51 protein-coding genes (1 of these 51 running past the window's edge) are annotated in these 57,671 nt (G+C 47.5%); 35 read left to right on the top strand and 16 right to left on the bottom strand.

The window, feature by feature from the left end; translation table 11 throughout:
• Window positions 1-148: 148 nt before the first annotated feature.
• Genes XMM312_RS10145 through puuE form a run of 5 tightly spaced genes read right to left on the bottom strand, consistent with a single transcriptional unit; the run spans window position 149 to window position 4,293 of the window.
• A complete protein-coding gene (locus XMM312_RS10145; protein WP_173489179.1) occupies window positions 149-1,327 on the bottom strand; it encodes a urate hydroxylase PuuD in 1,179 nt (392 codons plus the stop codon).
• An 8-nt stretch (window positions 1,328-1,335) separates the two neighbouring features.
• On the bottom strand, window positions 1,336-1,854 hold the full coding sequence (locus tag XMM312_RS10150; RefSeq protein ID WP_173483639.1) for an ureidoglycolate lyase: 519 nt from the start codon (window positions 1,852-1,854) through the stop codon (window positions 1,336-1,338).
• A gap of 12 nt (window positions 1,855-1,866) precedes the next feature.
• Entirely contained in the window at window positions 1,867-2,853 is a 987-nt protein-coding gene (gene alc, locus XMM312_RS10155; protein WP_173481081.1) for an allantoicase, read from the bottom strand.
• Between the two features lie 10 nt (window positions 2,854-2,863).
• A complete protein-coding gene (gene uraD / locus XMM312_RS10160) occupies window positions 2,864-3,385 on the bottom strand; it encodes a 2-oxo-4-hydroxy-4-carboxy-5-ureidoimidazoline decarboxylase (protein WP_217363908.1) in 522 nt (173 codons plus the stop codon).
• Entirely contained in the window at window positions 3,385-4,293 is a 909-nt protein-coding gene (gene puuE, locus XMM312_RS10165; protein WP_173489180.1) for an allantoinase PuuE, read from the bottom strand. Before puuE ends, uraD begins: the two co-directional genes overlap by 1 nt.
• A gap of 194 nt (window positions 4,294-4,487) precedes the next feature.
• Between puuE and uraH the strand changes: the two genes are divergently transcribed.
• From uraH to XMM312_RS10180, 3 genes are all read left to right on the top strand, one after another.
• Window positions 4,488-4,844: a hydroxyisourate hydrolase gene (uraH, locus tag XMM312_RS10170; protein ID WP_173481079.1), complete on the top strand. Its 357-nt coding sequence runs from the start codon at window positions 4,488-4,490 to the stop codon at window positions 4,842-4,844.
• Between the two features lie 15 nt (window positions 4,845-4,859).
• The gene (locus XMM312_RS11570; RefSeq protein WP_173489181.1) at window positions 4,860-5,582 is read left to right on the top strand and encodes a GntR family transcriptional regulator; all 723 of its coding nucleotides are present in this window, start codon (window positions 4,860-4,862) and stop codon (window positions 5,580-5,582) included.
• 165 nt (window positions 5,583-5,747) lie between these two features.
• Complete coding sequence (locus XMM312_RS10180) at window positions 5,748-7,103, top strand: uracil-xanthine permease family protein (protein ID WP_173489182.1); 1,356 nt, start codon at window positions 5,748-5,750, stop codon at window positions 7,101-7,103.
• Window positions 7,104-7,139: 36 nt separating this feature from the next.
• Here the strand turns inward: XMM312_RS10180 and XMM312_RS10185 are convergent, their stop codons facing one another.
• On the bottom strand, window positions 7,140-7,490 hold the full coding sequence (locus XMM312_RS10185; protein ID WP_173489183.1) for a hypothetical protein: 351 nt from the start codon (window positions 7,488-7,490) through the stop codon (window positions 7,140-7,142).
• 305 nt (window positions 7,491-7,795) lie between these two features.
• Here XMM312_RS10185 and urtA point away from each other — a divergent pair, with 305 nt between their 5' ends.
• From urtA to ureG, 13 genes are all read left to right on the top strand, one after another.
• On the top strand, window positions 7,796-9,079 hold the full coding sequence (gene urtA, locus XMM312_RS10190; protein WP_173483644.1) for an urea ABC transporter substrate-binding protein: 1,284 nt from the start codon (window positions 7,796-7,798) through the stop codon (window positions 9,077-9,079).
• 69 nt (window positions 9,080-9,148) lie between these two features.
• A complete protein-coding gene (gene urtB, locus XMM312_RS10195) occupies window positions 9,149-10,762 on the top strand; it encodes an urea ABC transporter permease subunit UrtB (RefSeq protein ID WP_173489184.1) in 1,614 nt (537 codons plus the stop codon).
• 4 nt (window positions 10,763-10,766) lie between these two features.
• A complete protein-coding gene (urtC, locus tag XMM312_RS10200; RefSeq protein WP_173489185.1) occupies window positions 10,767-11,849 on the top strand; it encodes an urea ABC transporter permease subunit UrtC in 1,083 nt (360 codons plus the stop codon).
• Window positions 11,849-12,685 (top strand): urea ABC transporter ATP-binding protein UrtD, encoded by an 837-nt coding sequence (urtD, locus tag XMM312_RS10205; protein WP_173483646.1) that lies wholly within the window; start codon window positions 11,849-11,851, stop codon window positions 12,683-12,685. The genes urtC and urtD overlap by 1 nt, the downstream gene beginning before the upstream one ends.
• Before the next feature lie 4 nt (window positions 12,686-12,689).
• On the top strand, window positions 12,690-13,385 hold the full coding sequence (gene urtE / locus XMM312_RS10210) for an urea ABC transporter ATP-binding subunit UrtE (protein ID WP_173489186.1): 696 nt from the start codon (window positions 12,690-12,692) through the stop codon (window positions 13,383-13,385).
• A gap of 8 nt (window positions 13,386-13,393) precedes the next feature.
• The gene (locus XMM312_RS10215) at window positions 13,394-14,218 is read left to right on the top strand and encodes an urease accessory protein UreD (RefSeq protein WP_173489187.1); all 825 of its coding nucleotides are present in this window, start codon (window positions 13,394-13,396) and stop codon (window positions 14,216-14,218) included.
• Between the two features lie 213 nt (window positions 14,219-14,431).
• On the top strand, window positions 14,432-14,734 hold the full coding sequence (gene ureA / locus XMM312_RS10220) for an urease subunit gamma (RefSeq protein ID WP_173483649.1): 303 nt from the start codon (window positions 14,432-14,434) through the stop codon (window positions 14,732-14,734).
• 11 nt (window positions 14,735-14,745) lie between these two features.
• Window positions 14,746-15,054 (top strand): urease subunit beta, encoded by a 309-nt coding sequence (locus XMM312_RS10225; RefSeq protein ID WP_173484040.1) that lies wholly within the window; start codon window positions 14,746-14,748, stop codon window positions 15,052-15,054.
• A gap of 9 nt (window positions 15,055-15,063) precedes the next feature.
• Window positions 15,064-16,767, top strand: coding sequence for an urease subunit alpha (gene ureC / locus XMM312_RS10230; protein ID WP_173489188.1), 1,704 nt, complete (start codon window positions 15,064-15,066; stop codon window positions 16,765-16,767).
• A gap of 16 nt (window positions 16,768-16,783) precedes the next feature.
• On the top strand, window positions 16,784-17,269 hold the full coding sequence (ureE, locus tag XMM312_RS10235; protein ID WP_173489189.1) for an urease accessory protein UreE: 486 nt from the start codon (window positions 16,784-16,786) through the stop codon (window positions 17,267-17,269).
• A 38-nt stretch (window positions 17,270-17,307) separates the two neighbouring features.
• The gene (locus XMM312_RS10240) at window positions 17,308-17,520 is read left to right on the top strand and encodes a hypothetical protein (protein ID WP_173489190.1); all 213 of its coding nucleotides are present in this window, start codon (window positions 17,308-17,310) and stop codon (window positions 17,518-17,520) included.
• Window positions 17,510-18,169: an urease accessory UreF family protein gene (locus XMM312_RS10245; protein ID WP_173489191.1), complete on the top strand. Its 660-nt coding sequence runs from the start codon at window positions 17,510-17,512 to the stop codon at window positions 18,167-18,169. The genes XMM312_RS10240 and XMM312_RS10245 overlap by 11 nt, the downstream gene beginning before the upstream one ends.
• An 8-nt stretch (window positions 18,170-18,177) precedes the next feature.
• Entirely contained in the window at window positions 18,178-18,795 is a 618-nt protein-coding gene (gene ureG / locus XMM312_RS10250; protein WP_173483655.1) for an urease accessory protein UreG, read from the top strand.
• 179 nt (window positions 18,796-18,974) lie between these two features.
• On the opposite strand, the gene XMM312_RS10255 is transcribed toward ureG, so the two are convergent.
• Window positions 18,975-21,212 carry an ATP-dependent DNA helicase gene (locus tag XMM312_RS10255; protein WP_173489192.1) on the bottom strand — a complete coding sequence of 746 codons (2,238 nt, stop codon included), beginning with the start codon at window positions 21,210-21,212 and terminating at the stop codon, window positions 18,975-18,977.
• The gene (locus tag XMM312_RS10260; protein WP_173489193.1) at window positions 21,209-22,870 is read right to left on the bottom strand and encodes a VRR-NUC domain-containing protein; all 1,662 of its coding nucleotides are present in this window, start codon (window positions 22,868-22,870) and stop codon (window positions 21,209-21,211) included. Before XMM312_RS10260 ends, XMM312_RS10255 begins: the two co-directional genes overlap by 4 nt.
• A gap of 130 nt (window positions 22,871-23,000) precedes the next feature.
• On the opposite strand from XMM312_RS10260, the gene XMM312_RS10265 reads away from it, so the two are divergent.
• The 8 genes from XMM312_RS10265 (at window position 23,001) to eda (ending at window position 33,281) form a co-directional block, all read left to right on the top strand.
• Window positions 23,001-26,438 carry a response regulator gene (locus tag XMM312_RS10265; protein ID WP_173489194.1) on the top strand — a complete coding sequence of 1,146 codons (3,438 nt, stop codon included), beginning with the start codon at window positions 23,001-23,003 and terminating at the stop codon, window positions 26,436-26,438.
• A gap of 84 nt (window positions 26,439-26,522) precedes the next feature.
• Entirely contained in the window at window positions 26,523-27,137 is a 615-nt protein-coding gene (locus XMM312_RS10270) for a YitT family protein (protein ID WP_254442928.1), read from the top strand.
• Between the two features lie 8 nt (window positions 27,138-27,145).
• Window positions 27,146-27,436: a hypothetical protein gene (locus XMM312_RS10275; RefSeq protein ID WP_173481073.1), complete on the top strand. Its 291-nt coding sequence runs from the start codon at window positions 27,146-27,148 to the stop codon at window positions 27,434-27,436.
• A 125-nt stretch (window positions 27,437-27,561) separates the two neighbouring features.
• Entirely contained in the window at window positions 27,562-28,566 is a 1,005-nt protein-coding gene (dctP, locus tag XMM312_RS10280) for a TRAP transporter substrate-binding protein DctP (RefSeq protein WP_173489195.1), read from the top strand.
• A gap of 50 nt (window positions 28,567-28,616) precedes the next feature.
• Window positions 28,617-29,252 carry a TRAP transporter small permease subunit gene (locus XMM312_RS10285; protein WP_173489196.1) on the top strand — a complete coding sequence of 212 codons (636 nt, stop codon included), beginning with the start codon at window positions 28,617-28,619 and terminating at the stop codon, window positions 29,250-29,252.
• 1 nt (window position 29,253) lies between these two features.
• Window positions 29,254-30,657: a TRAP transporter large permease gene (locus XMM312_RS10290; protein ID WP_173489197.1), complete on the top strand. Its 1,404-nt coding sequence runs from the start codon at window positions 29,254-29,256 to the stop codon at window positions 30,655-30,657.
• Window positions 30,658-30,807: 150 nt separating this feature from the next.
• Entirely contained in the window at window positions 30,808-32,631 is a 1,824-nt protein-coding gene (gene edd, locus XMM312_RS10295; protein WP_173481072.1) for a phosphogluconate dehydratase, read from the top strand.
• Window positions 32,632-32,645: 14 nt separating this feature from the next.
• Window positions 32,646-33,281, top strand: coding sequence for a bifunctional 4-hydroxy-2-oxoglutarate aldolase/2-dehydro-3-deoxy-phosphogluconate aldolase (eda, locus tag XMM312_RS10300; RefSeq protein ID WP_173489198.1), 636 nt, complete (start codon window positions 32,646-32,648; stop codon window positions 33,279-33,281).
• Between the two features lie 998 nt (window positions 33,282-34,279).
• Here eda and XMM312_RS10305 read toward each other — a convergent pair.
• On the bottom strand, window positions 34,280-35,125 hold the full coding sequence (locus tag XMM312_RS10305) for a D-hexose-6-phosphate mutarotase (RefSeq protein WP_173489199.1): 846 nt from the start codon (window positions 35,123-35,125) through the stop codon (window positions 34,280-34,282).
• Between the two features lie 224 nt (window positions 35,126-35,349).
• Here XMM312_RS10305 and zwf point away from each other — a divergent pair, with 224 nt between their 5' ends.
• Window positions 35,350-36,819, top strand: coding sequence for a glucose-6-phosphate dehydrogenase (gene zwf, locus XMM312_RS10310; protein WP_173489200.1), 1,470 nt, complete (start codon window positions 35,350-35,352; stop codon window positions 36,817-36,819).
• Between the two features lie 18 nt (window positions 36,820-36,837).
• Window positions 36,838-37,524, top strand: a complete 687-nt coding sequence (pgl, locus tag XMM312_RS10315; RefSeq protein WP_217362056.1) for a 6-phosphogluconolactonase — start codon at window positions 36,838-36,840, stop codon at window positions 37,522-37,524.
• 164 nt (window positions 37,525-37,688) lie between these two features.
• On the opposite strand, the gene XMM312_RS10320 is transcribed toward pgl, so the two are convergent.
• The gene (locus XMM312_RS10320) at window positions 37,689-38,669 is read right to left on the bottom strand and encodes a glutathione S-transferase family protein (protein ID WP_173481067.1); all 981 of its coding nucleotides are present in this window, start codon (window positions 38,667-38,669) and stop codon (window positions 37,689-37,691) included.
• Between the two features lie 198 nt (window positions 38,670-38,867).
• Between XMM312_RS10320 and tpiA the strand changes: the two genes are divergently transcribed.
• Both tpiA and XMM312_RS10330 read left to right on the top strand, forming a co-directional pair.
• The gene (tpiA, locus tag XMM312_RS10325; RefSeq protein ID WP_173481066.1) at window positions 38,868-39,623 is read left to right on the top strand and encodes a triose-phosphate isomerase; all 756 of its coding nucleotides are present in this window, start codon (window positions 38,868-38,870) and stop codon (window positions 39,621-39,623) included.
• A gap of 106 nt (window positions 39,624-39,729) precedes the next feature.
• Window positions 39,730-40,641 (top strand): MBL fold metallo-hydrolase, encoded by a 912-nt coding sequence (locus tag XMM312_RS10330; protein ID WP_173484031.1) that lies wholly within the window; start codon window positions 39,730-39,732, stop codon window positions 40,639-40,641.
• 4 nt (window positions 40,642-40,645) lie between these two features.
• Here the strand turns inward: XMM312_RS10330 and XMM312_RS10335 are convergent, their stop codons facing one another.
• Together XMM312_RS10335 and XMM312_RS10340 are read right to left on the bottom strand one after the other, a co-directional pair.
• Window positions 40,646-42,340, bottom strand: coding sequence for a ShlB/FhaC/HecB family hemolysin secretion/activation protein (locus tag XMM312_RS10335; RefSeq protein ID WP_173489201.1), 1,695 nt, complete (start codon window positions 42,338-42,340; stop codon window positions 40,646-40,648).
• Window positions 42,321-43,106 carry an amidohydrolase family protein gene (locus tag XMM312_RS10340; protein WP_173484029.1) on the bottom strand — a complete coding sequence of 262 codons (786 nt, stop codon included), beginning with the start codon at window positions 43,104-43,106 and terminating at the stop codon, window positions 42,321-42,323. The genes XMM312_RS10335 and XMM312_RS10340 overlap by 20 nt, the downstream gene beginning before the upstream one ends.
• Before the next feature lie 229 nt (window positions 43,107-43,335).
• Between XMM312_RS10340 and XMM312_RS10345 the strand changes: the two genes are divergently transcribed.
• From XMM312_RS10345 to XMM312_RS10375, 7 genes are all read left to right on the top strand, one after another.
• Window positions 43,336-43,944 carry a biliverdin-producing heme oxygenase gene (locus tag XMM312_RS10345; protein ID WP_173489202.1) on the top strand — a complete coding sequence of 203 codons (609 nt, stop codon included), beginning with the start codon at window positions 43,336-43,338 and terminating at the stop codon, window positions 43,942-43,944.
• A complete protein-coding gene (locus XMM312_RS10350; RefSeq protein ID WP_173489203.1) occupies window positions 43,937-45,550 on the top strand; it encodes an ATP-binding protein in 1,614 nt (537 codons plus the stop codon). Before XMM312_RS10345 ends, XMM312_RS10350 begins: the two co-directional genes overlap by 8 nt.
• The gene (locus XMM312_RS10355) at window positions 45,543-48,086 is read left to right on the top strand and encodes a GAF domain-containing protein (RefSeq protein WP_173489204.1); all 2,544 of its coding nucleotides are present in this window, start codon (window positions 45,543-45,545) and stop codon (window positions 48,084-48,086) included. The genes XMM312_RS10350 and XMM312_RS10355 overlap by 8 nt, the downstream gene beginning before the upstream one ends.
• 266 nt (window positions 48,087-48,352) lie before the next feature.
• The gene (locus XMM312_RS10360; RefSeq protein WP_371731438.1) at window positions 48,353-49,777 is read left to right on the top strand and encodes a glyceraldehyde-3-phosphate dehydrogenase; all 1,425 of its coding nucleotides are present in this window, start codon (window positions 48,353-48,355) and stop codon (window positions 49,775-49,777) included.
• Between the two features lie 112 nt (window positions 49,778-49,889).
• Complete coding sequence (ylqF, locus tag XMM312_RS10365; protein ID WP_173481059.1) at window positions 49,890-50,804, top strand: ribosome biogenesis GTPase YlqF; 915 nt, start codon at window positions 49,890-49,892, stop codon at window positions 50,802-50,804.
• The gene (locus XMM312_RS10370) at window positions 50,801-51,127 is read left to right on the top strand and encodes a hypothetical protein (protein WP_173481058.1); all 327 of its coding nucleotides are present in this window, start codon (window positions 50,801-50,803) and stop codon (window positions 51,125-51,127) included. Before ylqF ends, XMM312_RS10370 begins: the two co-directional genes overlap by 4 nt.
• On the top strand, window positions 51,124-52,308 hold the full coding sequence (locus XMM312_RS10375; protein WP_173489205.1) for an NAD(P)/FAD-dependent oxidoreductase: 1,185 nt from the start codon (window positions 51,124-51,126) through the stop codon (window positions 52,306-52,308). Before XMM312_RS10370 ends, XMM312_RS10375 begins: the two co-directional genes overlap by 4 nt.
• 161 nt (window positions 52,309-52,469) lie before the next feature.
• Here the strand turns inward: XMM312_RS10375 and XMM312_RS10380 are convergent, their stop codons facing one another.
• The 4 genes from XMM312_RS10380 to XMM312_RS10395 all read right to left on the bottom strand — a co-directional run.
• The gene (locus XMM312_RS10380) at window positions 52,470-52,658 is read right to left on the bottom strand and encodes a DUF2892 domain-containing protein (protein WP_173489206.1); all 189 of its coding nucleotides are present in this window, start codon (window positions 52,656-52,658) and stop codon (window positions 52,470-52,472) included.
• Between the two features lie 36 nt (window positions 52,659-52,694).
• The gene (locus XMM312_RS10385; RefSeq protein WP_173481055.1) at window positions 52,695-53,393 is read right to left on the bottom strand and encodes a fumarylacetoacetate hydrolase family protein; all 699 of its coding nucleotides are present in this window, start codon (window positions 53,391-53,393) and stop codon (window positions 52,695-52,697) included.
• Window position 53,394: 1 nt separating this feature from the next.
• On the bottom strand, window positions 53,395-56,595 hold the full coding sequence (locus tag XMM312_RS10390) for an ATP-binding protein (protein ID WP_173489207.1): 3,201 nt from the start codon (window positions 56,593-56,595) through the stop codon (window positions 53,395-53,397).
• Window positions 56,596-56,822: 227 nt separating this feature from the next.
• Window positions 56,823-57,671, bottom strand: the 3' portion of a protein-coding gene (locus XMM312_RS10395) for an isocitrate lyase (RefSeq protein WP_173483676.1). It continues 756 nt past the right edge of the window; 849 of the gene's 1,605 nt are visible here — the last part of the coding sequence; the start codon falls outside the window, past its right edge — the gene reads right to left on this strand; its stop codon occupies window positions 56,823-56,825.

Raw genomic sequence — 57,671 nt, forward strand, 5'->3', positions numbered from 1 at the left:
AAGTATGCAGAATCCATTGGGGCTAGAAGAAAGAGATCTTCATCAAAAGCCGGATATATGACTGCAGCTCACCTTAACCATTGGTACTTTTATCTTGCATAACGCGGGACGGACCATATATGACCTTCGGTCTGACCCCATTGTTCGACTATTTCTCTAAAGCGTTAAACCACTGCCCGAGCATGACGCGCTCTTCCGGTAGCATGCCCGTTAGGTTGCCTAAAGGCATCGCCTGAGTCGCGACAGACTGTGCATGAATGCGTGCAGCGCTCATTAGAACATCCTCTTCTGTCTCCAGAATGACACCGGCAGGGGGAGCAGTGAACATCTCACTGGTTGGGTTCTTAGCGTGACAGCTAGTGCAGCGCTCATTGACGATCTGAGTCGCTTGCGCCAGGGTGACGTTGTTACTGCTTAGGGTAGCTTCCATACCTCGATTAGGGTGCGTCACATAAGCAAGGCAGATCATACCCAGAGCCGCGAAGGGGAGTGTCCATGCAAATTTTTGACTCTCGTGGCGGGTATTGAAGTAGTGGCGAACACCGACACTCAACAACGCAATCGCAAATAGAGTGGCCCAGTTCCACTCATGGCCATAGGTGCTTGGGTAGTGGTTGCTGATCATAATGAACAGCACTGGCAGCGTCAGGTAGTTGTTGTGGCGAGAGCGAAGCAGGGCACGAGCGGGCTGTTTTGGATCAGGTTCGCGACCCTCTTTAATTGCTGCAACCAGATCACGCTGTCCCGGCATGATGACGCGGAATACGTTACCCACCATCATGGTGCCGGTAATGGCGCCGATGTGAATGTAGGCAGCACGACCACTGAACACCTGAGTAAAGGCCCAGGCCGCAATAATCAGCAGCATCAGTAGAACCAATCCAAGCAGTGCCGGTTGTTTACCTAAGGGTGATTCACACAAGAAATCATAAATAAACCAACCTGCGATCAGTGACGCGATACTGATCGCAATGCCTTCCCATGCAGTTAGGCCTGAGCCAGGGGCGAGTAGGTAGAGTTCGGCATGTAGGTAGTAGACAACTGCCAACAAGGTAAAACCAGAGAGGAAGGTGGTGTACGCTTCCCATTTAAACCAGTGTAGGTTTTCCGGCATCTGTGGCGGGGCAAGTTTGTACTTCTCTAGATGGTAGATACCACCACCGTGGATGGCCCATAGATCGCCCGATAGACCCTCTCTAGGACTCTTACGGTTTAGGTTGTTCTCCAACCAGACAAAGTAGAAAGAGGCACCAATCCACGCGATACCAACGATCATGTGTATCCAGCGGACCAGTAGGTTGAGCCATTCTGTGTAGTGCGGATCCATATCGACCTCTAAGCGTTTAAATGATTGATATCTGCATCAAGAAGAGTGATCTCTCCGTCAGCAAAAAAGTGTTCGTCGCAGTTATTACCTTCGCCTTTGCGGTCAACGATCAGAAAATCACTGCCGTTCTCTAGCGCTAGGATAGGGTGATGCCACACCCCTTTACCGTAGTTCAGACCCTGACGCCCGTTGCTAATAAAAGCGCGAATATCGTTTGGGTTAGGCTGATCTGCAGGTGGCGCGACGACGATCAGAAAGCGTTGGCGCTCCATCGGGATGAAGGCTTGACTCCCCTGAGGGTGGCGCTCAAGCATCTTGATTTCGAGCGGGTAACTTAAGGTATCTGCCTTGAAGATACTGATAATGGCTTGGTCCTCTTGGCGATTCAGTTCAACCGTTGCCAATTGATGAAACCGCTGAGTTGAGCCATTGTTAATAGGAAAGTGATCAGAGCCTTCCGTCTCGATTACTTGGCCAAAAGGTTCAAAAGCCTCTTTTGTTAACGGTTCAATGGTCAGAGATCTCATCATTCACTCCTATTAAAGGGTTGGTTTACCAAAGACTCTTAAGCGCGACACACCACCATCTGGGTGGATGTTGAGCTTAACGTGAGTAATCGGTCCAAACTCAGGATCTACAGAAAATTTGTGAATCGAGTCGGCGCTTAGCTTCTGGTTAGGTAAGAGTGTTTTCCAAAATAGGCTCTGAGTGGCGATCTGTTCAGGTGAACCGCCACGAACATAGGCCGCTTGAATGTCACAGCTGTCAGGGAAGTTGCCTTTAAAGTGAGCAGTATCGATCTCGATCTCCTCTGCAACCCCTGGACTACCTAATGCCAGAATGACCCAGTCATAGCCTGGTGAGCGGCGGCGTGCTGTCTCCCAGCCATCACCCATATTAACGCCACGGCCAGGATTGGTTAGGTTGCCCATTTTCCCGAAATGCTCATCACTACAGGATAGGGCACAACCGCCATTCAGTGCCGAGACTAGATCGATGCTTTGTGAGTTGTCGACCGAATCCCAGTCGATAAACGGACGTCCATAGACTCGGAAACGCGCAATGCCACCGTCTGGGTAGATGTTTAGGCGAACGTGAGACCAAGGCTGATCGTTGTTCACTTCAAATAGGTGTTCGCTATCGCCCTGAAGATCGACCGATGGAAGCAGTGTGTACCACTTAGTTTTATCATCTGGATCCTGATCTGGCGAGTAACAGACATCGACAGAAGCTGACGGAGGAAAGTTTCCGGTAAAGAAGTTTGTGTTGATCTCTATGGCTTGAATCATGCCCGGTGCGCCAAGACGAATGATTGCATAGTCATAACCTTCAAAACGCTTGCGGCGTGATTCCCAGCCATCCATCCACTTACCAGCATCATCGTAAACACCCTCTTTCCAGACAGGGGGTTCAGGATTTAGCATGCGGTTCACTTCGGCGAACCAGTCATCGGTAACAAAGGTCGCTTTGGCTCCTAGGCGAGCATCTGCAAGGTTAACTAAGCGTTTCAGTTTCTGTTCGTTCATCTATACAACCTCACAAATCAGCCAGACGGAATGCGGCAATTTTATTAATTTCAGCTAAAGCTCGAGCAAACTCTTGCTCTGGCGTGTTATTGATACGCTCCTCAAAGCCAGAGAGGATTGCGTGTTTGTTGCTCCCTTTAACGGCCATGATAAATGGAAATTGGAATTTGGCTTTGTAGGCATCATTGAGCTCGGTAAATCGAGCAAACTCCTCGTCGGTCAGCGTATCGATACCCGCGCTGGCCTGTTCTGACGTCGATTCAGCCGTTAGTTTGCCTGCTCGTGCCGCTTTGCCGGCTAAGTCAGGGTGGGCAACAATGACACCGAGCTGCTCCTCATGGCTAGCACTCAAGAAACAGTCGGCCATTAAGTGGTGAAGCGCATCAATGAGATCGTGCTCTGCTGTGATCCCTTGATCAAATGCTTGTTCAGCAATCCAAGCGGAGTGCTCATAGATGCCACCAAATTTGGTGACGAATTCCTGTTTTGTTAGCTCGCTAGGCGATCCAAATGCAAAGGTGACACTCATCATTAAGCCTCAGGTTTGTGGTATTGATGCCAGTGACGGGCAATATCGATGCGACGTGCGTACCAGACCTTGTCATGACTTTGAACGTAATCTAAGAAACGTTGCAGCGCGGCAATACGTCCAGGGCGACCCAGCAGACGACAGTGCATGCCGATCGATAGCATTTTAGGGGATGTCTCACCCTCTGCGTAGAGGACATCAAAGGCATCTTTTAAGTATTGGAAAAAGTGTTCTCCGGTATTGAAGCCTTGCACCTGCGCAAAACGCATATCGTTGGTATCCAGTGTGTAGGGGACAACGAGATGTTTGCCTTTCGGTCCATCGACCCAGTAGGGCAGGTCATCAGCGTAGGAGTCGGAGTCGTAAAGAAATCCACCTTCTTCCATAACTAACTGACGAGTGTTGGGGCTATCTCGACCGGTGTACCAACCCAGTGGGCGTTGTCCGGTTACTCGCTCGATGATCTCAATGGCTTCCTGCATCTCTTGACGCTCTTGCTCCATCGGCATCTCTTGGTAGGTAATCCATTTTAGAGCGTGTGAACAGATCTCATATCCAGCATCAACGAACGCTTTGGTGACATCAGGGTGGCGTTCCAATGCAGTCGCAACACCAAAAATGGTCAGAGGGATATCCCGTTTTTGGAAGGTATCTAATAAGCGCCATACACCGGCGCGACTTCCGTACTCATAGATCGACTCCATACTCATATGGCGTTGACCTGGGAAGGGGACAGCGGAAGGCATTTCCGAAAGAAAGGCTTCAGACTCTGAGTCGCCATGAAGAATGCAGCGCTCGCCTCCCTCTTCGTAGTTGAGTACAAATGAGAGAGCAATGCGTGATTCATTCGGCCAAGCTGCGTGCGGTGGATTCTTTCCGTAACCGACCAGATCGCGAGGGTAGTTGTTCATACCTAAAACTCCAATATTGATGAGCAGATTGTATACAATTTGTCAGTCAGGTAAATAGCGTAAAAGCATTAAACAGGCTCTAATCATGCAGATAATGCCAATTATCCGATAGACTTTAGTCGACTATTGCTCTATTTGTTAGATTTTATGTATACAAATCGGTATACATAATTAATCAATATTGAGGATTTCATATGAACGGTTATCTAACAACTCATGTTTTAGACACTGCCAACGGTTGTCCTGGTGAAGGGATTGAGCTAACCCTTTTTAAGGTTGAAGAGGGGCAATTAATCGAAGTGGTTTCTGCAGTGACGAATGACGACGGTCGTGTTGATTCTCCAATTCTTCCTAAGGGGGAGTGTGTCAAAGGGGTCTATGAGTTGCACTTCATGGCGGGTGATTACTTTAGACGTCGCGGCACTGAGCTCGCTGAGCCTGCTTTTTTGGATCAGGTTGTTATCCGTTTCGGTATTGCTGACGAAGAAGCGCACTACCATGTACCGCTTCTGATCTCGCCCTACAGTTACTCAACTTACCGCGGTAGCTAAGTAAGAGTTTTCACAGTGGTTGAGCCTAAATCCACACGTCAAAAATCTAAGACTCAAGATCAGCATATCTACGAGGAGATTTTTGACGCTATTTTAGAGCAACGGCTCTGGCCCGGTACTCGCCTGAAAGAGGAGTCCTTGGGTGAAATCTTTGGTGTATCTAGAACCATTATACGACGCACGCTCAGTCGTTTAGCCCACGAGCGTGTAGCAGTTTTTGAACCCAACCGTGGTGCCTTTGTTGCTGAACCCGATGTCTTGGATGCTCGTCAGATTCTAGATGCTCGTCGTCTTATGGAGTTAGCCATTGTTGAGAGGGTGGCAGAGCGTGCCTCGTCGATCAAAGGTGAATTTAAGAAACTCTATGATCTGATCGAGCAGGAGCATAAAAGCAGTGCGGCTGCCGACAAAGGGACGGCCATTCGTTTGTCGGGTGAATTCCACCTAGAGTTAGCAAGACTCTCGGGCAATAAACCCCTGGAGGGGTTTCTTCACTCCCTGGTACCGCAAACCTCGTTAATTATCGCCCTCTATCAGGCCAAAGAGGGGAGTCGTTGTGCCATTGATGAGCACAGTCGTCTGCTGGATGCGCTGAAGCTCGGTGATGCCGAGGAGGCGAAACGTTTAATGGGTGAGCACCTAGATCATATTGAAGAGCGTTTGGCTCTGGATGAGTCACCGGGTAATCGCAATTTGGCTAAGGTGTTTGGGCGCCGAGCTGAAAAAGCTGGCGCATAACGGTGCGTCAAGTTAAATTGGATGCACATAAAAGGTGCAACAGCTTAAGTTTCTGACCTATTGGTTAATGATTTATCCATTTATATCAATGGGTTAGTGATGTTGGCATTTTATGTGCTAACAAAAAATAAGAAAGCTGCATTGAGCAGTTGTTTGTAGGCAATAATGAGCAATGAAAAGATTTCGGCAGCGCAGATGCGCGACCCGAATTACACCCCACCGATGCATCTAGCAATTCCGCTAGGCATTCAACACGTACTGGCGATGTTTATCGCAAACGTAACCCCAGCGATCATCGTTGCGGGTGCAGCGGGATTTGGCTTTGGTTCAAATTCACCTGACTTCCCTAACATGATCTACATGATGCAGATGTGTATGCTCCTTGCGGGTGTTACAACACTGCTTCAGACAATTGGTGCAGGCCCTGTGGGTGCACGTCTTCCGATTGTGCAAGGTACCAGTTTCGCATTCATTCCTATTCTTATCCCATTGGTAGCGGGTAAGGGTGTAGAAGCGATGGCTATGGTGACCGGTGGTGTCCTAGTCGGTGGTCTATTCCAAGCAGCGCTAGCGCCATTTATTGGTCGCCTTCGTTTTGCTTTGCCTCCATTGGTAACTGGTCTGATCGTGCTGATGATCGGTTTGTCACTTCTTAAAGTGGGTATTCAGTACGCGGCAGGTGGCGTTCCGGCGATTGGTAAGCCTGAGTTTGGTTCGTTAGAGAACTGGACTGTTGCTGGTACCGTTATTGTGGTGACCCTAGGTCTGAAATTCTACGGTAAAGGCATGATCAGCTCAGCGGCTATATTGATCGGTCTGATTGCAGGTTACGTTCTGGCCTACTTTATGGGTATGGTTAACTTCGGTAACGTCGGCCGTGCTGCAAGCTTTGCGCTGCCACAGCTCTTCCCATTCGGAATCGAGTTCGGCGCAGGTGCCATCATCGGTATCGCACTTATGTCATTCATCTCTGCGATTGAGACAGTGGGTGACGTATCGGGTATCACCAAAGGTGGTGCGGATCGTGAAGCAACTGATACTGAGATCAAAGGCGCAACTTATGCAGACGGTCTAGGTACAGCGCTATCTGCTCTAGCTGGTGCACTGCCAAATACATCTTTCTCGCAAAACGTTGGTCTGATCGCAATGACGCGTATGATGAGTCGTCACGTGGCAACCATTGGTGCGATCTTCCTGATCGTTTGTGGTCTGATCCCTAAAGTGGGTGCTCTCATCTCTATTGTGCCAATCGAAGTATTGGGTGGTGGTGTTATCGTGATGTTCGGCATGGTTGCCTCTTCAGGTATGAAGATGCTGGCTGATGTGGATTGGAACAGCCGTAACATGGTGATCTTTGCAGTATTACTATCACTTGGCCTGGGTCTAATGCAGGTTCCAGAAGCGCTTCAGCACCTAGACGGTACAGTTAAGGCGCTTTTAACAACAGGTCTACTACCAGCAGCAGTCTGCGCCATCGTACTCAACCTGTTTATGCCTCATCCTAAGAAGGAAGAGGAGTAAGTTTTTAACTTACCTTTCTAATCGATCAAAGGCCCCTTATGGGGCCTTTTCAGTTGGAGCCTTATCACAGATGAGGCGATTTTTATCAGCACGCATCGCGGCCTTTTCAAGACCGCTCCAACGGTTCGCACGCTGAATTGATGTTGGAGCCTCATCGAAGATGAGGCGATTTATATCGGTAAAAATCGCGGCCTTTTCAAGACCGCTCCAACGGTTCGCACGCTGAATTGATGTTGGAGCCTTATCGAAGATGAGGCGATTTATATCGCTAAAAATCGCGGCCTTTTTAAGACCGCTCCAACGGTTCGCGTGCCGAGTTGATGTTGGAGCCTTATCGTAGATGAGGCGATCGTTTCTGACTGCGGATGACAGGCTGAAGCCAGTCACGGCAGCTCCGTAGTTGAGTTCTCGCCTGTCAGCCGCTATATGGCTAATCTCACAACCCTAAACAAGTGCACCAAAATACCCTTAAAAAATTTACTTTTGCGATCTTTTGGTGCGCAATTCTGTCATAAATGTCACTTAATGGTGCGCTGTAAAATCTCTTCATATGCGTCAAATAGAATAATATTAATTGTTTATATTATTGTTTTTAAACATAAATAAAATTAATTTACGGACTATTTCAAAAACTGGCACGCACTCTGCAATAAGAAAAACATCTAGGTTACTAATCAAAGGAGAAGACCCTGATGTCTAAATCAACTATGTTTAAATCTGCTGCGCTAGCCTTAGCTGTTTCTGCAACGAATCTTGCAATGGCGGCTGATACGATCAAAGTGGGCGTGCTTCACTCACTGTCGGGCACAATGGCGATCAGTGAGACAACACTGAAAGACACCATGCTGATGCTGATCGAAGAGCAGAACAAGAAGGGCGGTTTACTAGGTAAACAACTTGAGCCTGTGGTTGTCGACCCAGCGTCTAACTGGCCACTGTTTGCTGAGAAAGCACGTGAGCTAGTTGAGAAAGAGAAGGTGGACGCGATCTTCGGTTGTTGGACATCAGTGTCGCGTAAATCGGTTCTTCCGGTTATTGAAGAGCTAGACAGCCTCATGTTCTACCCAGTTCAGTATGAAGGTGAAGAGTCGTCTAAAAACGTCTTCTACACAGGTGCTGCGCCAAACCAGCAGGCGATTCCAGCGGTTGATTACCTAATGAACGAGTTGGGTGTTGAGCGTTGGGTGCTAGCCGGTACTGACTATGTCTACCCACGTACAACTAACAAAATCTTGGATGCTTACCTAAAAGCGGCGGGTGTTGCTGAAGAGGACATCATGGTGAACTACACGCCATTCGGTCACTCTGATTGGCAGTCGATTGTATCGGACATTAAAAAGTTCGGTTCAGCGGGTAAGAAGACTGCGGTTGTCTCTACCATTAACGGCGATGCCAACGTACCTTTCTACAAAGAGCTAGGTTCACAGGGCATCAGCTCTGAAGATATTCCAGTGGTTGCTTTCTCTGTCGGTGAAGAGGAGCTATCTGGTATGGATACTGGACCGCTTGTAGGTCACCTAGCTGCTTGGAACTACTTCATGAGCGTTGATAGTGAAGTGAACGATGAGTTTATCGAGAACTGGCACTCATTCATTGGTAACGAAGATCGTGTAACCAATGACCCAATGGAAGCGCACTACATCGGCTTCAACATGTGGGCTAAAGCGGTTGAAAAAGCTGGTACAACGGATCCATCGGCTGTCCAAGATGCTCTCATCGGTGTCTCTGTACCAAACCTTACAGGTGGCCTATCCACTATGATGCCAAACCACCACATCTCTAAACCGGTTCTGATCGGTGAGATCCAAGATGATGGTCAATTTGAAGTGGTCTCTTCAACTTCAGGTTTGGTGGTTGGTGATGCATGGTCTGATTTCCTAGAGGGTTCTAAAGACCTTATCTCAGACTGGCGCCAGCCACTCTCTTGCGGGAACTACAACGTGAAAACCGCAACCTGTTCTGGTCAGAACTTCTAATCTTTCTTAACAAGAAAAGACCAGGCGGCAGATACTGCCGCCTTTTTTCCACCTGTAAGGAATCTCATCATGTTGCGATCTGTTAGAAAATCGCTTCTAAGCTCTCTGATGCTGATCATCTCGCTGCTTGCTCTGCCAGTTCTAGCAGGCGAGGCTGAGTTTAATCAGTACGAAGAGAAGCTGACAAAAGCAAAGTTTACTGAAAAATCACGCATTATTAGCGACTGGATGGCTACCGATTCAGGCGAGGCCCTATCCTTAGTTCAACTGATGCTCGACAGCCAACTCTACTACCACAAAAAAGAGAAGCAGCTCTATCGAGTTGAGAAGGCTGAAAAGGGGGCTGAGGCAATCAGGCTGCGTGATGGCAGTTTGGTTGTGATCGACAATAAGCGTCACTTTAAACGTGTCAGTATCAATAACACTTTGCGCTCTGAATTTGGTGCGCTGCTTTCAACCGCGGCTCTGCTTGCAGAGAGTCCAGCGGATCGACGCAGTGCTGCCCTGGATTTGATTGGAACCGCAACTCCAGAGGTGGTGGGTCAATTGCGTGAGCTCATCAAGTCTGAATCCGATCCCTCTGTTCTAGAGGCCTTTAATATCGTGCTAGCTGTGGCTGACCTAAACGGTGATAACACAACACGAGCAGCGAAAGCCATTACAACACTTGCGGATACCCTTGAGCCCGCGGCTCTGGCGGCACTGACACAGTTTGTTGAGCGCTCCAGTGATGAGGTGCTTGTTGCGGCTGCTAATAAGGCTATACAGACTCACCAAGATCAGGCCTCTTTCTACTCGGGTGTTGAGACTGTCTACTTTGGACTCAGTTTGGGGTCGGTATTGGTACTTGCTGGAATTGGCTTGGCCATCACCTTTGGTGTGATGGGGGTTATTAATATGGCCCATGGTGAGCTGATCATGATCGGCGCCTACACGACCTATGTCGTGCAACTATTGATGCCTAACTCGATTGAGTACTCCCTATTTGTCGCCATTCCAGCAGCGTTTGTTGTCTCTGGTCTGGTAGGTATTGCGATTGAACGAGGTGTGATTCGCTTCTTATACGGTCGACCGCTGGAAACGCTGTTGGCGACCTTCGGTATCTCACTGGTATTACAACAAGCTGTGCGCTCGATCTTCTCACCACTGAACCGTAGTGTTGAAACACCCTCATGGATGGCCGGTTCTATTGAGATCAATCCACTTCTCTCGCTGACTGAGAGTCGTCTTTACATCATCTTCTTCTGTCTGTTTGTCTTTGTTGCTCTGTCGCTAGTCATGAAGCGAACCCGCTTGGGTCTTCAGGTGCGAGCGGTATCACAGAATCGTGCGATGGCTCGTGCTATGGGCGTTCGCTCTGAGTGGGTTGATGCGATGACCTTCGGTTTGGGGTCGGGTGTTGCCGGTGTGGCTGGTGTAGCACTTTCACAGCTGACCAATGTGGGGCCCAATTTAGGCCAGGCCTACATCATCGACTCCTTTATGGTGGTGGTCTTTGGTGGTGTAGGGAACCTCTGGGGAACCCTGGTTGCAGGCTTGAGTTTAGGACTGGCAAACAAGGTCATGGAGCCTTGGGCGGGTGCCGTGTTAGCGAAAATTCTCGTGCTTGTGTTCATCATCCTCTTTATCCAAAAACGTCCACGTGGCTTGTTCCCACAACGCGGTCGAGCAGCGGAGGGTTAATTCGATGTTTCTATTACAGATTCTTAAAAATGATAAGGGTGGACGTTGGCTTATTGGCCTCTTGATCGCTCTGATTGTTGCGGTTCCGGTGCTGAACAGTCTGCCAGCGGATTCGGCTCTTCATGTGCCGACCTATACCATTTCTTTACTGGGTAAATACCTGACGCTGGCGCTTCTAGCGGTGGCTGTCGATCTGGTTTGGGGCTATTTGGGCATCCTTACTCTAGGGCATGCGGCATTCTTTGCGCTGGGCGGCTACGCAATGGGTATGTACCTAATGCGTCAAATTGGTGATCGAGGTGTCTATGGGAATCCCGATCTGCCGGACTTTATGGTCTTCCTAAACTGGCAGGAGCTTCCCTGGTTCTGGAGCGGTTTTGATCAGTTCTGGTTCGCAGCCTTAATGGTCCTATTGGTACCAGGGTTGCTGGCTTATGTCTTTGGCGCTCTGGCTTTTCGTTCACGCGTTTCAGGGGTCTACCTGTCGATCATCACTCAAGCGTTAACCTACGCATTAATGTTGGCGTTTTATCGTAACGAGATGGGGTTTGGTGGTAACAACGGCCTGACCGACTTTAAAGACATTATCGGATTCAGTCTGTCTGATGATGCAACCAAGATCGGGCTCTTTATTGCCAGTGCTGTGGCTTTAATGGTCGGATACTTGATCAGTCGTGCGTTAACTGAAAGCCGCGCGGGCAGAGCCTGTGTCGCAGTGCGAGATTCTGAATCGCGTGCTCGCTTTATGGGTTACCGTGTGGAGAACATAAAACTCTGGGTGTTTACTATCTCGGCCATGATTGCCGGCGTCGCTGGTGCACTCTACGTGCCTCAAGTGGGCATCATCAACCCGAATGAATTTTCGCCTCTAAACTCCATTGAGGTCGTGGTCTGGGTCGCGGTGGGTGGTCGTGCCTCGCTCTATGGCGCGGTGATCGGTGCGCTGTTAATTAACTATGCAAAATCTTACTTCACCGTCGAGTTGCCAGACGTTTGGCTGTTCGCTCTGGGTGGTCTGTTTGTATTGGTGACGCTCTTTTTACCCAAAGGGGTGGTGGGTCTGATTCGTAAAAAGGAGACCGTCTAATGTCTGGATTCTCACTGCAGGAGTTTATGCGTCGTGATCAGGTGTTCGATATTGTGAATGCTGCACAGAGTGAGCGACTCAATGTCGATAAGCAGATTCTTCTCTATCTGGAAGGGTTATCGGTTAGCTTTGATGGCTTTAAGGCGATTAATGATCTCAATCTCTACATACGAGATGGGGAGTTACGCTGCATCATCGGGCCAAATGGTGCTGGCAAAACGACCATGATGGATATCATTACCGGTAAAACTAAACCCGATACAGGTACCGCCTATTTTGGTCAAACGATTGACCTGCTCAACATGGATGAACCGGCCATTGCTGAGGCGGGAATAGGGCGCAAGTTCCAGAAACCGACGGTGTTTGAGAACTTATCGGTGTTTGCCAACCTGGAGTTGGCGATGGCACAAAATCGAGATTTTATCTCGCTTTACACAGCCAAGCTAAGCTCTGAACAGTCTGATCGAATAGCCGATGTGCAGCAGCTTATCGGTTTGGCGGAGCAGAGTTTTAAACTGGCAGGCGCTCTGTCGCACGGACAGAAGCAGTGGTTAGAGATCGGCATGCTGTTAATGCAGAGGCCACGACTTCTTCTGGTGGACGAACCCGTCGCAGGTATGACTCACCAAGAGATGGACAAGACCGCAGAGCTGCTGATCTCGTTGGCCGGTAAACACTCAGTGGTGGTGGTTGAACACGATATGGAGTTCGTTCGAAACCTAGCCGAGGGTGGTCGCACCGTGAGTGTACTGCATCAGGGTTCGGTGTTAGCCGAAGGTACCATGGATCAAGTTCAGAATGACGACCGCGTGAAGCAGGTCTACCTTGGAGAGTAGTGGGATGCTTGAACTTAACAAAGTGAATCAGTTTTACGGTGAAAGTCACACCCTTTGGGATCTTGATCTTGCTGTTCAAGAGGGTGAGTGCAGTGTCTTAATGGGGCGCAATGGTGTTGGCAAAACGACTCTGTTGGACTGTGTAATGGGGCACAACAAGATCAAACAGGGTGAGATTCGTTTCATGGGGGAGGATATCTCTAAGCTTAGCGTTGAAAAGCGCCCCTATATTGGTATTGGTTATGTGCCACAGGGTCGTCAAATTTTTCCGTTGATGACGGTTGAGGAGAATCTACAGATCGGATTGCCTGTATTGCCGCGCGGTGCACGCAAAATACCGGACTATATTTTTGATCTATTCCCCGTTTTAAAAGAGATGCTGGCTCGTCGTGGTGGGGATTTGAGTGGTGGACAACAGCAACAGTTAGCCATTGCTCGAGCACTCGTAGTCAATCCAAAATTGTTGATTCTGGATGAGCCTACTGAAGGTATTCAGCCCAATATTGTCAAGCAGATCGGCGATATCATTCGCCAATTGAACCAAGAGCTTGGGCTGACTGTTCTGCTCGTTGAGCAGAAGCTCCCGTTTGCTCGCAAAGTCGGAGATGTGTTCACACTGCTAGATCGCGGTCGCAATGTTGCTGCTGGCTCAATGGATCAACTTGATGATACATTGGTTTCAAAGTATCTAACGGTTTAAGGGATATTGTGAACGCACTGACTGGCCGCCAAGGGTGGCATGCTGAACTGACGCTTGGTTATCAACTGCGCGGTGATAAGACGCGCTTGGTGGACTCCAAACGGGAGGGACCATTGGCTGTACAGCGCGCCTTTTATCCTGAAGGCGAGGTATGCCACACCTACCTCCTACATCCCCCCGGAGGTGTAGTGGCCGGTGATGACCTCAATATCGATTTGCAGGTCTCCAAGGATGCAAAGATTCTTCTAACGACTCCTGGAGCGACTAAGTTTTATCGCTCTATCGGTCCAGTTGCAGAGGTCCATCAGTGCTTAACGGTCGCTGCTGGCGGCTCTTTAGAGTGGATGCCACTGGAGAATATATTCTTCCCAGGCACCCAATCCCATATTGTCACCGAAGTGCATTTAGAGACGGGCGCTCATTTTATCGGCTGGGAGATCAACTGCTTTGGTCGTCCCTCTAATGAAGAGCGTTTTGAAACAGGGCAGTTAAGTTCAGAGATGCGAATCTATCGTGACGGCGAACCGGTGCTGTTCGATCGATTTGCAACCGATGGAGCTTCCCTGATCGACTGTTCGATCGGTTTAAAAGGGGTGTCAGGTTATGCATCGATGGTCGCGACCGTTGATGATCAGGATCTGTTAGAGCAGGTTCAACAGCTGCTGTCAGATGATCCACTTTCAGGCGCCACTCTGATGGATGGTCTACTGGTCGTTCGCACCATTTCAGAGCAGAGCCAAGAGGTTATTTCCCTCTTTTCTAGCGTTTGGCGTCTCATTCGACCTCAATCTCTTGGAAAAGAGGCCGTAGTGCCTCGTATTTGGGCAACCTGAACCAAGTTGATTCTAAAACGCACTCAAGTAGTGCGTTTTTTTTGCCAAAAATCCAGCTGGGTCATTTTGGTTGTTGTCGATTTTTGGATTTTTCAAGATGATGTCTGCTATTTGTTCGATTTTATTCCATTTTTAGGCTTTTTATAAAAACTGGTCTCTATTTTGCTAAGTCTAATTTATTAACTCTCATGAACACCGCTTAAGGGAACTATCATGGAACTGACACCCAGAGAGAAAGACAAACTACTGATATTCACCGCAGCGCTGCTCGCTGAACGTCGTAAAGATCGTGGTTTGAAATTGAACTACCCCGAAGCGGTTGCGCTCATCAGTGCAGCAGTGATGGAAGGGGCGCGCGATGGTCGCACCGTTGCTGAATTGATGGACTATGGCCGCACCTTGCTGACTCGTGAAGAGGTTATGGAGGGGGTGCCAGAGATGATCCATGACGTTCAGGTTGAGGCAACCTTCCCTGATGGGACCAAATTGGTCACCGTCCATGAACCGATTGTTTAAGAGGTGGCTTAATGATTCCAGGTGAATACAAAGTTGATGCGGGCAGTATCAATCTCAATGAGGGTCGAGAGACCATCAAAGTCAGCGTCGCGAACACCGGTGATCGTCCGGTTCAGATTGGCTCTCACTACCACTTCTATGAGGTCAATGAAGCCCTCATTTTTGACCGTGAAAAAGCACGGGGTTTTAGACTAAACATTGCCGCGGGAACAGCGGTCCGTTTTGAACCAGGTCAATCGCGCGAGGTCGAGTTGGTGGCACTGACGGGTGACCGCGTTGTTTATGGATTTCAAGCCAAAGTCAGTGGCCAATTGGATTAGGAGATCAGAATGTCTGTTATTGATCGCACCGCGTATGCAGAAATGTTTGGTCCAACCACAGGAGACCGTGTTCGCTTAGCGGATACCGAGCTCTGGTTAGAGGTCGAGAAGGATTACACGACCTATGGTGAGGAGGTTAAGTTTGGTGGCGGTAAGGTTATCCGTGATGGTATGGGTCAGAGCCAAGCCTGCCGTATTGATACACCGGATCTGGTCATTACCAATGCATTGATTCTTGATCACTGGGGGATAGTAAAAGCCGATGTTGCCGTTCGCGATGGTCGTATCTTTGCGATTGGTAAAGCCGGTAATCCTGATATCCAACCTAATGTTGATATTGTCGTTGGTCCCAGCACAGAAGTGATTGCCGGTGAAGGCAGCATTCTAACGGCTGGCGGGATTGATGCTCACATTCACTTTATCTGTCCGCAGCAGGTTGATGAAGCGCTCTGCTCAGGCGTCACCACGATGATCGGTGGTGGCACAGGCCCAGCCACAGGTACCAATGCAACCACCTGTACACCAGGTGCATGGAACATTGCCCGAATGCTGGAAGCAGTAGACTCATTACCAATGAACTTCGGTTTCTTAGGTAAGGGTAACGCTAGTCTTCCCGAGCCGTTAATCGAACAGGTTGAAGCGGGTGCTATCGGGCTTAAATTGCATGAAGATTGGGGCACTACGCCCGCTTCAATCGATAACTGCCTGAGCGTTGCAGAGAAATACGATGTTCAGGTAGCGATTCACACTGACACATTAAATGAATCAGGCTTTGTCGAAGCGACACTGGATGCGATCGGTGACCGTGTGATTCACACCTACCACACAGAGGGAGCGGGTGGTGGTCACGCACCGGATATCATTAAGGCAGCAGGCCTTAAAAATGTGCTGCCTTCGTCAACCAATCCAACACGTCCTTACACCATTAATACGGTGGATGAGCACCTCGACATGCTGATGGTTTGTCACCATCTAGATCCCAGTATTGCTGAGGATGTCGCCTTTGCAGAGTCACGTATTCGTCGCGAAACCATCGCCGCAGAGGATATCCTTCACGATCTTGGCGCTTTTTCGATGATCTCATCGGATTCACAAGCGATGGGTCGAGTTGGGGAGGTTGTCATTCGTACCTGGCAGACTGCGCATAAGATGAAAGTACAGAGAGGCCCTTTAGAGGCGGACTCTGAGCGCAACGATAACCATCGTTTGAAACGCTACATTGCTAAATACACCATTAACCCGGCCATCGCCCATGGAATTTCACACGAAGTGGGGTCAATTGAGGTCGGTAAACTGGCCGATCTTGTGTTGTGGAAACCCGCTTTCTTTGGCACTAAACCCAGTCTGGTGTTGAAGGCGGGTATGATCGCGACGGCTCCTATGGGCGATCCTAATGCATCCATTCCAACGCCTCAGCCTGTTCACTATCGTCCAATGTTTGCCAGCATTGGTAAAGCGGCTCAAAGCACGTCAATGACCTTCCTATCTCAAGCAGCTGTTGCTGCTGGAGTGGCTGAAGAGCTTGGTCTGCAGTCGATGATTGGAGTAGTGAAAGGGTGCAGAACCGCCACCAAAGATCAGATGGTTCATAACGATTGGCAGCCCGATATTCAGGTGGATCCTCAAACCTATGAGGTCACAGCAGATGGCATGACGTTGACCTGTGACCCGGCCGAAATATTGCCGATGGCGCAGCGCTATTTCCTATTTTAAGTAAGACAGTAACGAGATGATTAAACTGAATAAAAAGCTGGAGTCCCATTCAGCTGAAACCGATCTGACGCTTGAGTTAACCATTGATCAGCGCATACGTAGCCGTCTGAGAGTGACGCTCTCAAATGGTACAGAGGCCGGTTTGGATCTACCACGCGGGGAGATACTTCGTGGGGGCGAACAGTTAACGAATGATGATGGGGTAGTTGTGACAGTGCAAGCCGCGGCTGAACCTCTGTCAGTGGTTAGAACCAGTGACCCACTTCTAAAATCACGTATCTGTTACCACCTGGGTAACCGACACGTGCCGCTTGAGATCAATGATGAGTATGTTAGCTACCAACATGACCATGTGTTGGACGACATGGTGGTTGGATTGGGTGGTGCAGTGACCTGTGAGTCACTGCCGTTTGAACCTGAGGCTGGCGCCTATGGTGGTTCTAGTCACGGACACTCGCACAGCCATTCACACAGTCATGCAGATCATCAACATTCACATTAATTCTTTATAGATTAAGTATTTAACAGGAATCTAATATAATGAACATTAAATTATTGTCGCTTCTTATGATCGCCCCAACTGCGGCCTTTGCTCATACCGGTGATCACTCTAATTTGACTTCAGCTTTGGGGCATGCCTTCTCCTCAGTTGAGCATGCAGCACTCTCTTTGGCCGTTGTTGGCTCCATCGCAGCAACACTGGCCCTAGCGACCCGTATAAAGACCAAAGCACAGGCGCAACGTGCTAAGTGATCTTCGTCTTTTTCAGCTGATCAGTCCGTCACTGCCGGTCGGTGCATTCACCTACTCGCAAGGGTTGGAGTTGGCGGTTGAAGCGGGCTGGGTAGACTCTCAAGAGCGATTTGAAGCCTGGTTAACAGAACAGTTAAATCACTCCCTAACGACACTTGAGCTACCGATGCTGGATCGAATGCTTAACGCCTTAGATGAAGCCGATGCACAGGCATTTAACCAACTGACAAAAGAGTTGATCGCTTGGCGCGAAACTAAAGAGCTTCGTCTTGAAGAGAGACAGCGTGGGGCGGCGTTAGCGCGCCTGCTTCCTCAGTTGGATGTAAACCTAGAAGGTCTCTTGTTGGAGGCCTGCCAGCGAACACAATTAGCAGGTATCGCGATTGCCGCGCATCAATGGCAAATCCCTCGGGATAAACTGTTTGCTGGTTACCTTTGGAGCTGGCTAGAGAATGCCGTTATGGCTGGCGTTAAGCTGATTCCACTCGGTCAGACACAAGGCCAGCAGACGCTACAACGAATGGCCTATTCAATAGAGCAGTCAGTTGAACATTCCAAAGGGGTATTAAACCCCAGTAGCGTGACGCCAGCATTAGCGATTGCAAGCAGTCGACACGAAACACAATACACACGATTATTTAGATCTTAGGAGCAGTCATGAGTGACTATAAATCCCCACTTCGAATTGGTGTAGGTGGTCCAGTAGGTTCAGGTAAAACAGCACTACTCGAGGCGTTGTGTAAAGCGATGCGAGATCACTACAACCTTGCCGTTGTGACCAACGATATCTACACCCAAGAGGATGCAAAGATTTTGACTCGCGCTGAAGCGCTAGAGCCTGATCGCATCATTGGTGTGGAAACGGGTGGTTGCCCGCATACCGCTATTCGTGAAGATGCCTCAATGAATCTAGCGGCAGTTGAAGAGCTGGCTAAACGACATAAAACGCTGGATCTTGTCTTTGTTGAGTCTGGTGGTGATAACCTCAGTGCAACCTTCAGTCCAGAGTTGGCGGATCTTACGATCTACGTCATCGATGTGGCAGAGGGCGAAAAGATTCCTCGTAAAGGTGGACCGGGAATCACTAAATCGGATCTGTTGGTGATCAACAAAATCGATTTGGCACCTTACGTCGGTGCTGATCTCTCGGTAATGGAGTCAGATACCAATCGAATGCGCCCCGAGAAACCTTGGGTCTTCACCAATCTAAAAGAGGGTAAAGGGCTGCAAGATATCATCGACTTCATCGTGCATCAGGGGATGTTGGATAGTTAATTGAAGCAGCGAGGCGATTTCTATCAGTAAACATCGCGGCCTTTATAAGACCGCTCCAACGGTTCGCGCGCCGAGTTGGTGTTGGAGCCTTATCAAAGATGAGGCGATTTCTATCAGTAAACATCGCGGCCTTTATAAGACCGCTCCAACGGTTCGTTCGCCGAGTTGGTGTTGGCGCCTTATCGAAGATGAGGCGATGGCCACCAGCTCGGTAGCATCGCCTGTATCTCAGGCGATGCAAATCGAGGATCAATCAGCGTCAGCGTTCCTCGATCCTCAGCCGTGCGTATCAAACGCCCACAAGCTTGAATTACCTTTTGCAAACCTGGGTAAAGGTAGGTGTACTCATATCCCTTTCCGAAACGCTCATCAAAACTGTTTCGCATCAGATCATGAAACTCATCAAAGGGCGGTAGCCCCAAGGTGGCAACCGTTACGCCAATCAGTCGATCTCCTGGAAGATCGACCCCTTCCGAAAAAAGACCACCCAGTACAGCCAAACCCAGTTTTCGACTCGTTGGTGAAAAAGCATCTAAAAAGTCCTGTCGCTCGGCATTGGACATGGCCTGCCTTTGCGGATGCAGATCAATATCTGGGTCCATCTCAGCAACAGCCTTTTCAATCTCGTTTAGATAACTAAAGCTGGAGGAGAAGAAGAGGTGGTTGCCTGGATTTTGGTGATACAGCTCCACCAGTAACTCTGCGATAGGTTGTATCGAACGCGCTCTGAATTGATAACGAGTATCGATATCTCTGCGAAGGGTTAATCGGATCTGGTCAGGTTCAAAGGGTGAAGGCAGCGACCCTGATACGGGTTCATTTAGACCAAGCAGTTGTTGGTAGTAGTCAAACGGCTTTAGCGTGGCAGAGAACATCGTCAAGCTGTGAAGAGATTGCCAGCGCTCAACTAGGAATAGCGATGGATCCATATTGAGTATGGCTAACTCGCCTCTGCCTCTACGGCGTTTCTCTACTCGGGCAATGGAGTGCTCGCCAAACTGTTCAGCCAACTTTAAATAGGCCGAAGAGGCAAAGAGTAGATTTTGCAGCTCCATGCTTGATGGGTCCATGGCCAGCTCTTCACCGATGACTGAGCAGAGTTTCTGCAGTGCATTCTCTAATGTCTCTGGTAGGTAGTTAATAAATTCTTGTTCACCTGTTCGATCACTAAACAGCTGTTGCCACGCGCGTTGCACAGAATCCAAGGCGCGTTGTAAATCCTGATTGTTAGTATCAAAACGATAATCAATCTGGCGAAGTTCCAGCGAGTAGAGGTCGCGACAGCGGCTGATCAAATTGTGAGACTCATCCACCAGTGCCGAGACCTTTCGCTCATCTTGTACAAGGTAGCCATACAAAATAGCACTAGGTGCTAGAAATTGATTGATATCAGCCACCACAATATCCGCCCAACGCGCCAATTCTTGCCCTAAAAAGTAGGGGCAGAGGGAGTGCTGCTTGGCGAGCCTTTGCAGAGCGGTCTGATCAAAGGTCTGTTGTTGTTTTGTAAACGCTTCATCACGAGCAGCCGGTAGGCGATCAAAAAAGCCTTTTGCCAGTGGGCAGCTATCGCCCTGGCAGAGCTTGTCTGGCTCGATGCAGCCTGCCTCTTTTGAGGTCATCTCTACAAGCGAGAGCGGAATGGGTGAGTCGCTTTGAATTAACTCAAAGGCATCCAGTGCCACTCTACGGGCTGTATTTCGGGTTGTCAGATAGTAGAGGCTGTCCAACGACTCGGTCTGAAGCGCCTTAATCGCTGGAAACAGGGTGCCCAAGGTTTTTCCTGAGCCAGTGGGTGCCTCTATAAGTAGTTGTTTAGCTCTGTTGTTCGCTTTGTAGACGGCTTCAGCCAGCTCCCGTTGCCCTTTTCTGAAATGGGGAAAAGGGAAAACGAGCGACGCAATATGGCTTTGCCGAGCCGCTCGGTGTTGATCGAGAGTGCTCTGCCAGGTTTGATAGTGAGTCACTCGTTGTTTGAGCTCTTCGATCAGCTCTGCAGCATTCACAGTAAAGTCGAAGTGTGTAACTTCGTCGGAAGCGATCTCCAAGTAGCTCAATCTTAGATGGATCTCATGCAGTGATTCACTCATGCATAGCATGGCACCATAGCTACGAAGTTGTGCCAGATGAAGCTGTCGCTGTCCCGTTGACTGGCGTTCAAGATCCCCTCGGTGTGTCTTTATCTCTTCAACACGATTCTGGCTAGGGTCCCAACCATCGGCTCTGCCTTTTAGGTGGAAATCTTTGATATCCACAGCCACAGGGAACTCTGGGATATAGCTCTTGGGACGACGCATTTGCAGTCGTTTATGCCCCTGTATTCCCTCCAGTGCTGTGGGGGCCGGCGTATATCTTAGATCGATATCACCAGATCGATCACAAAACTCACATAGGGTGCGAACGGAGAGGGCTCTCATTCGGGGTGGCTCCACTCGATCCAGTAGACGGAGCAGGGGATGTCATGACGAACAAAAAAATCGAGCCAGAGTTTTTGGTTGTCTTGAATGCGATCGCCTGGCCCCTTCACTTCGATCAGTTCATAACTCTCGTCGTCACTGTTAAATCGAATCAGATCAGGGAAACCACTGCGATGCGTTCGAATGTCCATCAAAAGTCGTTCAAAAATCCTTTTTAAATGCTCTGCAGGGATAAAATTTAATGCCCGCTCTACAAGCTCCTCTGTCAGTACAGACCAATGGATGAAGCTGTTTGTTATACCCTGTTTCTCTCTGAATCGTTGCCGAATGGTTTCACGATACTGGCCCGTTTCGATTTGAGTCATCGCCTCGGCAATAAGAGGGTAGCGTCTCTCTTTGAAGTGACTTCGGTAGAGGTCGGCTGGGCGGGATTGGAAGGGGTTAAAAAAAGCGCCTGGAACCGGGGCATAGATCACATCCCAGAAGAGCAGGCCAAAGAGTCCATTGATTAAGTGGTTTTCGACGTAATGGCCGTGCGAGTTTTCGCTCGTTAAGTGCTCTGCAACCTGTCGTTCAACGGATACCCCCTCTATTTGATCCAGGGTTAATCTCTGTTGAGGCGGGGCTAGGAGTGCAGACGCACTGTACTCAACGCCCAGTTTTTTACTGCTACGTTTTAACAGACGCTGGTAGGCAAGTTGAGTTAACGGAGTAGGATTGTCCTGTTGAAATAGCCGTGTCCGCTCATGACACTCTTCCAGTTTCCCTAAGCGCTCTAACAGGCGGAGTTCGCGTATGTGAGCATCTTGAATACTCAGTTGCTGATAGACCCTTAGCGCCTCTGTTTGATCCTCGCGCTCCAACTCTCTCGCCAATAGATAGAGGACGCGATCTTTGCGACCTGCCAGCCAACTGCTTATCGGTTCGATTCTTTGGGTGGCTAGGACTCTCTCTTCAATCGATAAGAGACTATCGCCGGTCAACAGATGCTCTAATTCGATGTATTGATCAAGGTCCTCTCTGCGATGAAACGCTCGACTCTCTAGGCTAAGTTCAACGGGCTCATATTTGAAGTAACCTAGCTCCGTAACGACAAATTCACTCCAGCTTTGATGCAGGTTGCCAAAAAACATCAACTTGAGACGCTCAAACAGCGGATCACACAAAAGATGGAGAGTATCACCAAGCACAGGTAGATGCTGGTGAAGGGGAAGGGGGGCAGTGCTACTCCTTTGCAGTGAGTCATACAGGGTCTGTTTTGAACTGCTTTTACTCAATGGCTTTGAGCTCAGTTGGTTGTGAAGCATCAACAACTCTTGCCGATTAAGCAGTTTGAAACACTCTTGAACGGATAGCGGTTGGTTGAGTGCTATCAGTTTGGCACTTACTAATGAATCAATTAGCGCTTCAGTTGGCTCTATGATCTCTTGGTAGTGATCGATGTGGCGCATCAAAAATTGAGATTGGCTGCGCATCACCATTCTTATTAACAGTGCCTTCGCTGGCTCGCTCAATGACTGAAATTGAGACAGTCTATCTAACTCTTCTTCTGTAAGAAGATCCTGATAAACCTTAACGACCCAGCCGATTAGTGTCTGTGCATTTTGTAGGTAATAGAGAGGGTTGGTTAACTCGGCTGAAGTGATTGAATGGGTCATCTTAATGAGCTTATCTCTAAACCGAAAAGGCTACAAAGTAGAAAGAAAAAAACCAAAACATTGGTTTCATTATGCCAGAAATGGACTACTCTTAAATGAGGACAAATCCCTTTTCTATCGGAAGTTATAAATGCAGTTCTCTCTTGGTAGCAATCTATTCATCAATGTCTTTTTACGATTATTAATTGTTCTGTTAGTTCCAATAGGGCTATACAGTTACACGATTATTGAGACTGAGACAGCGCGTTACGACAGTGAACGTCAAGTTACTGATGACCTGCTTGAATCCGTTGGGGTCGTTATCCAAGAGGATCTTGATTTTCTATCACAAGATTTAGAGACGTTGATCAACTCCAAAGAGATCATAGAGTACACCAATAACCCCAGCGAAGAGGCTAGACAAGGTGTTGAAAACTACTTCGCGCTTCTTTCAACGGTCAGTCGACGTTACGATCAGGTTCGAATCCTCTCAAATCTTGGGTATGAAACCGTTCGAGTGAACTACTCTTCAGGCGAGGCTGTCATCACTCCCACTGAACTTCTGCAAGACAAATCCAACCGTTACTATTTTTTCGAAGCGTTAAACCTAGGTCCGAATGAGAGTTATGCATCACAGCTTGACCTGAATGTTGAGAATGGTCAGATAGAACAGCCCCATAAACCGATGATTCGTTTAAGTCACAAACTGATAAACGATGCCGGCGATCTGGTGGGTGTATTAATACTGAACTATCTAGCTGAGAACATTCTGCATGAGATGGATGTGGCAGCAACGCTCCCAGGGAATATTGAGTTGGTTGATGATGAGGGCTACTGGATCTTTGATGAGACAGGTCAATTTAATTGGAGTCGCCAACTCGGGGGGCAAAGCAGTTTTGCCGATACTCACCAGGCGATCTGGTACTCACTCAAAGCCACTAACGATAACCAGGTCAATAAAATAGAGGAAGCCTCGGTGTTAAGGCTTCAATACCCACGTTCTATCGGAAGTCTGGTCGTTGAATCACCCCGATCACTTTATCTTATCTCCGAGTTTGAGCCCCTCAACCTTCCGAAGCTGGTACAAAAGGAGTTGCTACAACCCATTCCCATTGGCGTTGGACTAACTCTGGCGTTATTGAGCCTGTTATGGAGCCGTGCAGCCGTTAAAGAGTTGATTGCAGAAAATACTTTAAAAAAAGAGTCTGCGATACGTGAAAAAATCATCAGTAACTCACTGATCCCGACCATTTTGATCACCGATAAAGGACTGATTGTTGAGTTTAACCAGGCGGCCGAGAAGCTCTTTGGCTATACACACTCAGAGGTGCTCAATCAAAACGTCAAAATGCTGATGCCGGATCCTATGAGGTCACATCACGATGGCTATTTAGACAGCTATAAAAGAACCGGCGTTAAACATGTAGTCGAAAGCTCGCGAAAAAGTTTTGCACTGACGAAAGAGGGTCAGACCTTCCCAGTCGAAATTGCCGTGACTCAGGTCTGGATTGGTGAGAAACCCTATTTTGTCGGTAACCTGCGTGATTTGACGGCTGAGTATGAACTGGAAAGCCAAGCTCAAGCCTATCGAGAAGAGCTAGAGCAAGCTGTAGAACAGCGCACAATGGAATTGGCTGCAACGAACGAAGAGCTGATCAGTCGTTCACAAGAGGCGGAAAGGCTCGCCTCGGTTAAGAGTGAATTTTTAACCAATATGAGTCACGAAATTCGTACCCCTCTAAACTCAATTATTGCCATGTCACAGATGCTGCAGCGCAAAGGCAGTGAGTTAGATGCTGAACACATTGGTGCTCGATTAATGGCCGCAGGACAATCCCTACTTGCGGTGATTAATGACATTTTGGACTACTCAAAACTGGGTGTTCATAAGCTGGATTTGTCGCCCAGTAGTTTTGATTTAGAAAAATTGGTTAACAACTTGTCGGCGATCATGCACAGCGCTGCACTGAATAAACCGCAGGTTGAGTTGGTGATTAACAATGCCACCCATCTGGAAAATCAGGTAGTCGGTGATGAAGTTCGCATTCAACAGGTCTTAGTGAATCTCATCGGCAATGCGATTAAGTTTACTGAGTCGGGTTACGTCAAATTAGAGATCATTACGCTCAGTAAAACGGCCGATTCTGTTGAGCTTCTTTTCTCGGTCAAAGACAGTGGTATTGGCATCGCCAAAGAGAATTTGAATCTGATATTCGAAGCTTTCGAACAGGGCGAGGCAGGCACCCATTCAAAATTTGGGGGGAGTGGTTTAGGGCTCTCAATCAGTCAATCACTCCTTAACTTGATGGGATCTACGCTGAAAGTTGAGAGCCAGCAGGGTAAGGGCAGTGCTTTCTCATTTATGCTAACCATGCCTTTGGGTGATGCGTCCGTTAGACACCAGAGCCGCTCACTGGATGTATTAATCGCAGACGATCATGAGGTGGCGCGTGAAGCGATTCGATCCATTGTCGACTCGATTGGCTGGCGCTCTGAAGTGGTCAATGGTGGCGCTATGGTCATTGATAAAGTGATCAAGGAGTCAGAAATTAAAGATATCATCCTGTTAGATTGGGATATGCCGGATGTGGATGGATTAACGGTTGCGAAGCAGTTGAAAACTCATTTGCCTAGCGATAAAACGCCAATCATCGTCATGGTGACCGCTTACGGAATGGATCAAGTTAAAAGCTCATCTGACAGTCAATACGTGGATCTAATTCTTGAAAAACCGATCACAGCATCAGATCTATACGATGCCTACCAAAAAACGATTCAACCGAACGCAATTCAATACAAAGATCATGCGGCCCACTCGTTGCAAGACATACGACTGTTGGTAGTAGACGATAATGAATTTAACCGCGAGGTGGCGGTTCTATCGTTTGAATCAGAAGGGGCGACTGTTATTACCCTAAATGATGGGCAAGAGGCAGTAAATTGGCTGAAGAGTCATGCGTCTGAGGTCGATCTTATCTTAATGGATGTGCAGATGCCCATCATGGATGGTTATCAAGCAACAGAGGCTATCCGCAAAGAGTTGAAACTGGATATTCCAATTGTGGCTTTGACTGCGGGCGCTTTTGAACAGCATAAGCAGGCAGCTCTGGATTCTGGAATGAACGACTTTATCGCTAAACCTTTTGATATCGATAGGTCGATCGAAGTTATTAACAAATGGGTGTCAAATGTATCAAAGGTCGATGAGCTTTCAATAGAGGCTGCAAACATCGCTACAGAACAATCAAAGGATGCTGAAGAGTTTGATTCTGAATTTTTCAACCGAGAGCAGGCACTCTCATACTGGAAAACAGAGGCCAAGCTGAAGAGCTATTTGGTTAGGTTTAAATCGGAATATCAATCGGTTGACGAACAGCTAAAAACACTGGACCCTGTTGCAGCTGAACAGTTAGCACACAAGTTAAAAGGGGGGGCAGCGGTACTGGGTTTACCAGCAATCAGTCACAAGGCTAAAGCGTTGATGGATGTCTACAACTCACCAAGCCTTGGAGATGTTGATCTTTTAATCGATGAACTAAAAACGATACTCGATGAAACTTGGCGTTTCATCGATCAGTATACCGAGTAACTCTCAACCCATTCCTAAGGTACAATCATCGTTACGAATTAAACGATCCGGTAGCGATCGTGCCTTAGTAACAGGGATGAAACCTTGGAAAAACTCAAATTAGAACCGACCAAGCACACACTGTTTGAAGATCTACAGGCCATAGTGACGGGTACCCTTGCGGTTGCAATGGGTGTTCTATTTCTTAAAGAGGCGGGCTTATTAACAGGAGGAACTACGGGGTTAGCGATCTTAATTCACTACTCAACCGGTTTTAATTTTGGGTTGACACTGTTTCTAACCAATCTGCCATTTTACCTGCTGGCCATCGTTCAGATGGGGTGGGCTTTCACCTTAAAAACCATGCTCTCTGTTGCACTGGTCTCCTTACTGACAGAATTGGTTCCAAACTGGTTGGTCATAGAGGGAATCGATCCTCTATTTGCCAGTATCGGTGGCGGCCTCCTAATTGGAATTGGCCTTCTGATAGTCTTCAGACACCAAGCCAGCTTGGGTGGATTGAATGTTCTCGTGCTCTTCATTCAAGAACGCTACGGTATTCGTGCTGGTAAATTACAGATGGTACTGGATTCACTGATCGTGATTGCTGGTGTGTGGTTAGTCACCCCTTGGCTTTTGGCGGTCTCTGTACTCGGCGCCATCGTATTGAATTTCGTCCTGACCACCAATCATAAACCGGGCCGCTACACAGGTTTTTAGGAGTCATAATGAATCGTCGTTGTCCTGTCTGCCAAACGTCCCTTAGAGGGCCTGAGTACTCACGAAAGCGCCAATCCTACCTAACAGCATTTGACTGTCCATCCTGTGAAACGCCGCTTAAGCTGGCCAATGATGTTTACTTATGGGTGTTGCTAGCCTTTCAAGTTCTGCCAATCTCCATTTTGTCAGAACAGCTCACTGAAACTCGCTTAGCAGATACTCTCATGACCGGCTCAGGTCTTTTGACTCTAATCGGAGTGATAGGTGTCGTTGTTCGGTTTCGTTACGTGAAAGCCTAGAGTAATTGGGTTGCAATTAACCTATTGATGATTTCTATTAGAGGTTAGGCTTTAATCTCCTTGATTGATCCCTTTTGTCTTTTTTTAAGTAAGTTTTAATGCTTTTCAATAAACCGGAGAAAACAATGCAAAAGAAACTGGTTACTGCAATTGCCCTGACAATGGGTGCAACCTTATCACTTGAAGCCTTTGCGACTGAATGGAATGTCAGTCTTTGGGGTAAGCGTCGCGCCTTCACTGAGCACGTCGAAAAACTGGCGGAGTTGGTTGAACAGAAAACCGATGGTCAGTTCAAACTGAATCTATCTTACGGTGGTCTATCAAAGAACAAAGAGAACCTTGATGGTATCTCTATTGGTGCTTTCGAAATGGCGCAGTTCTGTGCCGGTTACCACCCAGACAAAAACCCATCAATTACAGTAATGGAACTTCCATTCCTAGGTGTCAGTTCGCTTCGCCAAGAGGCTGACATCTCTATGGCTGTCTACAACCATCCAGCCGCCAAGAAAGATCTAGATCGCTGGAATGCTACGCTTCTAATGCCATCTCCACTGCCGCAGTACAATATCCTTGGTAAAGGCGAAGCGCCAAGTACGCTTAAAGACTTTGAGGGCCTAGCCGTGCGTGCAACAGGTGGTATCGGTGCTGCGATGCGTGAAGTAGGTGCGGTTCCAAGTTCTATGTCGGCTTCTGAAGTTCGTCAGGCATTGGATAGCGGTGTCATCTCTGCAGCCTCTTTTGCTCCTCACGCTCACATGTCATTCGGTACAGTGGAAGTGGGTGAGTGGTGGACGACCAACCTAAACCCAGGATCAGTAAACTGTCCTGTTGTTGTCAATTCAGACGCACTTGCGGATCTGTCTGAAGAACACCGTGAAGCGCTTCTCAGCTCTGTTGACGAGTCACTGGATCACTACATCAGCTTCTATGAGAATAAAACGATGGCACGTTGGTGGCCAACGCTTGAAGAGCGTGGCATCAAGCAAGTTAGCTTCTCAGATGATGCTCTTGCTGCCTTCCGTGAGCGCGTAGCGGCGCCTGCTGCAAAAGCTTGGTTAGCTGACATGCAAGCTAAAGGTGTTGATGGTCAAGCGCTGCTTGATCTTGTTGAATCTGAATTGGCTAAGTAATTAGCGGTTCGCAGGGGGCTTTTGCCCCCTTTTTTATTGTTGGAGAGAGTATGTCTGGTAGCGCTTCCGTTTTAACAGATAACTCACTGCTCAGTCGAATCGACCAGCGTCTTTACAAACTAGAGACGGGGTTGGCTCTTTTGGGCGGTTTTACCGTGTTGGGTCTGATCATTCTAGCGGTTGTGTCCGTTGCAGGGCGTAACCTGTTTAGCCAGCCCATACCGGGTTACATTGACTGGATTGAACAGTTCATGCCTCTGATTGCCTTTATGGGTATTGCATACACTCAACGTGATGGCGGCCATATACGCATGGATATGCTGGTTAATCAGTTGAAAGGTCGGGTTTTGTGGTTCGTAGAAGCCTTAACGACTCTCATTATCCTTCTGTTAGTTATTTTATTGATTTGGGGTTCATGGTCCCATTTTGAACGCAGTTTCGATTTCTCTGCGCCTCTTTGGTCTAGGGATTCTACGATCGATATAGGCTTGCCTCTTTGGCCCGCTAAGTTACTAGCCCCCATTGCGCTCTCTGTGCTCTCTATTCGTTTGGTACTGCAAATATGGGGTTTTGCTAGAGCCTTCGTTTTAAATCAAACCTCTCCCGTCGCTGTGCCTTTGACTGAAGATATTGAAACACAGGCTCGCAAAGAGGCGGATCAGCTAGAAGAGATGGGAGGTCAATGAGATGACCAGTATTGAGATTGGTATCGTCGTTACCGGAGGTTTGTTGCTCGCTGTCGTTTTTGGCATGCGTGTTGCCTTTGCTTCAGCCGTTGCAGGTATGATTGGTTTGATTTGGATCTTTTGGGCGAAAAAGTCGTTTGACCCAGAGGACTTCACTTGGGCGTTAGGTGTGGCCGCTAAGACAGCAGGGCAGGTGCCTCACTCTAAAATCTCCAGTCAGGCGCTTTCCCTTATACCGACCTTTATTTTGATAGGTTATTTAGCCTATTACGCGGGTTTGACAAAGTCGTTGTTTGAAGCTGCAAAGCGTTGGGTAGGTTGGATGCCTGGTGGTATGGCCGTTGCAACGGTGTTTTCAACGGCGGGTTTCTCTGCGGTATCGGGAGCCAGTGTGGCAACCTCAGCTGTCTTTTCCCGTATAGCCATCCCCGAGATGTTAAAGCTGGGTTATGACAAGCGCTTTGCTGCAGGTGTCGTTGCAGCCGGCGGTACTTTGGCTTCGTTAATTCCGCCCAGTGCGATTTTGGTTATCTATGCCATCATTGTTGAGCAGGATGTTGGACAGCTGCTGTTAGCCGGCTTTTTGCCGGGCGCGGTCTCTGCACTGATCTATGTGGCTCTGATTGTTGGTATGGCTCTTTTGATTCCTAAACTCGGTCCACCGATTAAAGGTTACAGTTGGAAGGAGAAACTTAAATCGCTACCACCTGCACTGCCGATTGTTGCAGTCGTTGCGGTGATTATTCTTTTCACCTACAACCCATTTGGTGAATCTTTGGGTACCCCGACTGAGGGCGGTGCGATTGGTGCTTTTATTGTGTTGGTGATGGCGATTGCTAATGGCATGACCTTTAAACAATTGACCAAAGCGATCTTAGATACAGCCAAACTCTCGGTCATGATGTTCACCATTATCTGGGGTGTGTTGATCTACGTTCGATTCCTAGGTTTTGCTGACCTCCCTTCGGCGTTCTCTGATTGGATTAATTCACTCGATCAGTCACCTTTCCTAACCTTGGCGCTGATTCTGTTGGCTTATGCGGTATTGGGTATGTTTATGGACGCGATTGGCATGATGTTGCTAACGTTGCCTATCGTCTATCCAACTGTCATGGCACTGAACGGTGGTGAGGCCGTATCAGCAGCAGACAGTGTGTTTGGTATGTCAGGGCCAATGTGCGCGATCTGGTTTGGCATATTGGTGGTTAAGATGGCGGAGTTCTGTTTGATCACACCACCGATAGGCCTCAATTGCTTTGTCGTTGCTGGAGTTCGGGATGACTTGAGTGTTCAGGATGTCTTTAGAGGGGTAACACCTTTCTTCATAGCGGACGCCTTTACGATTGCAGTTCTATTTATGTTTCCATCCATTGTACTTTGGTTACCTTCTTTGGCTGCTGGTTAAGCAAAGTCCCCCACTAAAAGAGCCGCACCTGTGGCTCTTTTTATTTTTATTACGTAATTTATTTAAAATCTTCTTGTTTGATCGATGCTTCCACACTAAAATGTAATTAAATTACATATAAGAACGCCTTTAGGTGCAGAGGAGTGGGAAGTGGTACATCCTAAGTTAGCTGAAGTTACTGAACGTATAGTTGAAAGGAGCCGTGCTTCACGTGCTGACTACGTCGCTCGTATGGAGGCCGCAAAAAGCTCTAAAGTAACTCGCTCTACACTCGCTTGTGGCAACCTTGCTCATGGCTTTGCCGCCTGTGGTGAGCAAGATAAAAACACCCTAAAGATGATGGAGAGTGCCAACGTCGGCATTATCTCTGCCTACAACGACATGGTTTCGGCGCATCAGCCTTTCCAACACTTTCCTGAACTGATTAAACAAGCGGTCAATGGCATGGGTGGCGTTGCGCAGGTGGCAGGTGCTGTACCTGCAATGTGTGATGGCGTGACTCAGGGTCAAGATGGCATGGAGTTGAGTCTATTCAGTCGCGATACCATCGCCATGGCTACGGCGGTTGGTCTATCACACAACATGTTTGATGCTGCTCTTTGCTTAGGGGTGTGTGACAAGATTGTACCGGGGCTGTTGATTGGTGCGCTTAGCTTTGGCCATCTTCCTGTTATTTTTGTACCGGCAGGCCCAATGCCAAGTGGTTTGCCTAACAAAGAGAAAGCGCGTATTCGTCAGGAGTATGCAGAGGGTAAGGTGGGTCGAGATGCACTATTACAGTGTGAATCAGACTCTTACCACAGTGCAGGCACCTGTACATTCTATGGTACAGCGAACTCAAACCAGCTATTGATGGAGGCGATGGGTCTTCATCTGCCAGGTTCATCATTCATCAACCCTTACACACCGCTCCGTGACGAACTGACGAAAGCAGCAGCGGAGCAGGTCTGTCGTATTACCTCTTTGGGTTCTGATTATCGTCCGCTCTATCAGGTGATTGATGAGAAGGCGATTGTAAACGGTATTGTGGCGTTACTGGCTACCGGTGGATCTACCAACCACACCATGCACATCATTGCGATGGCTCGTGCAGCCGGTGTCATTGTGAACTGGGACGATATGTCTGATCTATCTGATGTAGTGCCTCTATTAACCCGTATCTATCCCAACGGCTCTGCTGATATCAACCACTTCCAAGCGGCCGGTGGCATGTCTCTTCTATTCCGTGAGCTGCTTAGTGCAGGTCTGTTGCACGAGGATGTTCTGACAGTGACGGGTAATGGCCTAAAAGACTACACCCAAGAGCCTTTCCTAGAAGAGGGTAAATTGGTTTGGCGATCAGGCCCTGAAGCCTCTTTGGATGCAGAGGTTATCTCAACTGCAAAAGCGCCGTTCTCCAATAACGGTGGGGTTAAAGTGATGCGCGGTAACCTTGGTCGCTCAGTGATTAAGGTTTCGGCAGTACCGACAGAGAATTACGTCGTGGAAGCGCCTGCTGTGGTGCTTCACGAGCAGGATGATCTTAAAGCCCTCTATGAAGCGGGTGAGCTCAATAAAGATTGTGTAGTGGTTGTTCGCTTCCAGGGGCCTGCGGCTATCGGTATGCCTGAACTGCACAAGCTGACGCCCTTCTTAGGATCTCTGCAAGACAAGGGGTACAAGGTTGCTCTGGTGACAGATGGCCGCATGTCAGGTGCATCTGGCAAGATTCCAGCGGCGATTCACCTAACACCAGAAGCTCTGCACGGTGGTGCTATTGCTAAGATCCAAGACGGTGACCTGATTCGTCTTGATGCGCATACCGGTGAGCTGACGCTGCTGGTTGATGAGGCTGAGTTGGCGGCACGTGAATGCGCGACTCAGGATCTATCGGCCCACCAGTTCGGTATGGGGCGTGAGATGTTTGCAGGCATGCGTTCTCTAGTATCAGGTGCGGAAGAGGGTGCCTCTATCTTCTTCGGAACTAAACAGTAAAAGGATTTCGAATAATGAGCATTAACGTTGATGCGTTGTTAACGACCTCTCCGGTCATGCCCGTTCTTGTCATTGAACGCGTGGAAGATGCTGTGCCCTTGGCAGAAGCATTAAAAGCGGGTGGTTTAAAGGTTCTTGAAGTGACCTTGCGCACCGATTCAGCGATTGAAGTGATCAAAGAGATTGCTGACAAAGTCGACGATGTCATTGTCGGTGCGGGCACGGTGACTAAACCGGAAGAGTTTCAACAGGTTCAAGAGGCTGGCGGCATGTTTGCCATTAGCCCTGGTGCAACTGATGCTCTGTTTAAGGCGGGCTTGGAATCTGATATGCCCTACCTACCAGCAATCAGCTCGGTTGCCGAGATGATGCGTGGTATGGAATTCGGTTTTGAGGCGTTCAAGTTCTTCCCAGCGGAAGCTGCGGGCGGACCTAAGATGCTTAAAGCGATTTCGGGTCCATTCCCACAGGTTCGTTTCTGCCCAACGGGTGGCATTAATGAAAACAACTTTACCGATTACTTGAGCCTGCCCAGCGTTAGCGTGGTTGGCGGTTCATGGGTAGTACCAACCGATCTGATCGATGCAAAAGATTGGGATGGTATTACCAAGCTAGCTTCAGACGCAGTGGCTAAGGCCTCTGCACTGTAGACCTCCTGTTTCCTAAAGGTCGTGGAAACTGAGTGCATCTGCACTCCCTTCGCCGCCCCATCCCGGGCGGCTTTTTTATGTCCAGGACGGACGGTATCCTGCGGTTCCAAGGATGGAAAGAAGCAGGGTATGTCCAGGACGGACGGTATCCTGCGGTTCCACGGATGGAAAGGAGCAGGCGTTGGAGCCTTATCGTAGATGAGGCGATTTTTCGAAAATCATCGCGGCCTTTGCAAGACCGCTCCAACATTTCGCATTGAGCTGTTGGAGCCTTATCGAAGATGAGGCGATTTTCCTCGCGGCCTTTTCAAGACCGCTCCAACATTTCGCATTGAGTTGTTGGAGCCTTATCGAAGATGAGGCGATTTTCCTCGCGGCCTTTGCAAGACCGCTCCGACATTTCGCATTGAGCTGTTGGAGCCTTATCGAAGATGAGGCGATTTTCCTCGCGGCCTTTTCAAGACCGCTCCAACATTTCGCATTGAGTTGTTGGAGCCTTATCGAAGATGAGTCGATTTTCCTCGCGGCCTTTGCAAGACCGCTCCAACATTTCGCATTGAGTTGTTGGAGCCTTATCGAAGATGAGTCGATTTTCCTCGCGGCCTTTGCAAGACCGCTCCAACATTTCGCATTGAGTTGTTGGAGCCTTATCGCAGATGAGGCGATTTTCCTCGCGGCCTTTGCAAGACCGCTCCAACATTTCGCATTGAGCTGTTGGAGTCTTATCGTAGATGAGGCGATCTAAGGTGACAGGCCTTCAGCCTGTCATCCGAGGGTCAACTTTATAGTCTATCTGGAAAACGCGGAAAGAGTGGATGTCAGGCTAAAGCCAGACACCAGTACTTTATCGAAGATGAGGCGATTTTTCGAAGAGCATCGCGGCCTTTGTAAGACCGCTCCAACATTTCGTAATAGTAGGAGCTAGCCTGAAAGGCGAAGCGATTATATTTTCTTTTTCGCTTCGCACTTTGGGCTAGCTCCTACGGGATATTCAGCTCCTACGCTGCGTAAATCCCTTGCCTTAGGGTAAAACTTTCACCCGGCTCGATGCGGACCTTATCTTCCATCGCATTGGCCGCTTCAATACACAAGAAGCCACGGTAGTTTTCGGCGCCTATATCCGCCATATTCTTGGCCGTCTCTTTTCCTGGGTTCCAAACCACTGTGGTACCGCTGTTCTGTTTGTAGATTCGCGTTTCTTGGTTCTTGTCATTCAAGATCAGGCAATTTGAATCGTCAAAATAGACTCTATCCGTTGGCTCTTTTAGATCGACTGAATCTCTATCTTCCGTTGCACGTGCGAAATCTTTTAGCTTATCGGCATACTCCAGACCCCTCAGACCAGCGATACGGGCATTGTCTAGATCAGAGATAGGGAGGTAGGTATGCAGTGCCTGTGTGATCTCTATGGGTTGATTGCCAAGATTGGTAGTAATTAGTTCAACGCTGAGTTTGTCTGTCAGAGTGACCTTTATCGCTAGGCTGCAGTCGTATGGGAATAGGGGATTCGCAACGCTGTTCTCAAGTCCGAGCGTGACAGAGGCAAACTCCTCATGATCTTGTGCATCAACCAGAGTCCAGATTGATGTGCGCGCAAAGCCGTGGGCTGGTTTGCTCTCATCGCTTGGGTGTGCACCAAACCAAGGCCAACAGACTGGAATGCCACCGCGTATCGACTTGCCCGCCTCTAAGTTGGCTTTAGGGCTCATCCAGAGTCGCTCCTCGCCATTAGATTGATAGCTTAGTATGTGCCCTCCTGAAAGGGAGATGATGGCAAGGTCACTTTTGAAAGTCAGTTGAACAGCGTCTAGCTGCTCTTTGAAACGGGTGATATCGATGCTCATATTGGATTACGTATAAAAATTACAAAAAAGTTAACAGTCTGTTAAGTGTATCAGTTTCAACGAAAATAGTAGGTTTTACTGCTCTAATCACCAAATTGAAGGGGCTATAGTGCATTTAAATATAAAATTAGCTCATCACTTTTGTAGATCATTTGCTACAAAATGTACTAAAATTACATAAATTTTTTACATTTACTCTTTCCACCTCCAAAGGAGTGTAGCTCATGAACGATGCAATGCATCAAGCCTGTGATTTTGTTCTGTTCGGTGCCAAGGGTGACCTGGCAATGCGTAAGCTATTTCCTGCGCTATTCCAGCTCGACAAAGCGAAGCTACTGAACCCTGAGTCTAAGATCATCGGCGTTGCACGTGCGGATTGGGACCAGGCTGCCTTTGTTGAAGCGGTGGAAGCGACACTGGTTCGATTTTTAGCGCCTGGTGAGATGAGCTCTGAAGAGTGGCAACGTTTCTCAGCGCGTCTTGATTACGTTCAGGTCGATATGACCTCCGCCGATGATTTCAAGAAGATCAAAGCTAAACTTGATGACAGTCGAATCATGGTTAACTACCTTGCAACACCGCCTGCTGTGTTTGGTGACATCTGTAAAAACCTCAGCAGTGCAGAGTTAATCAATGAGACGACGCGTATCGTATTGGAAAAGCCGATTGGTCACGATTTGGCGAGCTCTAAGGTGATCAACGATACGGTTGCTCAATACTTTAATGAGAACCGTATCTACCGCATTGACCACTACCTAGGTAAAGATACGGTTCAAAACCTTATTGCCCTGCGCTTTGCCAACAACCTGTTTGGTTCACAGTGGAACAACTCGGCAATCGATCACGTTCAGATTACGGTTTCTGAAACCGTTGGTCTTGAAGGGCGTTGGAGTTACTACGACAAAGTGGGGCAGATGCGTGATATGGTTCAAAACCACCTGTTGCAACTTCTCTGCATGGTCGCAATGAACCCGCCGAGCAAACTGGATGCAGACTCGATTCGCGATGAGAAAGTCAGAATTCTGAAAGCCCTTCACCCAATTAATTCTTCCAATGTCAATAAACGTGCCGTTCGTGGTCAGTACACAGCCGGGTCTATCGGTGGTCAAGCGGTGGTTGGCTATGGTGAAGAGGAGGGCAGTGCTGCGACTAAGTCCAACACTGAAACCTTTGTCTCTCTACGAGTCAATGTCGATAACTGGCGTTGGGCCGGCGTACCCTTCTACCTGCGTACCGGTAAACGTATGCCGCAAAAGATGACCGAGATCGTGGTGGTTTATAAAAATAACCCACACTTTATTTTTGATCCTAAGCAGCGTGACATCGTCAACAATCGTCTGGTTATTCGTCTTCAGCCAGATGAGGGGATTCGTCTTCACGTGGTCACTAAACAGCTGGGCATGCACCAAGGCATGGATCTACAAAACCGTGCGCTCAACCTGGACTTCAGCGAAAGTGATCCTAACCAACGAACTCCGGATGCTTACGAGCGTCTGCTTCTAGAATCGATGGTCGGTGATCAGTCACTGTTCGTTCGTCGTGATGAGATTGAAGCCTCTTGGACTTGGTGTGACGAGTTGATTCAGGCATGGAAAGATGTCGGTGACGAAGTGAAACCTTACAACGCCGGTACCTGGGGACCTATTGGTTCAATCGCTCTGATCGAGCGTGATGGTCGTTCTTGGCACGAGTGAGGTTTAATGATGTCCAATATGTTTCAATTTGATACACGAGAGTCACTTGAATGTCGTTTAACGGAAGAGATAGTCGCGCTATTAAAAGCCGGAATTGAAGAGCGTGGCCGTGCGACACTGGTCGTATCGGGTGGTCGGACACCGGCGGCACTATTCCAATCGCTCTCTGTCCAAGAGCTAGATTGGTCTAAGGTTTGGATTACTCTGGCTGATGAGCGTTGGGTTCCCGATACCCATGAAGACAGCAATGCTCTATCTGTAAAAACACACTTGCTACAGAATCGAGCGGCGGCTGCGCATTTTATTCCTCACTTTAATGACGCTGAGTATCCCTGTTCTGGTCAAACCAAGCTAGAAGAGGTTCTGAGTGAACTTCCAAAAGAGTTTGATGCCGTGATTTTAGGCATGGGCGAGGATGGTCATACCGCATCATTCTTTCCCAATGCACCAGAGCTAACGGCAGCGTTAAACCCTTATGGTTTTAAAGCCTGTATGGGTGTGACTCCGCCCGTCGCTCCCCATTTGCGTATGACATTGACCTTGCAAAGGTTGTTGCACGCTAAACGTATCTTTATTCACCTTTGTGGCGATTCAAAACTGCCGGTACTTGAGCAAGCGATGGGTGAGGGCGACACCGAAGAGATGCCTGTGCGCGCTGTTCTACGCCAAAGCAAAACCCCTGTCGATATCTACTGGGCTCCCTAACCCGACAGCATGTTGGAGCGGTCTTGAAAGGCCGCGATGCTCTTTAAAATCGCCTCATCTGCGATAAGGCTCCAACATGGTTAGCTGCTTGCTGTTGGAGCGGTCTTGAAAAGGCCGCGATGCACTTCAAACCAATCGCCTCATCTAAGATAAGGCTCCAACAACTACAAAAACTCGCGTCCGTGTGGCGCCATCAGATCAAACTCTGGACCGTAGGAGATGATGCCATGCGGATTTATAGTCGGGTGGCTGCGGTAGTAGTGGTGTCTGATATGATCAAGGTCACAGGTCTCTGCTACTCCGAGCTGCTGGTAGATGTCACGCATATAGTTCGATAGTGCCGGGTACTCTGCGATTCGTTTACGGTCACACTTAAAGTGTTGAACATATACTGGGTCAAAGCGAATCAAAGTCGTGAAGAGTCTGATATCAGCCTCGGTTAACTGATGACCCACTAAGTAACGACGAGTGGTTAGCCTCTCTTCCAGTCTGTCCAGATGCTTAAAGAGATTCACCACCGCTTCATCGTAAGCTTCTTGAGTCGTTGCAAAGCCTGCTTTATAGACACCATTGTTAACGGGTTCGTAGATGAACTCATTCCACTGATCAATCTCCGCTTGGAGCGATTCAGGGTAGAGATCCAGATCATTTGCGCCAATCTCGTTAAAACCTGAGTTGAGCATACGAATAATTTCTGAGGACTCATTGCTAACAATGGTCTGATTCTGTTTATCCCAAAGTACTGGAACTGTTACCCGACCGGTGTACTCTGGATCGCACTGGGTATAGATCTGGTGCATAAACTGCTTCTGATTGACACGATCACTGGTTGCAGCTGGAAAGTCTGAATCAAAAGTCCAGCCTTGCTCAAGCATCAAGGGGTGCACCACATCAAATGAGATCTGGTCTTGTAGACCCTTGAGTGCTCTGACGATTAGAGTTCGGTGTGCCCAGGGGCAGGCTAATGAGACATAGAGGTGGTATCGACCCGGTTCAGCTTTAAAACCTGCATCACCCGTTGGGCCTTCGGCACCATCAGGGGTAACCCAGTTTCGATATTGCGCCTCTGTTCGAATAAATTTTCCATTGGATGATTTAGTGTCATACCACTGATCATACCACTGACCGTCGATTAGAAGTCCCATTGAGTGATTGCCTGTTTAATCATTAATCTTATTAAGCACTACGACAAAGAGCTCCAACCTGTTTAATGGACCGCAAAGAAACTCTTAATTATAAGAAAGATAGATTGATATAAAATGCTCTTCTAGGCAACTAATGGTTGATCCGGCTCTCTAGGCTTATTAAGCTGTCTTTTTTGTTTGGATCTAAGGAGTTACGTGATGAGACGCCCCCTAATTATGGGTAACTGGAAAATGAATGGATCGTTGATGACCAACGAATCTCTATTGACTGGTTTGGCCGATCAGGTCGCTTCTCTAAAAGGTGTTGATATCGCGGTCTGTCCATCCTTCATTTATATTCCTCAAGCACTGGAGTTAACCGCCGACACCGCCATAAAAGTGGGTGCGCAAAACCTAAGTGATCAAGAGAAAGGCGCTTTCACCGGTGAAGTGAGTGGTGAAATGATCCGTGATCTTGGCTGTGCTTATGTACTGACGGGGCACTCTGAGCGTCGCTCTCTCTATGGTGAAACCAGTCAATTGGTGGCAGAAAAAACGCTTAAAGCACTAGAGCTCGGCCTTGTACCGGTTCTCTGTATCGGTGAAACACTGGAAGAGCGTCAATCGGGTCAAATGAATGCTGTATTAGAAGAGCAGGTCAATGCGGTTGTCGATCTATGTGGTGCAGACACTTTTGCACAAATTGTGATTGCCTATGAGCCAGTCTGGGCGATTGGTACCGGCGAAACTGCGACACCACAACAAGCTCAGGATGCTCATGCCTTTGTTCGCAGTTTGATAGCCAAACACAACACTGATATCGCTGATCGCGTGACCATTCTTTACGGTGGTAGCATGAACGACAAAAATGCTGCAGAGCTACTTGCTATGGCTGACGTTGACGGTGGATTGGTCGGTGGTGCATCCCTTAAAGCTGACAGCTTCGCGACGATCTGTCGAGCCGCTGCAAACTGATCACATAAACCCTTATCAGGGTCTGGCCTTCAGCCTGACCCTCACTCCATGGGAAATCGCCTCATCTACGATAAGGCCCCAACCACTCAATCCAATGGGTTCCTAAATGATTAAACCACTCCTCGCTATTTTAACCTTAGCAATAACATCTCTGGTTCAAGCTGATGAGTTACAGGTCATAGAGGTGGCTCCAAATACCTATTCTATTGTGGGGCCGCTGACCGATCGATCTCCCGAAAATTTCGGAAACAATGCCACCTTTGGTTTTGTAGTCTCTGACCAGGGGGTTCTGTTGATTGACTCAGGTGGTAGCTGGAGAGGGGCTGAGAAAATCGAAGCTACGATCAAAACAGTCACCGATCAACCGGTCATTAAAGTGATTAATACCGGTGGCCAAGATCACCGCTGGTTTGGCAACGACTATTTTGCGCAACAGGGCGCTGAATTGATCAGTAGCACTGCGACCCAAACCGATCAGAGGGCTCGTGAAGCTCAGCAGGTCATGCGAATTACTAACTTGATTGGTGACGCCTATCAAGGCACAAAACCTGTCTACGCCAATACGCTTTTAGACTCAGAGAGTACCCTCACACTGGGTGATCGATCGGTTCAGTTTATTCCGGTCGGTCATACTCATACTCCGGGTGAAAACTTTGTCTGGTTACCTGAAGTATCCGCTCTCTATACAGGCGATACGGTGTTTGTTGATCGGATGCTTGGTGTGGCCTCCCAATCACAACATCTAACCTGGATAGAGGCGTTTGAGGTGATTGAGTTGTTAAATCCTAAGGTGATTGTTCCGGGCCATGGAGCACCAACAACCTTGGAAAAAGCTAAGGCTGATACCCTTGATTACCTCAGGTTTCTGCGTGAACAAGTGGGTGAGTTGATTGAAGAGGGTGGTGATATGCAGAGTGTGTCATCCATTGACCAGAGTGCATTCAGTTATTTGAACGTCTACGAAGAGATCCACGGGCGCAATGCACAGCGTGTCTTTGAAGAGATGGAGTGGGAGTGACGCTTTAAAACTCCCATTTCAAATTCAGTAGTGTGGTTAAATCGCCCTGTTCGGTGTTCACCCCTTGAGTATTCGATAGTGCTTGAGCGACAGATAAGTCGAATTGAAGTGACTCATGGACTCTATAGCTGGAGGCGACGCCCCAATCATAAGCAGATATTCGGTTATGGGACTCCAATGGGCTACCATTGATGTCGGTATTGTTGCTGCGTCTCTCCAGTTTTGCCCAGTCGATAAAACCACCAAATCGCCATTGATCGTTCAGCCGTTTAATAATATCTACACGAACCAGCGCGCCTTGATCGACAATCAACTCGTCAGCACTGAAACCCCGAAGTCCCTGAGACCCGCCTGCAATTAATCGTTGACTGTCATCTAAGTTGTTAGGGCTCATTTGGCCTTGTAAATGGGTCAATACTTGCCAGTTATCGGCTAACCGTTTTCGATAGGTTAAGAATCCACTGAATGTTTTGAATGCACCCGCAGTATTAGCATTTGCTAGGTCATGACCGCGGTTGGGTGAGCCCTCAAGGTCAGTGTTACCCAAGGTGGTTTGAAGTCGATACGTGAGCCTATCTTTGTGTAAGGCGCGGTTTCCATCGAGCGTCAGTCTCAATGTGTTTACTTCGTAATCGCTGTCTGTCAGTGAAGAGTTGTTGATTATTGAGCTCTCCTCAAGCAAGCGTTGTTCTGCGATGCCTGATAGGAATAGATTGCTGCCAAGGGTTCTAATCAGTGGGTGACGAACGCCTAAAGAGTAGGAGATTGATTGATGTCGTTTGCTGTCTGTATCGTGCGAAAGCCCTCCTGCTTGCAGGTCTAACGTCGTTCCTCGAAGCCCAATGGGCCCTCTATAAGCCATACTAAGAAATTGAGACTGGGTACTATTAATGGCGTTCAGGTAGCCAGCACCACCCCGTTGAAATGGGCTAGATAGCATCGATGTTAAAACGGCTTGCTCTTCACCCGTTCCATTCAGACCCTGGTTGTTTAGATCAATGGATCCAGAGAATCTGTCACTGTTCTCTATCCAGAGTTCTAGCTCCTGATCCCCGTCATCGTTTGCTTGCAGTCCGCCTGATACGCTGATGCCATGCATATCTATGGTCAGTAACTGCTGACGCTCTCGTTCAGAGAGTATCAGCGGTGCCCCTTCAGACCCTGGAAGAGAGGCGACTGCTTCGACACGCTCAAGTGAGACATTAAAATGATCTTCAAAACCATGATCTAGTATTGCCCCGACAAAATTTGACTCGTGTATCTCAAAAACAATCGTTCCGTTTTTAGCATCCTGTGGAGGGATGCGCGCCATAGCCGCAATGTCATGTTGACGATAGGTGTCGGTGATCAGATCCGTCAGCTCAAGCAGTTGCTTAGGGGTGAACGCTCTCTCCTCAAAGGGCGAGAATGCTTGATGCAGATACTTGATATCGATGCTGCTTACGCCGGTAAACTCAAACCCTTTGACGTACAAGCTGGGATCACCTGAGGTAGCATCTGGCAACTTAAAACGACGACGATCTACCTCACCGACAGAGGGTAGGTAGATGGTTGGAAATTGACTCTGAAATTGATTCAACATGACACCGGTGGTGACATCGGCGAATAATGCTTGCGAAGATAAAGAGCAACTTAGTCCCAGTGTGATAAGAGGTATCAGTGAGTGATAACGCGGTTGTCTAATCTGAAATGGAAACATCAAATAGCCTCTCCGCATTTTCGTAAGCAATTTTTTTAGCCACCTCTGAAGGCAGTGTACTTAACCAATCTCGTGTATCCAGAGTGTAAAGCGGCATCTTCTGCCACTGATCCAGGTTGAATGTATCAGCTCCTAAGGTGAATCGATTAGGGTTAGCCAGTAGAGCCTTTTCCCACTCAGGGTTGAAGCCTCCCCAGGTAACAATCTCTGGTCTAAAGGATAGATCAGCCCAGAGGTTTGGGTATTGATCAAATAGTCCAGCCAGATCACTAGGGGCTTCAAACCCAGCGTGTGCCCAGAGTACCTTAGCCTCGGGCCACTGCAGAAAGATCTGTTGCATCGCCTGACGATCGCCATGCAGGTGCAACACTAAGTTGTACTCTTTGGCTAAAGCCACTAACCGTTTTGACACGGGTGTCTGCATCTCATCGCCAAACGCATGAAACTCACCAATGGCGAAGTAATGGTTCTGTTTGAGCTGTGTCTCTAAATATTCAGTGACCGACTCATCATGCATCCAGGTTCTTAATTCACCACTTTTTCGAAAGGGGCGAAGTGCTGGCAGCACAAGATCAGGCGCCAAGCTCTTTAATCGTTGAGTGTTGTCATCACCGCTGCTGGAGACAAGGGCCTTCTGGATATCGTACTGACGAAGAAGAGAGACGACTCTCCGATCATCAAATTCATCCTGTGTTTTATCGTTGTGGTGAACGTGCGTATCGAAAATAGGAATGTTAGAAGCCCAGCTAGTTAGGCTTAAAGTCATCAGTAAGGGTGCAAAGAGAGATTTCATTTCAGCATTTACGTCGATAGTTGTTAGCCAGATTGTTCTATTAAAAAATCAATCCGCATGTGAAAACTTGGCATCGAATTTGCTTATAAACAACAAAAACCTGGCTTTGCAAATTTTTGATCTATGGTTAAGTCAGACAATAAAAATACTTTCGAGCAGTACAGGAACTTTAAGTAACATATAAAACAGAAGGACTTTAGCAATGCTCCATGTTAATGCGTCAGAATGTTTGAAACAGTCTACGAATGCAGCTCACAGATCCTTAGATGCTCACCCTATCCTTAGATCTTTAGTGCGACCTACTCTGAATGAGCGAGAATATACTCTCGCTCTAGTTGCACTGGAACATTGGATTAAAAAACATCTACCTCTCTTTTTGAATCATTCCAATGAAGCCTTAAAACAGCGTGTTTCTGAGCGTTACATTTGGTTAATTCAAGATCTTAAGTCTCTGAATGCGTTGGATTGCATTATTGAATCTGAACCTTTTGAAACTCATCACAACTCTCTATCTGAGGTGCTAGGCGCGATTTATGTCTTTGAAGGCGCTTCATTAGGTGGAAGGGTGTTAGCACCGCTCATAGAGCGGAGTTTGAATAGACATGATGTGACCCACTTTTATAACGGGTACAGAGATAACACCTTCGCGCTTTGGAAAGCGACGCAATATGAACTCGATTCTCAGCTCATTGAACCCCAGCAAATTGAGACGGCAGTTGAATCAGCTAAAAAACTATTTTTAAGCATGAGTGACTCTCTAGATATTGTCAGTCACTCATATTTTAAATTGGATGAGGTGGCAAATGGCTAGTCAAAAAAAGACCGTTAAAGTCGAGCCTGAAATTGCTACAGAATTGAATGAATCAGAGCTAAGCCAATCACGTACTGAACAGTTAAAAGTCATAGCAACATTAAGTCATGAACTACGGACGCCGCTGCATGCCATCATGGGCCTAGCTGAACTCTTGCAATCGGAACAGATGTCTCCAATGGCGAAACGGCATGTTGATAAAATAAGTGTGGCGTCGAACGGGCTTCTTGACTCACTGAACAAGGCGATCGAAGCGGCAAGAAGTGAGTCGGGTGCTGTTGTCATCAATCCCGTCACAACCGATATAACGGACCTTATTGAAAGAACCGTTAAGACTTTCTCAATTGCTGCTGAGGGTAAGGGAATTGAACTCGGTTTGATGATTGATCCTAAACTGTTCCGGCAGAACGTTGAGGTCGATGGTGTTCACCTTCAGCAAGTTTTAAACAATTTGATCGGTAATGCGATCAAATTTACCGATAGCGGTTCGATTGAGGTTTGGGCTGCACTAAAGGGGCAGATTGGATCAGAAGTAGAGATCCATTTCTCGGTCATTGATACCGGAATTGGTATTGATCAAAAAGATATACAAAAAATTCTTTCGCCCTTTGGTCAAGTGGTTGATGTTCAAAAGGGGAGGCCGTTAGGTTCAGGGTTGGGTTTGGGTATATGTTTAGACATAGTCCAAAAAATGGGTGGAAGCCTGGTTCTGAGATCTGATTTAGGAAAGGGGACTAAGGCCTCTTTTCAATTGAGGCTACCTGTCTCTCAGTCAATAGCTGGTTCAGCGCCCCTTAAATTTAGATCAGACCCGATCGTGGCGGTTGTTGCTGATAAATCAGTTAAGTTTGAAATCATTGAGACCTTCTTAAGGGATTGGGGTGCCTCGGTCATCAGAGTCCAGTCTTTCAAACAGCTAACCAAGACAAACATTGATGCGTTGGTCGTCTCAGAGAAAATTGCGATTCAAGAGAATCATCTCTGTAGGGATTGGACGTTAAAAATCCTTGAGGGACGAATAGCGATCATTCGATCTGAGAATAGTGCTTTTCCACCAGGCTTGGTCGATCGAACGGATGAAATTTTTGAGCCTATTTTGCCAAGCCTGTTACACGACTTTTTTGCAAAAAGTGGTTTAAGTGATTCAGTTGCTCAACAGGTTAAATTAAAAGCAGAGAGCCCCCCTCAAGAGTTGATGTTGAAGGTGCTTGTTGTAGACGACAGCATGACCAATCTAATCCTTCTTAAATCACAGTTATTAAAGATCGGAAAGGTCGATGTGGTTTTGGCCAAAAATGGTGCTGAGGCTGTTGATAAAGTGGAATCAGAGAAAGACTTTCACCTAGTGTTTATGGATTTCAATATGCCGATATTAGATGGACCTGAAGCCACTAAACAACTTAGGGATAAGGGGTATGACCTTCCCATTATTGGTCTAACGGCACTGGATTCTTCATCTATTGAGCTCACCAATACGGCGCATCTATTTAACGAGATACTCAATAAACCCGCGGGAATGACTGCCATTGAAGCCGTTCTTAATAAGGTTCGCCTGAATCAATACCAACCCGTGATTAATGAAAACGAGCAAAAACATTATGTCTAACGTCGTCAAACTGAATACACAATACGATTTGAGTACCTGTGAAAAAGAACCCATTCACCTTTTGGGACGCGTACAGAGCTTTGGTTATTTTATCGCGTTCAACTCAGATTGGGGCATCATTGCCGCTTCCGAAAATGTCACAGAGCTGTTTAAGGTACCCGTGGATAAGATGCTGGGTCGAAATTTAGAGACTCTATTCGATAAGACTGAAGTGAATAGGATTAAAGCCACATTCCTCGGCATAAATGGCTCTGATCATTCTGAGAGACTCACAAACATTGATCTGTTTAAAACAGGTCAGCTGTTTGATCTGGCGATCCATTTATCGGGCAGCACCATAGTGGTTGAGCTTGAAAAGAGTGTTGATAGTTCTTCAGATCAACTTCAGGTCCTCAAGCAGATGATCAGAAAAGTAACAGACACTGATAATTTAGAGGATTTGCTCTCAATTTCGGCCGAACACGTCTCAACGTTAACGGGCTTTGATAGAGTCATGGTCTACCGATTCCATGGAGATGGTAGCGGAGAGGTTGTCGCTGAGCATCGCAATGCATCCGTCGATTCCTTTATGGGTCTTAGATACCCAGCATCGGACATACCACGACAAGCCAGAGCGCTTTACAAAAGAAACCTCACCCGTTTGATTGCTGATGTACATGACACGGGCGTGCCGATCCATCCGCAACACGCCAACATTGATCTTTCGATTAGCTCAACTCGTTCTGTATCGCCTGTTCACATTGAGTATCTAAAAAACATGGGTGTTGCAGCGTCTATGTCTATTAGCATTCTTGTTGACGGTGAACTTTGGGGGTTATTCGCGTGTCACCACTATTCAAATAAATACGTATCGCTGTGTGATAGAACAATTGCAGAGCTCTATGTTGAGTCCTTGGCATTGGAGCTAAGAGTAAAGCTTAACAGCCAAAGTCACAGTGATACTGAGCTCTCCCGACAGCTGCATATGAAATTGGTGACAAGCTTAAACAATGATCTGTCACTCTTTGATAACCTTAAATCGCATGTCAATTTTATTCATAAACTCATTCCCTCCGATTCCATGGTGCTGGTGGTCGGAGGTGAATACCAAGTGGCCGGAGATCCGATTAGTTCTGAAGATATCCAACTGCTTGTAAAACGACTCAATCATTCATCACAAAGCGGTATTTTTAGTGTGGAGTCACTGCAAGAGTGGCTCAATGATGATCTCACAATCGCTGATCGTTTTGCTGGTATGTTAGTGGTTCCGATGTCTAGAAGGCCTAAGGATCTGCTTATTTTTCTTCGAAAAGAGGAGCCGCAAAAGGTGAGCTGGGCTGGCAATCCTGACAAGCCAGTTGAGCTAGGCCCAAACGGTATTCGTTTAACACCAAGAAAAAGTTTCGAAGCTTGGATCGAAATGAGAAAGGGGTATTCAGCCCCTTGGACAGATCAACAAATTGCCTTGGCTGAACAGATCAAGACCGTACTGTTGGAAATAATTGTACGTAACTTGGATGATTACAACCGCATAGCCAGTGAAGCGCAAAGTCAAAAAGATATGCTCATACACGAACTTAATCACCGAGTTCGTAATATTCTTGGGTTGATATCAGGGATTGTCTCGCAGACATCGACACAAGATTTATCAATTAAGGATTTTCAATCGATTTTAGGGGGACGTGTGCAATCTTTAGCCATTGCACAGACGCATTTAACTGAAAAAAATTGGAATTTCGCTCCGCTCACAATGATTCTCGACAATGAAGAGAGAGCTTTAGTGGCGAAGACTAATCTCATGAAACGATCAGGTCCTGAGGTCAAACTGAGTCCTAAGGCCTTCACGACTATGACCATGGTGATTCATGAGCTTTTAACCAATGCCGTTAAATACGGCGCGGCTAAATCTGAAAATGGTCAAATAAATTTGAACTGGCAGATTCACCAAGGGGAACTGCATTTATATTGGCGCGAATCAGGTGTAACGATCGAACAGTCACCCTCACAGTTTGGATTCGGGTCGGTCATTATCAATCGATCTATTCCTCATGATTTGGGCGGGGTAGCCAAGATTGAGTATCAACGATCCGGTGTGGTTGCAGAATTTGTCATACCTGCGATGCATTTTGAGACTGCAGAAGCAGAGCATAAGAGCGACTCTACATCGAGTGAGGCAGTATCTATCATTCACAAGGGGCAACCGGATAAGGAGAGTGTTCTCATAGTCGAAGATAATATGATCATCGGATTTGAGTTGGAGAGAATGCTGCAGGCAATGGGTTACAAAAATATTGAGTTAGCTGCAACCGTTCAAGAGGCGCATGAATCGATCAATAAAAAGATTCCAGGTTTGGCGGTTTTGGATATCAACTTGGGCGATGAGTCGAGTGAAACGGTCGCAGATTGTCTTCGGAATAAGAGTGTGCCTTTCATCTTTGCCACTGGCTATAGCTCCGTTAAAGATGGCTTTAAGAAGAAGCATGCAAATGTTCCTGTTGTTGAAAAACCCTTTAGTAGCTCTGTAATACAGGCCGCCATTCAGTCGCTGGAGAGTTGATTGAGTAACTCAGCTAACTCACATCGATATCAGGGGTGGTTTAGTATCAATTGATGACGATTTTTTAACTCAATAATAAGTAAAAATTAACTTTTGTAATAGTTACGTAATTTTCACAAAAAAATAGGGGTTTTGTAGTTTTGTAGTCGACATTTGTTGGTTTTTTACAAGTTATATCAATAACTTATGAACAGTAAGTTGTATATCCTTTATTTCAATCTGTGTCATAATTAACGGGTTACTTAACCTTTATAAAGGAGTGTGCTGTGTCTCAAGAACTGATGCTAGCAGAGTGGAATGCTCGTGAATCGATCGCCGAAGCGATGGTCCCTGTGGTTGGTCGTTTGTACCGTGAATCAAACGTTGAAATTTCTGTTTTCGGCCAACTGTCTGTTCGTAAATCTGTGATCGATCTACTTAAAGATCACCGTTACGTTCGTCAGGTTGAGGGTGAAGAGCTTTCAGTCGTAGATACCTTCCCAGTACTTGAGAAGGTGTCTCAAATGGGCATCCGCAACGCACACATCGACATCGGTAAATTGGCTGTTAATTTCCGTAAATCGGGTGCAGCGGATTTGAATGATTATTTAGAGTCTGAACTTGCTGGCGCATCAACAGAAGATACTGGTGGTCAAGACGTCGTCCTATACGGCTTCGGTCGCATTGGTCGTCTACTGGCTCGATTCATGTTGAACCGCTCGGGTGCAGGTCACACGCTGCGTCTGCGCGCGATTGTTGTACGTAAGGGCAAAGCCGATAACGACCTAGAGAAGCGTGCAAGTTTGTTGCGTCGTGACTCAGTTCACGGTTCGTTCAAAGGCACTATCCAAGTTGATGAAGCAACGAACTCCCTGATCGTAAACGGTAATGCGATCAAAGTGATCTTCGCCGATGGCCCAGATCAGGTTGATTACACTCAGTACGGCATTAACAATGCGCTTGTTATTGATAACACCGGTATCTGGCGTGATGACAAAGGCCTTGCGCTTCACCTTCAATCTAAAGGTGTTGATCGCGTTATCCTTACAGCACCAGGTAAAGGCATCAAAAACATCGTTATGGGTGTTAACCATGGTGACATCGAAGCATCGGATAAAATCTTATCGGCTGCTTCCTGTACCACTAACGCCATTACGCCTGTCCTTAAAGCGATGGATGACAAGTACGGTGTTGCTAATGGTCACGTTGAGACCGTTCACTCATACACTAACGACCAGAACCTGATCGATAACTACCACAAAGGTGACCGACGTGGCCGCGCAGCCGCGCTTAACATGGTTATCTCTGAAACGGGTGCAGCTAAGGCGGTCTCTAAAGCGCTTCCACAATTGGAAGGTAAGCTAACCGGTAACGCGATCCGTGTTCCGACACCGAACGTCTCTATGGCGATCCTTAACCTGAACCTAGAGAAAGAGACTGAGCGTGAGTCTTTGAATGACTACCTTCGTGAAGTGGCGCTGCACTCTGATCTTCAGAAGCAGGTTGACTACTCTAACTCACCTGAAGCAGTTTCGAGCGACTTTGTCGGCTCACGTGCTGCAGGTGTTGTCGATGCATTGGCGACTATCTCAAGCGGTAAGAGCTGTGTTCTCTACGTTTGGTACGATAACGAGTACGGCTACAGCTGTCAGGTTATCCGTCTAGCGCGTGAGATTACCAATTGTACGCTTAAGGCTTTCCCACAAGAGTAATTACTCTTTTGTAAAAAAAACCGGAGTCACCGAGAGGGTCTCCGGTTTTTTTGTCTCTGATTCATTCTTAATAAACAGGTATAATGCGCCCAACTTAAAGGCATAGGTCATTATGGAACGTATTAACTGGTTTCCCGGTCACATGCATAAAGCGCGTAAAGAGATTGCGCAACTTATGGATGAGGTCGACATTGTTATTGAAGTGTTGGATGCACGCTTGCCTCGCTCAAGCGAGAACCCCTTGGTGACCTCGTTACGTCGAGGCAAACCGGTTCTTAAAATTCTGAATAAATCCGATCTGGCAGATCCCGACAAAACCAAGGCTTGGTTGCAGGAGTTCAATGCGCAAGAGGGCATTACGGCCATCGAGTTAACGACAAGTGATAAGAGAACCATCAAGTCGATTCCGCAAATCTGTAAAGATGCCGTGCCTGCCCGTGCTAACAAAGATCGCCCAGTGCGTGCCATGATCATGGGCATTCCCAATGTGGGTAAGTCGACTCTGATCAATGCTCTGTTAGGCCGACGCATTGCCAAAGTGGGTAATGAACCTGCCGTGACTAAAGCGAATAAACGCTACAGTGTATTTCAGGGGATGGCTCTGTCGGATACTCCCGGTATCTTGTGGCCAAAAATTGAGGACCAAGACTCTGGATACCGGTTGGCGGTCAGTGGTGCGATTAAAGATACTGCGATCGATTATGATCAGGTGGCTGTCTATGGTGCTAACTTCATCCTTAATGCTTACCCTGAGCGACTAGTAGAGCGTTATAAATTGAAAGAGCTGCCGGAGTTAGGTGAAGGCTTATTGGATCAAATTGGCCGTAAACGAGGCTGCTTGCGACCCGGCGGTGTGGTCGATATACACAAGGCGGCCGAGATACTAATGAACGAGATGCGCGGTGGTAAGCTAGGGCGCATCAGTTTTGAAACAGTGGAAGAGTGGCAAGAGAAAGATCGTATTGCCGCTGAATTAGCTGCCCAAGAGGCCGAAGAAGCGGCCAAGGCAGAGGAGAGTTCTAAGTGACCCGTTTAAAAAAGCAGAAGCGCATGGCTAACAAAATCGTGCTGGATAAAACGCCCCGTAAGCAGGAGCGTCTGGCCGACCCTGACAGCTATGAGAGCCGAAAACAGCGTGCGCAAAAACAGAAGAAAAAGCATGTGTCTGTTGATCAGAAACGTATTAATGCGAAACCAACAAAATCAGCAATTGAGCGTGATACCGAGGCCGGCCGTCGTGGTGAGCGCAAGGGTGGCCGATTAGCGGATAAGATCCGTCAATACAACGCCGATAAAAAGAGTGCTGAAAAAGCCGATAACAGCAGCGAGCAGACCAACGGCAGCGAATGAGTAAACGCAGGGTTGATGTCCTAATTATAGGTGCCGGTGCGTCCGGTCTGATGTGTGCATTAACGGCTGGCTATCGTGGCCGTTCTGTTCTGGTGTTGGAACACACTAAAAAAGTGGGCCGTAAGATTTTAATGTCGGGAGGAGGGCGTTGTAATTTCACCCACCTTCACTCAACCCCAGCCAATTTTCTATCGAATAACCCGCACTTCTGTAAATCGGCATTGAGTCGTTATACACCTCAACACTTTGTCGATATGGTCGATCGTCATGGGATTGAGTACCACGAGAAGACCCCAGGTCAGCTCTTCTGTAATGAATCCAGTAAAGAGATTCTAACGATGCTCACCACTGAGTGCGATTGGGCGGGTGTAAAGATTGAGACAGAGGTGAGTGTCCATTCTCTTATCCAGAATGAGCATGGTTTTCTCGTAGAAACCTCGACTGGTTCAATTCAATGTGAGTCGCTGGTTGTCGCAACGGGCGGGCTTTCCATCCCTAATGGTGGTGCGACCGGCTTTGCTTATGATGTGACCGAGCAGTTTGACCTGCCGGTTACCTCTCGCCGCGCGGCACTGGTCCCGTTTACGCTGCAGCCTGATATTTTAACGCCACTCAAAGAGCTCTCTGGGACAGCACAAAATGCGCGCGTCAGTTGTGCGGGGATGAGCTTTTTAGAGCCTATTCTGTTTACTCATCGAGGCATAAGCGGCCCTGGAGTTCTTCAGATCTCGAGCTATTGGAAGCCAGGTCAGAGTGTTGAAATTGATCTGCTTCCCGGTATTGATATTGACGAGCAACTTAAAGAGGCTCGACAAGCGACTCCAAAACAGAGCATTGAGCGAGTGCTTAGTGAGTACATGAGTAAGCGATTGGCTCAGGTATTGTGCTCAATCTGGGGCTTTGCTGGGGCAGTGGGTGACTTCTCCAATGAGAAAATTGAAGCGCTCACCAAGCAACTGACTCAATGGCAGGTGAAACCCTCGGGAACCGAAGGCTATCGTACAGCCGAAGTGACCATTGGTGGGGTAGATACTCAAGCCATCTCGCAGAAAACCATGGAAGTGAAAAGTGTCCCAGGTCTCTACTTTATCGGTGAGTCGTTGGATGTGACAGGCCATTTAGGTGGACACAACTTCCAGTGGGCGTGGGCATCAGGAAATGCCGCCGGCGAAGTTGTTTAGGCAAGTTAAGTTCAATTGTTGGAGCCTTATCGAAGATGAGGCGATAATCGCGGCCTTTGAAAGACCGCTCCAACGCTTAAAGCTTTGAATTGATGTTGGAGCCTTATCGAAGATGAGGCGATAATCGCGGCCTTTGAAAGACCGCTCCAACCCATGAAGTGTTACTTAGTTTTACAGCTGTTCAGTCCGAACAGTGTGTAAGCACCACAAAATCCAAACACACCGGTTAACAGCGGTACTACACCAATGTAACCCCAGCTACCCACTGTCTCTGTGAAGGCTAGCCCAATCAGGATTAAGCCGACAATAATGCGCAGAGCGCGATCCATTCCACCGACATTACATTTCATATCACTATCTCCTTTTGAGAGGGTTTTAATAATTCGTTATACGATGTTAAGTGAAATTGAGCCCACAGCTTCAACACTGCCTTCAATACGGTCACCTTTGACAACGGGGCCCACTCCTTCAGGGGTACCGGTGTAGATAAGATCCCCCGGCTGTATGTGGTAATATTTAGAGAGGTGCATGACCAACTCTGCGGGTGACCAGATCAGATCAGAGATGTCAGCTGACTGCTTGGTTTCACCATTAACACGCAGTTCGATCCTGCCACGTTCAAGCACTCCTGTGACCGATTTTGGTACCAGGTCGGTAATGATGGCACCGCCTTCGAAGTTTTTACCTAGATCCCAAGGACGACGTTTATCTTTACCTTTCTGCTGCAGGTCACGGCGTGTCATGTCTAACCCACAGGCGTAACCATAGATCATCGCTTCCGCTCTCTCTTCATCGACCTCAAAGCCCGGCTGATCGATCGCGACGACCCACTCCATCTCGTAGTGTAGGTCTTCAGTTCCTGGAGGATAGGGTAGATCGGTTCCTGACGCCTGAATGGCGTTAAGGTCTTTAATGAAATAGAAGGGCTCTTGAGAGGTTTTATCAATCTTATCGCCCATCTCGGCCGCGTGTGCTTGATAGCTTCGGCCAACACAAAAGATGCGATTTACTGGAAATTTACGTTCGTCACCGCGAATCGTTAAGGCGGTGACTGGGCGAGGCGTAAATAGATAACTGTCCGACATATCATAGACTCTGATTTTGTTGATCTATGGATTGTAATGCTTCCGTCAATTTTTCTACAGAGATAGGTTTTGCCAGTGCCGCAGAAGCGCCGGCTTCGATTAATCGATCACGCTCTTCACCGATTGTGGCGGCTGACACCCCGACAATAGGTCCGGAAAAACCGATCTCACGAAGCGCTGACACTAAGCCATATCCATCGAGGTTTGGCATGAAAATATCTGTCACAACTATGTCAAAGTCGCTCTCTTTAGCCGCCTCAAGAGCTAACTGACCATCTTCCTGGGCAATCACCTCGGCTCCAAGACCCTCAATCATTTTTTTGGTAAGCGTGCGAATCATTAGATTGTCTTCAGCGACCAGGACGCGCTTATTGGTAAGGTCCAAAGCCTTAGTCGATTGAGTTGATTCTTTTGGCTCTGAAGTTTTCTGTGAATCGAGCTCGCTAGTGCTAGAGTCCGTTGAGATAAGATCCACGGATAGATTGATCAAGAAGGTGGCGCCACCACCAGGGGTATCTTCGTATTGGACAGTGCCGCCCAATTCACGGGCAATTTGCATACAGAGATACAAGCCAATACCACTGCCATCCGCTTTTGAGTCGCCGCGATAGTAGGCATTAAATATATTGGCTTGAAACTCCTTCGGAATCCCCTGTCCGTTATCACTTATTTTAAGGGTGTAGTTGACGATGTTGGTGTCGATCGTCGGTCTGTAGAGTTCAACAGAGACCTGGCTAGCCCCGCTATGAATAAAAGCGTTGCGCAAAAAGTTGATCAGCATCTGCTTAAGAGAGGTCGTATCAAAATAGGTTTCAGGGTCTTCCCAGTCAAACTCTGACACAACTAAATCAATTTGAGCCTCTTTGGCTGAGATTTGCATTGAGTTACACACTTCTAGCAAAGTTTGTGTAATTTGACCGGTTTTTCTCTGTCTTGCAGTTTGCTGTTCAGGTTTAACAACATTTCGAAGATCATCTATTAGATTCAATAGATGGTTTACACTCTGATTGATCTCTAGGCTGTGGTCGTTATCATCTTCAAGCATCATTTTTATGGCTGAGACGGGTGTTCTAATCTCATGTGCAATAATGCCAAATAGCCGTTTTTCACTGTCAAAGCGCTCCTGAAGTTGAACAAACGATAGGTTTGCCTGGTGCAAGAGATCTTTTGACTCCTCTATGAGTCGCTGTCGATCCGTTGTTTCGATCATGCTACCTAGGATTTGCCGGTCAACTGACAATAGCCCCTGACTGGTCATTGTAATATCAAAATAGCGTTTACCATTTTGACTATCGATTGTGACGTTAAAATGTTTAGGTCCTTTGAAGGCAAGCAAACTCAAAAGTGTCAATTTAAATTCACTATCATTTTCTTCGTCGAAGAGGCCTAAAAATCCCTTAATAGAGATAAATTCACTAACCGGTAAATCTAGTATCTCTCGCAAGGTTGCAGATGGACGCACTTTTTCATTGATCGGGTCTATCTCAAAGAGACCAATGCCCGATGTATCTGTCGTGATGTTGAGTTTTCGAATGGCCAGTTCTGCATCAGATCGAGACTTCAAAACTCTATCTTGGTTTCGTTTCTCCAAGCTTATATCTTGAATAAACAGGTTGTCATTGTTCTCAGGGTCAACGCCAATACGGTCGATTTTCCACCAAATGGTTTCAGTTTTCGAAAGGTTTAATGGAATTTCGCAGCTGTCAATTTTGCCCTGTAAGAGATAGTTAATTGCCTCTTTGTGCGATGGTTTTACTCTCTCAACTAATTGAGGAACTGCAACATCGGTAGCGGGAAAATTAACGCTATGCCCCTTGAAAGCGAAGTGGATAGTCTCTGATTCTTGGTGAACTGTGGCCAGATCGAAACGTGACTTTTCAGCCGCCTGTTCCAATGTGTGCATTAATGCTGTACTGATCTTCTCAAATTGATCTGCTTGACGCTTAGCCTTTATAGCTATCAGTCCACGTTCAATCGTATCGGTTTGATCAACCAGTGAACCAAATAGAAAACCTTGTTGATCGACATTCGCAGTAAGTAATACTTTTCTGGCAGTGGTTAGATTGTTATTAATGCTGACCATTGCTCTGTAGGGTTGATCATCCAGAGGTGTTAGATCTTCAAGTCGTGCCGGCTGATCTTTAATTGATAACTTGTCCGATAGACTCTGTAGGGTCAAAGCGGTTTTTGGATCAGAACCCAACAGATGCTTTAGTTGTGAGTTGCACCATAAAGAACCTTTCGCATCTATCTGCTCGAAAAGGGCGATCTCTGTAACAGTGGACACTTTCTCGAAGCGGTTAACGGCTTGCTTTAATTCAGAGCTGTATTGGATAAGTTTCAGTTTAGCAAAATTTAGCTGTCTAATTTTAAGTGCAATAAAGCTAGCGAAGAATGCAACCACGGCTAATGTAAGCAGAACTCGATCGGTTAAAATGGGCTGGGTATAGGGGCTGACTGAGAACTCTACTGCGTTCAGTATCATGGCAATGGGCAAAAAGAGACAGAATAGCCTGTAGGGTAGAGTGATGGCAGAAGCGAGTAGGGCAAGGGATATGACCAAGCCCGGCCTCAAAACCGCGTCGGGTGCTAGGTTTAGAAACAGTAATTGTCCAATGAAGAGTGCAACCGGAATGAGATGAGAGATCTGAAAAGGCTCTCTCTCTGTTTTATCGATGTTTAGCCAAGTGATGAAGATTCGGGCACTTAAGATCGCGATAAAGGCCGGAAAGAACTGTTCAGCAAAACTAATGTAACTCAGTTTGCCATCAAGATAAGCTATGAAAAGCGATCCGATGATAACCGAAAGCACACCCAGTAAACGCCTGCTTCGGCTCTCTCTCTTCCAGTCATCAAAAATGGGGGTGCTAGTGTGCACAACGACGGTAACCACAATGGCAACAATGACCCCTTTGATAAGTGTTTGCTCTAGTGATTCAGCTGTCAGATGCCAAAGGAGTGGGAGATACCCCAAAAGGTAGAGCCCAATTTGGCGATTACGCAGGATTAGGCTTTTAGACGCTATTGCCGAGGCCGCGACAAGCACCAGGGGTGAAAACAGTCCAATATCGAACCAAGTAACACGATGAGAAGCGTCGAAGAAAAGTTTGGGGGTCAAACCAGCACTGGCCAATCCGACGAATAACGCTAAAGCCAGTGAGTAGATTGGGTGGCGTAACAGATTGCTTAGATGTGAATTCATAGACTGCATACTTATGAGTAATTAAGCGTTAATAAGAACACTATTCTTAGCAAATTTTGTGCCATCTAATCTGTGTCTCTTCGGCTTTTTCGGTTTGTTATAAACTCATTATAGTTGGATTTTAAGAAGTGAGGCCCTCTGAATTTATACCAATTTGGTCTTATCTAGGTTTTTATAAGAAAAAAAACGCGCCCGAAGGCGCGTTTTTTGTGAGCAGTGTCTAACGATTAAACGTTAGCGAACTGGTTCATTGTGTTGTCTTTACCGCCTGCTTTAAGAGCCGCATCACCAGCGAAGTACTCTTTGTGGTCGTCGCCGATGTTAGAACCAGCCATGTCCTGGTGCTTAACAGTCGCGATACCCTGACGGATCTCTTTACGCTGAACGCCGCCTGCGTATGCAAGCATGCCTTCGTCACCGAAGTAACCTTTTGCTAGGTTATCAGTTGATAGAGCAGCCGTGTGGTACGTCGGAAGCGTGATTAGGTGGTGGAAGATACCCGCTTCACGTGATGCATCTGCCTGGAAGCTTTGGATCTTAGCGTCTGCTTCTTTACCTAGATCTGTTTCATCGTAATCAGCACTCATTAGTTTAGCGCGATCGTAGGCTGAAACATCTTTACCTTCAGCAGTCCAAGCATCAAATACTTGCTGACGGAAGTTAAGCGTCCAGTTGAACGAAGGAGAGTTGTTGTAAACAAGCTTCGCATTTGGAATCACTTCACGGATGCGGTTAACCATGCCAGCGATCTGCTGAACGTGTGGTTTTTCTGTTTCGATCCATAGAAGGTCAGCACCGTTCTGGAGTGAGGTGATACAGTCAAGAACAACACGATCTTCACCTGAACCCGCTTTGAACTGGAATAGACCAGACTGTAGACGCTTAGGCTTCATTAATTGGCCGTTCGCTTTAACTACTACATCACCGTTGTTGATGTCTTCAGGACCGTTGATTACGTCGCCATCTAGGAAGCTGTTGTAAAGGTCACCTAGGTCGCCTGGCTCGTTAGTCACAGCGATCTGCTTAGTTAGGCCAGCACCTAGAGAGTCAGTACGTGCAACGATTACACCGTCATC

The sequence above is a fragment of the Marinobacterium sp. xm-m-312 genome (assembly GCF_013283295.1).
Taxonomy (GTDB): Bacteria; Pseudomonadota; Gammaproteobacteria; order Pseudomonadales; family Balneatricaceae; genus Marinobacterium_E.

What these genes read in the sequence shown, in the direction of transcription:
- tpiA (WP_173481066.1), top strand. Translation starts at nt 38,868, where the DNA reads ATGAGACGCCCCCTAATTATGGGTAACTGGAAAATGAATGGATCGTTG.
- urtC (WP_173489185.1), top strand. Translation starts at nt 10,767, where the DNA reads ATGTTTCTATTACAGATTCTTAAAAATGATAAGGGTGGACGTTGGCTT.
- ureE (WP_173489189.1), top strand. Translation starts at nt 16,784, where the DNA reads ATGATTAAACTGAATAAAAAGCTGGAGTCCCATTCAGCTGAAACCGAT.
- XMM312_RS10305 (WP_173489199.1), bottom strand. Translation starts at nt 35,125, where the DNA reads ATGAGCATCGATATCACCCGTTTCAAAGAGCAGCTAGACGCTGTTCAA.
- ylqF (WP_173481059.1), top strand. Translation starts at nt 49,890, where the DNA reads ATGGAACGTATTAACTGGTTTCCCGGTCACATGCATAAAGCGCGTAAA.
- urtA (WP_173483644.1), top strand. Translation starts at nt 7,796, where the DNA reads ATGTCTAAATCAACTATGTTTAAATCTGCTGCGCTAGCCTTAGCTGTT.
- XMM312_RS10345 (WP_173489202.1), top strand. Translation starts at nt 43,336, where the DNA reads ATGCTCCATGTTAATGCGTCAGAATGTTTGAAACAGTCTACGAATGCA.
- XMM312_RS10335 (WP_173489201.1), bottom strand. Translation starts at nt 42,340, where the DNA reads ATGTTTCCATTTCAGATTAGACAACCGCGTTATCACTCACTGATACCT.
- XMM312_RS10240 (WP_173489190.1), top strand. Translation starts at nt 17,308, where the DNA reads ATGAACATTAAATTATTGTCGCTTCTTATGATCGCCCCAACTGCGGCC.
- XMM312_RS10330 (WP_173484031.1), top strand. Translation starts at nt 39,730, where the DNA reads ATGATTAAACCACTCCTCGCTATTTTAACCTTAGCAATAACATCTCTG.
- alc (WP_173481081.1), bottom strand. Translation starts at nt 2,853, where the DNA reads ATGAACGAACAGAAACTGAAACGCTTAGTTAACCTTGCAGATGCTCGC.
- XMM312_RS10255 (WP_173489192.1), bottom strand. Translation starts at nt 21,212, where the DNA reads ATGAGAGCCCTCTCCGTTCGCACCCTATGTGAGTTTTGTGATCGATCT.
- urtE (WP_173489186.1), top strand. Translation starts at nt 12,690, where the DNA reads ATGCTTGAACTTAACAAAGTGAATCAGTTTTACGGTGAAAGTCACACC.
- urtB (WP_173489184.1), top strand. Translation starts at nt 9,149, where the DNA reads ATGTTGCGATCTGTTAGAAAATCGCTTCTAAGCTCTCTGATGCTGATC.
- XMM312_RS10265 (WP_173489194.1), top strand. Translation starts at nt 23,001, where the DNA reads ATGCAGTTCTCTCTTGGTAGCAATCTATTCATCAATGTCTTTTTACGA.
- uraH (WP_173481079.1), top strand. Translation starts at nt 4,488, where the DNA reads ATGAACGGTTATCTAACAACTCATGTTTTAGACACTGCCAACGGTTGT.
- XMM312_RS10340 (WP_173484029.1), bottom strand. Translation starts at nt 43,106, where the DNA reads ATGACTTTAAGCCTAACTAGCTGGGCTTCTAACATTCCTATTTTCGAT.
- XMM312_RS10145 (WP_173489179.1), bottom strand. Translation starts at nt 1,327, where the DNA reads ATGGATCCGCACTACACAGAATGGCTCAACCTACTGGTCCGCTGGATA.
- XMM312_RS10275 (WP_173481073.1), top strand. Translation starts at nt 27,146, where the DNA reads ATGAATCGTCGTTGTCCTGTCTGCCAAACGTCCCTTAGAGGGCCTGAG.
- XMM312_RS10390 (WP_173489207.1), bottom strand. Translation starts at nt 56,595, where the DNA reads ATGAATTCACATCTAAGCAATCTGTTACGCCACCCAATCTACTCACTG.
- XMM312_RS10385 (WP_173481055.1), bottom strand. Translation starts at nt 53,393, where the DNA reads ATGTCGGACAGTTATCTATTTACGCCTCGCCCAGTCACCGCCTTAACG.
- XMM312_RS10380 (WP_173489206.1), bottom strand. Translation starts at nt 52,658, where the DNA reads ATGAAATGTAATGTCGGTGGAATGGATCGCGCTCTGCGCATTATTGTC.
- puuE (WP_173489180.1), bottom strand. Translation starts at nt 4,293, where the DNA reads ATGAACAACTACCCTCGCGATCTGGTCGGTTACGGAAAGAATCCACCG.
- uraD (WP_217363908.1), bottom strand. Translation starts at nt 3,385, where the DNA reads ATGATGAGTGTCACCTTTGCATTTGGATCGCCTAGCGAGCTAACAAAA.
- dctP (WP_173489195.1), top strand. Translation starts at nt 27,562, where the DNA reads ATGCAAAAGAAACTGGTTACTGCAATTGCCCTGACAATGGGTGCAACC.
- XMM312_RS10290 (WP_173489197.1), top strand. Translation starts at nt 29,254, where the DNA reads ATGACCAGTATTGAGATTGGTATCGTCGTTACCGGAGGTTTGTTGCTC.
- XMM312_RS10285 (WP_173489196.1), top strand. Translation starts at nt 28,617, where the DNA reads ATGTCTGGTAGCGCTTCCGTTTTAACAGATAACTCACTGCTCAGTCGA.
- ureA (WP_173483649.1), top strand. Translation starts at nt 14,432, where the DNA reads ATGGAACTGACACCCAGAGAGAAAGACAAACTACTGATATTCACCGCA.
- ureC (WP_173489188.1), top strand. Translation starts at nt 15,064, where the DNA reads ATGTCTGTTATTGATCGCACCGCGTATGCAGAAATGTTTGGTCCAACC.
- XMM312_RS10320 (WP_173481067.1), bottom strand. Translation starts at nt 38,669, where the DNA reads ATGGGACTTCTAATCGACGGTCAGTGGTATGATCAGTGGTATGACACT.
- XMM312_RS10260 (WP_173489193.1), bottom strand. Translation starts at nt 22,870, where the DNA reads ATGACCCATTCAATCACTTCAGCCGAGTTAACCAACCCTCTCTATTAC.
- XMM312_RS10350 (WP_173489203.1), top strand. Translation starts at nt 43,937, where the DNA reads ATGGCTAGTCAAAAAAAGACCGTTAAAGTCGAGCCTGAAATTGCTACA.
- XMM312_RS10180 (WP_173489182.1), top strand. Translation starts at nt 5,748, where the DNA reads ATGAGCAATGAAAAGATTTCGGCAGCGCAGATGCGCGACCCGAATTAC.
- XMM312_RS10375 (WP_173489205.1), top strand. Translation starts at nt 51,124, where the DNA reads ATGAGTAAACGCAGGGTTGATGTCCTAATTATAGGTGCCGGTGCGTCC.
- urtD (WP_173483646.1), top strand. Translation starts at nt 11,849, where the DNA reads ATGTCTGGATTCTCACTGCAGGAGTTTATGCGTCGTGATCAGGTGTTC.
- XMM312_RS10355 (WP_173489204.1), top strand. Translation starts at nt 45,543, where the DNA reads ATGTCTAACGTCGTCAAACTGAATACACAATACGATTTGAGTACCTGT.
- XMM312_RS10225 (WP_173484040.1), top strand. Translation starts at nt 14,746, where the DNA reads ATGATTCCAGGTGAATACAAAGTTGATGCGGGCAGTATCAATCTCAAT.
- ureG (WP_173483655.1), top strand. Translation starts at nt 18,178, where the DNA reads ATGAGTGACTATAAATCCCCACTTCGAATTGGTGTAGGTGGTCCAGTA.
- XMM312_RS10150 (WP_173483639.1), bottom strand. Translation starts at nt 1,854, where the DNA reads ATGAGATCTCTGACCATTGAACCGTTAACAAAAGAGGCTTTTGAACCT.
- pgl (WP_217362056.1), top strand. Translation starts at nt 36,838, where the DNA reads ATGTTTCAATTTGATACACGAGAGTCACTTGAATGTCGTTTAACGGAA.
- zwf (WP_173489200.1), top strand. Translation starts at nt 35,350, where the DNA reads ATGAACGATGCAATGCATCAAGCCTGTGATTTTGTTCTGTTCGGTGCC.
- eda (WP_173489198.1), top strand. Translation starts at nt 32,646, where the DNA reads ATGAGCATTAACGTTGATGCGTTGTTAACGACCTCTCCGGTCATGCCC.